Origin of the sequence: Roseburia sp. AF12-17LB (assembly GCF_003479605.1) — a bacterium.
Classification (GTDB): domain Bacteria; phylum Bacillota; class Clostridia; order Lachnospirales; family Lachnospiraceae; genus Roseburia_C; species Roseburia_C amylophila.
In genome coordinates this window covers 1-57,671 of the sequence record NZ_QUHR01000008.1, presented here as the reverse complement: position 1 = coordinate 57,671, position 57,671 = coordinate 1, and the positions used below count along the sequence as shown (strand labels likewise).

Here is a 57,671-nt window from a genome sequence, read left to right as displayed (position 1 = left end):
GCACAGAAGTCTTTTTAACGCTTTGGGATTTACCGAAGAAGAAATGAAGAAACCAATGGTTGGTATCGTAAGTTCTTATAATGAAATCGTACCGGGCCATATGAATCTGGATAAAATTGTAAACGCTGTAAAATTAGGTGTTGCAGAAGCAGGTGGAGTACCGGTTGTATTCCCTGCAATTGCAGTTTGTGATGGAATTGCCATGGGACATATCGGAATGAAATATTCCCTGGTAACAAGAGACTTAATTGCAGATTCCACAGAGTGTATGGCATTAGCCCATCAGTTTGATGCACTGGTTATGGTGCCAAACTGTGATAAGAACGTACCGGGACTTCTGATGGCAGCAGCAAGAATTAATGTACCTACCGTATTTGTTTCCGGTGGTCCGATGTTAGCAGGTCATGTAAAGGGACGTAAGAGAAGCTTATCTTCCATGTTTGAGGCAGTAGGCTCCTATGCAGCAGGTACAATGACAGAGGAAGAAGTAAGGGAATACGAAGAGAAAGTATGTCCGACCTGTGGTTCCTGTTCCGGTATGTATACCGCAAACTCCATGAACTGTCTGACCGAGGCACTTGGTATGGGCTTACGTGGAAACGGAACCATTCCTGCCGTATATTCCGAGCGTATCAAATTAGCAAAACATGCCGGAATGGCAGTTATGGATATGTATCGGAAAGATATCCGTCCAAGAGATATTATGACAAAGGATGCTATTTTAAATGCACTGACCGTAGATATGGCGTTAGGCTGCTCTACCAACAGTATGCTTCACCTGCCTGCAATCGCACATGAAGTAGGATTTGATTTTGATATTTCCTTTGCAAATCCAATCAGTGAGAAGACTCCGAACCTCTGCCATTTGGCACCGGCAGGCCCGACCTATATGGAAGACTTAAATGAAGCCGGCGGTGTCTATGCTGTCATGAAAGAATTAGCAGATGCAGGACTTTTACATACAGACTGTATGACCGTAACCGGTAAGACCGTAGGCGAGAATATCAAAGATGCAGTCAATAAGAATCCGGAAGTTATCCGTCCACTGGATAATCCGTATAGTAAGACCGGTGGTCTTGCCGTATTAAAAGGAAATCTTGCTCCGGACGGCGGTGTTGTAAAACGTTCCGCAGTCGTAGAAGAGATGATGGTTCATGAAGGACCGGCAAGAGTATTTGACTGTGAGGAAGATGCCATTGCAGCAATCAAGGGTGGCAGAATTGTTGCCGGTGATGTAGTCGTGATCCGTTACGAAGGACCAAAAGGCGGCCCTGGTATGCGTGAGATGTTAAATCCGACTTCTGCAATCGCAGGTATGGGACTTGGTTCTTCCGTAGCATTGATTACAGACGGACGTTTCTCCGGCGCAAGCCGTGGAGCTTCCATCGGTCATGTTTCACCGGAAGCAGCCGTAGGCGGACCAATCGCATTGGTAGAAGAAGGCGATATCATTAAGATTAACATTCCGGAAATGAAGTTAGAGCTTGCAGTATCCGATGAAAAACTGGCAGCCCGTAAAGCAAAATGGCAGCCAAGAGAACCGAAGGTAACAACCGGATATCTGGCACGTTATGCTTCCATGGTTACTTCAGGAAACCGCGGTGCAATTTTACAGATTCCAGGTACCGGGGAAGAAAAATAAGAACCGGTAATCTGTAAATATACAGCAGAAAGATAAGTTGGAAAGAGAGGAAATTTCAATGCTCTTAACAGGTGCTGAAATCGTAATAGAATGTTTGAAAGAGCAGGGCGTGGATACGGTATTTGGTTATCCGGGTGGTGCAATTTTAAATGTATATGATGAGTTATATAAACATAGTAATGAAATAAAACATATTTTAACTTCCCATGAGCAGGGAGCTTCCCATGCGGCAGACGGATATGCAAGAAGCACCGGAAAAGTTGGTGTGTGCTTTGCCACCAGCGGACCGGGTGCAACTAATCTGGTAACCGGAATCGCAACCGCATATATGGATTCTGTTCCAATGGTAGCAATTACCTGTAATGTCAATGTGCCGCTTCTTGGCAAAGACAGTTTCCAGGAAATTGATATTGCAGGAATTACCATGCCGATTACCAAGCACAACTTTATTGTAAAAGATGTCAATGATCTGGCAGATACCATCCGCCGGGCATTCCGCATTGCAAAAAAAGGAAGACCGGGTCCTGTTCTTGTGGATATTCCAAAGGATGTCACTGCTAACAGGGCAGAATATAACGCACAGCGTATTGAACCGGTACTGCGTGTGACAGAAACCATCCGGGAGGAAGATTTAGAAGAAGCAGTTGCTTTGATTCAGAAAGCGAAAAAACCATATATCTTTGTGGGCGGCGGTGCCGTGATTTCCGACTGTTCGGATGAATTGAGAGAATTTGTGGATAAGGTGGATGCACCGGTTTGTGATACCCTGATGGGAAAAGGTGCATTTAACGGAACGGATGAACGTTATACCGGAATGCTTGGAATGCATGGAACCAAGACTTCCAATCTTGGAGTCAGCGAGTGCGATCTTCTGATTGCAGTAGGTGTCCGTTTCTCAGACCGTGTGCTTGGAAATGCTAAGAAATTTGCCCATCATGCAAAAATCTTACAGTTTGATGTGGATGCGGCAGAGATTAATAAAAATATCATGGTAACAAACAGCGTGATTGGTGATTTAAAGAAGATTCTTGCAAGAATCAATCCGATGTTATCTCCGATGGAGCATAAAGAGTGGATGGAGCACATCATGGAATACAAGAAAGAATATCCATTGAGCTATCATCCGGAAGGATTAAGCGGTCCGTTCGTAATCGAAGAAATCTATCGTCAGACCAACGGAGATGCTATCATGGTAACGGAGGTCGGACAGCATCAGATGTGGGCAGCACAGTATTATAAATACAAACAGCCGAGAACACTTCTGACATCCGGCGGACTTGGAACCATGGGTTATGGACTGGGGGCAGCAATCGGTGCGCAGATAGCAAATCCGGATAAACAGGTTATCAATATTGCCGGTGACGGATGTTTCCGTATGAATATGAATGAGATTGCAACAGCAGTCCGTCAGAAGCTTCCGTTAATCGAAGTTATCATTAATAACCATGTGCTTGGAATGGTAAGACAGTGGCAGACACTTTTCTATGAGAAGCATTATTCTGCAACTGTTTTAGACGATGGAGTAGATTTTGTAAAACTGGCAGAAGCCATGGGAGCAACGGGATATCGGGCAACCAGTCAGGCAGAATTTGTCGATATTTTGAAAAAAGCACTTGCAAGTAGTACACCAGTTGTTATAGACTGTATAATTGATAGTGATGATAAGGTGTGGCCAATGGTAGCACCGGGGGCAGCTATATCTGAGGTGTTTACCGAGGAAGATTTAAAATAATAAGCCATTACATATAGAAAGATATGTGTAAGAAGTGAGGAGGAATTAGAAAATGAGCAGAGTATATAATTTTTCTGCAGGTCCGGCAGTATTACCGGAAGAAGTTTTACAGGAAGCAGCAGATGAGATGTTAGACTACAGAGGATGTGGAATGTCCGTAATGGAGATGAGTCATCGTTCCAAAGTATATGACAACATCATCAAAGAGGCAGAAGCTGATTTAAGAGACTTAATGAATATCCCGGATAATTACAAGGTATTATTCTTACAGGGTGGAGCTTCCCAGCAGTTCGCTGCAATTCCAATGAACCTGATGAAAAATAAGAAAGCTGCATATATTGTAACTGGACAGTGGGCTAAGAAAGCTTACCAGGAAGCAAAAATGTATGGGGATGCAGTAGAAGTAGCATCTTCAGCAGATAAGACCTTCTCTTATATTCCGGATTGTTCAGATCTGGATATTCCGGAAGATGCAGATTATGTATATATCTGTGAAAACAATACGATTTATGGAACCAAGTTCAAAGAACTTCCAAATACCAAAGGACATACACTTGTTGCAGACGTATCTTCCTGCTTCTTATCAGAACCGGTTGATGTAACCAAATACGGAGTAATCTACGGCGGCGTTCAGAAGAACGTTGGACCTGCAGGTGTTGTAATCGTAATCATTCGTGAAGACTTAATTACAGATGATGTTCTTCCGGGAACACCTACAATGTTAAAATACAAGACTCAGGCAGATGCAGATTCTCTTTACAATACACCACCATGCTACGGCATTTATATCTGTGGTAAAGTATTCAAATGGTTAAAGAAGATGGGCGGACTTGAAGTTATGAAACAGCGTAACGAAGAGAAAGCTAAGATTCTTTATGATTTCTTAGATCAGAGCAAGTTATTCAAGGGAACTGTAGTTCCAAAAGACCGTTCTCTTATGAACGTACCATTCGTTACCGGTGATGCTGACTTAGATGCAAAATTCGTCAAAGAAGCAACCGAAGCTGGTTTTGTAAACTTAAAGGGACACAGAACCGTTGGCGGTATGCGTGCCAGCATTTACAATGCAATGCCAAAAGAAGGCGTTGAGAAGCTGGTGGCATTTATGAAGAAGTTTGAGGAGGAGAACGCATAATGTTTAACTATACATGTTTAAATCCAATCGCTGGTGTAGGCTTAGACCTTTTGTCAGATGAATATAACAAAGTAGATGATATCAAAGATGCACAGGCAGTCCTGGTAAGAAGTGCAGCAATGCATGATATGGAACTTCCAAAGACTTTAGAAGTTGTTGCAAGAGCAGGTGCAGGTGTAAATAATATCCCATTGGATAAATGTGCAGAAGCAGGTATCGTAGTATTCAATACACCGGGTGCAAACGCAAATGGTGTAAAGGAACTGGTATTTGCAGGAATGTTATTGGCAGCCCGTGACGTAGTCGGTGGAATCGAATGGGTAAAAGGCGAGGAAGGCAATGCAGATGTTGCAAAACTTGCTGAGAAACAGAAGAAGAACTTTGCCGGAAGCGAAATTGCAGGAAAGAAGCTTGGCGTTATCGGACTTGGTGCCATCGGTGTTAAAGTAGCAAATGCTGCAACACATCTTGGTATGGAAGTATACGGATATGACCCATACATTTCTGTAAATGCTGCATGGAGCTTATCACGCAATGTAAATCATGTAAATGCTGTAGAAGAAATTTACAAGAACTGTGATTATATCACAATTCATGTTCCGCTTTTAGATTCTACCAAGAAAATGATTAATGCAGAAGCAATTGCAATGATGAAACCTACCACTGTAGTATTGAACTTTGCAAGAGACTTACTGGTTGATGAAGAGGCAATGGTAGCAGCATTAGAGGAAGGAAAGATTGCAAAATATGTCAGCGACTTCCCAAATCCAACCACAGTTGGAAAGAAAGGCTGTATCGTAACTCCTCATATTGGAGCTTCTACCGAAGAATCCGAAGATAACTGTGCAGTAATGGCAGTAAAAGAGATTCGTGATTTCTTAGAGAATGGAAATATTACACATTCTGTAAACTATCCGGACTGCAATATGGGCGAGTGCAAGAGTGCAGGAAGACTGTTACTGTTACACCGTAACGTAAAGGGAATGATCAGCAGCTATACTTCTATTTTAGGAGATGCAAATATCAACATTTCTGATATGACCAATAAGAGCCGTGGCGATTATGCATGTACATTGCTTGATGTAGATGCACCTGTTACCAAAGAAGTAGAAGAGAAACTTCAGACCTTAGATGGTGTATTAAAGGTTCGTATTGTAAAATAATAAATGCAGGTGAGAAAAAGATAATATATGGACTGCCCGGTTACGCCGCGACAGTCCATTTCTCTTACGCAGGAAACTCACAAAGCGTGTTTTTCGCAATTACGCAGGAAGGAGAAAATAATGGCAGATATCAGACCATTTTTATGTATCAGACCAAGAGAGGATGAGGCGGCAGAGATTGCAGCACTTCCGTATGATGTATATAACAGAGAAGAAGCAAAGAAAGCGGTAGAAGGACATGACAAAAGCTTTCTTCGCATTGACCGTGCCGAGACACAGTTTGATGATTCCGTAGACACTTATGCACCGGAGGTATATAAGAAAGCCCATGACATGCTCTGGGATATGGTAGCAGAAGGTGATTTCGTAAAAGAAGAGAAACCGTGCTATTATATTTACGAACTGACCATGGACGGAAGGGTGCAGACCGGTATTACAGCCTGTGCTTCAATTGATGATTATCAGAATCAGGTCATTAAAAAACATGAGAATACCAGAGCAGATAAAGAGCAGGACAGAATCAACCATGTAAATATCTGTGATGCACAGACCGGACCGATTTTCTTAGCATACCGTTCCAATGATACCATCAATGCAGTGGTAGAGAAGGTAAAGAAGACAGCACCTCTTTATGATTTTGTGGCAGAGGATGGAATCGGACATCGTGTATACAGAATTGCAGAGGCAGAAGATATTGCGGCTATCGAGGAAGCATTTGCAAAGATAAAAGAAATTTATATCGCAGACGGTCATCACCGTGCAGCATCCGCAGTAAAGGTAGGACTGATGCGGAGAGCAGAGCATCCGGATTATGACGGAACTGAGGAATTTAACTATTTCTTATCCGTATTATTCCCGGATGACCAGCTTATGATTATGGATTATAACCGTGTGGTAAAAGACTTAAATGGAATGACAGAAGAGGAATTCCTTGGAAAGATGAACGACCTGTTTGAAGTGGGAGCACCACAGAAGGAAGCGGTTCATCCGGCTGAAAAAGGAAGTTTCAGCATGTACCTTGGGGATAACTGGTATGCCTGCCGGATGAAAGAAGCGGATTTAAGCAGTGACCCGGTAGATGGGCTGGACGTATCAATTTTACAGAATGTGTTACTGCATCCGGTACTTGGCATTGAAGACCCGAAGACCGATAAGCGGATTGATTTCGTAGGTGGAATTCGTGGACTGGAGGAATTGGAGCGCAGAGTACATAGTGACTGTAAAGTGGCATTTGCCATGTATCCGACCAGCATCGGAGAGTTGTTTGCAGTAGCAGATGCCGGAAGACTGATGCCGCCGAAATCCACCTGGTTTGAGCCAAAACTTCGCAGTGGATTATTTATTCATGCACTTTCATAATAACTTTCATAAATAACTGGAGGATATTAAAATGGGATTTTATCTGACCGCATTAGAAGCCAGCACAGAGGGCATTACAGCGGAAGAAGTCAGCGATGCTATTGAACAGATGAAGAAACCGGGCGTGGTACGTACTTACCTGGAGGGGCTGGTGCCGGATTTACTGGCGTTTCTCTTTCAGGTGGTGATTGCCTGCGTGGTATATGCCATTGGCGTAAAGTTAATCAAGCTTTTCCGGAAACTCGTCCGGAAATGGCTGGATAAAAAGGATGCTGACAAGGGTGTAAAACAGTTTATGGATGCACTGGTCAAGTGCATTGGATATTTCTTCTTGATTGTAATCATTCTTTCGCTCTTTGGAATTGCAACCACATCTGTAATGGCAATTGCAGGTTCTGCAGGACTGACGGTAGGCCTGGCACTGCAGGGAAGCTTATCCAACTTTGCCGGCGGCGTATTAATACTGATGTTAAAACCGTTTAAAGTGGGGGATTATATTGTAGAAGACAGCCATGGCAACGAAGGAACGGTAACAGAGATTTCGATTTTCTACACCAAGTTAAAGAGTGTTGACAATAAGATTATCGTAATTCCAAATGGAATCTTAGCCAACAGCAGCCTTACCAATGTAACCTACAGTGAGAAACGCAGGATTGACCTGGAAGTAGGGGTGTCCTATTCGGCGGATTTAAAGAAGACGAAGGCTGTGATAGAGCAGTTGCTTCTTTCCGAAGAACGCCGGCTTAAGGACGAGGCGGTGCAGGTCTTTGTATCGGAATTGGGAGACAGCAGTGTTACCATTGGTGCAAGAGTGTGGGTGCCGACTGATTTATACTGGGATATCCGCTGGGCACTGACTGAGGAGATGAAAAATGCTCTGGATGAAAATGGAATCGAAATTCCGTTCCCGCAGCTTGATGTCAACGTAAAGAATCCGGTATAAAATCGGGCAAAAAAGTGAAAAAGTTTGACAAATATTGGAAAATATGCTACTGTTAGCCATGTAGTCGTGCACAATTTTGTGCAACTTTTTAGATTTATTGTGTATTAGGAGGAAAAAGAAATGCAGGGAACTGTAAAATGGTTTAACGCAAAGAAGGGTTATGGATTTATCTCAGATGCAGAAGGAAATGATGTATTCGTTCATTTCTCCGCATTAAATATGGATGGATTCAAAGAGCTTAAAGATGGAGAAGCAGTTGAATTTGAGGTAGTAGAAGGAGAAAAAGGACCTCAGGCAGCTAACGTAGTTCGCTTAGGTTAATTCGTATAGAGTTGAATATGAAATAAGCGCAGAGCAGGAAGATGGATATCCGTCTTCCTGTTTTTAGGTTTATCAGGTGTAAATGTAAAAAAAATGTGTTATACTGATAAAGACTGTGAGTCAGATTATGAGAACATGGAGGATAAAACATTTGAATTTAGCAGCGTTAACAGCATATGAATTAATCAAAGAAGAAAATCTGACAGACATCCATGCAAAGGGATATCTGCTTCGACATAAAAAGAGTGGAGCTAAAATCAGCCTTATTTCCAATGATGATGAAAATAAGGTCTTTTATATTGGATTCCGTACTCCGGTAGAGAACAGCACCGGCGTACCACATATCATTGAGCATACGGTATTGTGCGGTTCGGACAAGTTTCCGGTGAAGGATCCGTTTGTGGAACTGGTGAAGGGTTCTTTAAATACATTCTTAAATGCCATGACTTACCCGGACAAGACCGTTTATCCGGTGGCAAGCTGCAATGATAAAGATTTTGCTAATCTGATGGATGTATACTTAGACGCTGTGTTCCATCCGAATATCTATAAGAAAGAAGAAATCTTCAAACAGGAAGGCTGGCACTATGAATTAGAGGATAAAGATGCACCGGTTACCATCAATGGAGTGGTATACAATGAGATGAAGGGCGCATTTTCTTCTCCAGAAGGTGTCTTAGACCGTGTAGTATTAAATTCCCTGTTCCCGGATACCACATACAGTAATGAGTCCGGCGGTGACCCGGAAGTAATTCCAGAGCTTACTTATGAGCAGTACCTTGATTTCCACCGGAAATTCTATCATCCATGTAATTCTTATATTTACCTTTATGGAAATATGGATATGGGCGAAAAACTGGAATTTCTCGATAAAGAATATTTAAGCCATTATGATAAAATCGAAGTAGATTCTGCAATTCAGTTGCAGGCTCCTTTTGAAAAGCCGGTAACCATCAGCAAGCCATATTCCATTGCATCTTCCGAAAGTTTAGAGGATAATGCATATCTTTCCTATAATGTGGCAATCGGAACGAATCTTGAGAGTGAACTGACTCTGGCATTTGATGTCTTGGATTATGCACTATTAAGTGCACCGGGAGCACCGTTGAAGCAGGCACTTATTGATGCAGGAATCGGAAAAGATATCATGGGCGGATTTGATAACAGCACCTTACAGCCAATTTTTTCTGTGGTGGCAAAGAATGCCAATAAAGAAGACGAAGAGAAGTTTGTAGGAATTATCGAAGATACTTTAAAGAAAATCGTCAAAGATGGACTCAATAGAAAATCCCTGTTAGCAGGAATCAACAGTGAAGAATTCAAATTCCGTGAAGCAGATTACGGTAATTTCCCGAAGGGATTAATTTATGGATTATCCTGTATGGACAGCTGGCTTTATGATGATGACGAACCATTCTTATATCTTAAAATATTAGACGTATTTGCAGCATTAAAGGAAAAGATTGAAACAGGATATTTTGAAGAACTGATTCAGAAATATCTTTTGGATAACAGCCATAAATCCTATGTATCCATTGAACCGGAAAAAGGCTTAAATGCCAGGCTGGAAAAAGAATTAGAAGAGAAACTGGCTGCTTATAAGAGAGACTTATCAGAAGAAGAGATTGATAAGTTAGTAGAGGATACAAAGCATTTAAAACAGTATCAGGAAGAGCCGTCACCAAAGGAAGACCTGATGAAGATTCCGATGTTAAAACGGCAGGACATGAAGCGTGAAGCGCAGCCGCTGGTATATGAAAAGGTAAGCTGCAATGGCATCGAAACCATTCATACCAACATTTATTCCAATGGCATTCATTATCTGAATCTGATGTTTGATATCAGTGATATTACAGAAGAAGAACTGCCATACCTTGGGGTGTTAAAAGCTGTACTTGGTTATATGGATACAGAGCATTATAATTATGCAGACTTAGCAAATGAGATTAATCTTATGACCGGCGGTATCTCTTCCCAGATTAATATTTATGCGGATACTAAGAAAAAAGACAGTTTCCATGCAAAATACGAAGTACGTTCCAAGATTCTTTATCAGAATTTAGAAGAGGGGCTTAGACTTCTTTCTGAGATTCTGATGGGCACACAGATTACAGATGAAAAACGTCTCTATGAGATTTTAGCGCGTATCAAATCGAGACTGCAGATGTCCTTAAGCTCTGCCGGACATTCCGTATCTGCCATGCGGGCAATGTCTTATTTCTCACCGGTAGCCCGATTCAATGACCTGGTTGGCGGAATTGCACTGTACCGGACGATTGCAGAATTAGAAGAACATTTTGAAGAAAAGAAGCAGTTCTTAATGGATAAATTAAGAAGCCTTACAGAGAAAATATTTGTAAAGAACAGACTGTTGATTTCCCTGACGGCAGACGCAGAAGGATATCAGCTGTTAGAAGAAAAATTCCCGCAGTTCTTAACTGTTTTACCGGATGGAGCAAAAGAGGGAGAAGCAGTTACCTTCCATTGTGAGAAAAAGAATGAAGGTTTCTTAGATGCATCCAAAGTACAGTATGTATCCAGAGCCGGAAATTATTTATCGAAAGGATATTCCTATACCGGAGCACTTCGTATCTTAAAAGTAATTTTAAGCTATGATTACCTTTGGATTAATGTCCGGGTAAAGGGTGGTGCATATGGTTGCATGAGCGGATTTATGCGGAATGGAGATGCATATTTCACTTCTTACCGTGACCCGAACCTTAAGAGCACCAATGAGATTTACGAAGGTATCCCGGCATATTTAAGAGCCTTTGATGCAGATGAACGTGATATGACAAAATATATCATCGGAACAGTAAGTGATATGGATACCCCGTTGAATCCGGCTGCCAAGGGCATGCGTTCCGTAAGTGCTTATCTTACCAATATTTCTTATGAGGAATTACAGCGTGAGAGAAATGAAGTTTTAGATGCACAGCCGGAAAACATTAAAAATCTCGCAGTGCTTATTGAAGCGGTACTCGCACAGGATGCCTTGTGTGTCATCGGTGCAGAGGAAAATGTAGAAGCAGAAAAAGATATGTTCTTAGAAGTAAAGAATCTTTATTAAAAGCTGTGGGTAATAGTCCCGCAGCATACATAAGAAGGAGTAAGTATGACGGAAAATTTTAAATCAGGCTTTGTAACACTGATTGGACGGCCGAATGTAGGAAAGTCCACCTTGATGAATCATCTGATTGGACAGAAGATTGCAATTACATCCAATAAACCGCAGACTACCAGAAACCGTATCCAGACTATTTATACGGATGAAAACAGAGGACAGATTATTTTTGTGGATACACCTGGTATCCATAAGGCAAAGAATAAGCTGGGCGAATTTATGGTAAATGTGGCAGAACACACATTAAATGAAGTGGATGTCATTTTATGGCTGGTGGAACCGAGTGATTTTATCGGCGCAGGAGAGCAGCATATTATTGAAAAGTTAAAAACTGTAAAGACACCGGTTATTCTGGTTATCAATAAATTAGATACCTTGGATAACAAGGATAAAATGCTGGAGTACATTGACACTTATCGTAAAGTCTATGACTTTGCGGAAATCGTACCGGCATCTGCACTGCGGGGAGAAAATACGGATGTTATCATTGATTTGATTTTTAAATATCTGCCGTATGGTCCGATGTTCTATGATGAGGATACCATTACTGACCAGCCGGAGCGTCAGATTGTGGCAGAGCTGATTCGTGAAAAAGCCTTACATGCTTTAAATGAAGAAATTCCTCATGGAATTGCCGTTTCTATTGACCAGATGAAGAAACGCAAAGGCAGGAAAATGTTTGATATTGATGCTACGATTATCTGTGAGCGGGATTCCCACAAGGGAATTATTATCGGCAAGCAGGGAGCCATGTTAAAGAAGATTGGTACCAATGCCAGATATGAAATTGAACACCTCTTAGATGCCAAGGTTAATTTGAAACTTTGGGTAAAAGTGAAAAAAGACTGGCGTGACAGCGATTATATGATTAAGAACTTCGGATACCGGGAAGAGGAATTCTAAATATTGACAGTATTATCTTAAGTGCTTCTGGAAAACCTAATTTCATACAAGTATGAAGAAAGGGCAGGAAGGAAGCATATGGTAAGAGCAAGCTGGAATCATTTTACTTTGACCGGAAGTGTAGATGATTATCTTAAGTTTAAGGAACAGGAAAAAGAAGAACAGGATGGATTGGGCAGCCTGAAAGAGAAAGTAAGAGGTGAACAGGACCGTGGGCACAAACGTGATGGTTACGGGTATGGTGCTTACCGCAATGCCAATCAGTGAATATGACAAACGAATTACGATACTGACCCTGGAGAGGGGAAAGATTACGGCGTTTGCCAGAGGTGCAAGAAGACCGAACAGTACACTGCTGGCAGCCTGCAATCCCTTTTCCTTCGGACAGTTTGAAGTCTATGAGGGCCGTACCTCCTACAATGTGGTGCGGGCAGAAATTAAAAATTATTTTACCGAACTCACCACAGACTTGAATGATACATACTATGGATTTTATTTTCTTGAGATGGCAGAATATTATGCCCAGGAAAACAGTGATGACCGGGAAATGCTAAAGCTTCTTTACCAGTCCTTAAAGGCACTTGGAAAGAAGAATTTTGATAACCGGCTGGTCCGTGTGATTTATGAACTGAAAATGATGGTGCTAAACGGAGTATATCCGAATCTTTTTTCCTGCCAGAAATGTGGAAGAAAGGAACCGATGCAGTTTTTCAGTGTGCAGCGCGCCGGGCTTCTTTGTGATTCCTGCAGCGAAACCGAGCATGGCAGACGGTTAGATGCATCTACCATTTATACGATGCAGTATATTATTACCACGGAATCAGCAAAGCTTTTTCATTTTGCAGTATCAGAAAAAGTGTTGTTTGAACTGATTCGGACGGTGAAGGAATTTCGGGAAAAATATGCACCCCATACATTTAAATCAGAGCAATTTTTAGAAGGGCTTTTCTGATTTATGGAGAAGCCGGGCATTTTGCCTGAGGTAACGCTTGAAATACCAAACCGAAAATAGTATAATTGTTGAGATTATGAGATATAGGGATTTGGAGGTTCGTATGAAGAAAAAGATAAGTGCACTCCTTGTAATGCTGTTAGTCTGTGGAATATTTGGCGGCTGCGGTGCTACAAAAGATGCAGATACCACGACACTCTTTCCGGAGAAAAAGGGTGGAATCACAGAAGTTGCAGTAGGCGACTTTGACAAAGACAATTATGATGAGAATGAGTTAGAACAGTATGTAAAGGATTCCATCAAAGAATATGAAGACAATGATGGCGCCGGGACAGTAAAATTAAAAAATCTTTCCGTAAAAGACGGAGTCGCAAAGCTTGGTATGCATTACAGTGACAGCACAGCATATTCTGCATTTGTGGGAGATACCGTATTTACCGGAACGGTGGTACAGGCAATTGCTGCCGGATATGATTTTAATACAGATTTCGTAGCGGTAACAGATGGAGCTGCCGGAGATGCAGCGGACAGCAAAGATGTCATGAAAAATGATGACTATCATGTTATCGTATTAAGCAAGGGTGTAGATGTTACGGTTGATGGAACACTGCAGTATGTTTCATCCGGGGTAATCGTCAAGGATAAGAACACTGCAACTGTGGATGAAATTCCTGCTGGTGAGACAGCAGAAGCAAGATATATTATTTATAAATAGAATGCGAGGAAGAATTTTATGGAAAAATCAATGGAAAAAATTGTAGCTTTAGCAAAGGCAAGAGGTTTTGTATATCCGGGTTCCGAGATTTACGGTGGACTGGCAAATACATGGGATTACGGTAACCTTGGTGTAGAATTAAAGAATAATGTGAAACGTGCCTGGTGGCAGAAATTCGTACAGGAAAATCCATACAATGTTGGTGTAGACTGTGCCATTCTTATGAACCCGCAGACATGGGTAGCTTCCGGACATTTAGGCGGATTTTCAGACCCTCTTATGGACTGTAAAGAGTGTCATGAACGTTTCCGTGCAGATAAGATTATTGAAGATTATGCAGAAGAGCATGGCATTACATTAGAGACTTCTGTAGATGGCTGGAGTCAGGAAGAAATGATGAACTTCATCAAAGATAACAGTGTTCCATGTCCATCCTGCGGAAAACATAACTTTACAGATATCCGTCAGTTCAACCTGATGTTCAAGACTTTCCAGGGTGTAACTGAAGATGCAAAGAATACGGTATACTTAAGACCGGAAACAGCACAGGGTATTTTTGTTAACTTCAAAAACGTGCAGAGAACATCCCGTAAGAAAGTGCCTTTCGGCATTGCACAGATTGGAAAATCTTTCCGTAACGAGATCACTCCTGGTAACTTTACTTTCCGTACCAGAGAGTTTGAACAGATGGAGCTGGAGTTCTTCTGTGAGCCGGGTACCGACCTTGAGTGGTTCCAGTACTGGAGAACCTTCTGCCATAACTGGCTGTTAAGCCTTGGCATGAAAGATGAAGAATTACGTCTTCGTGACCATGATCCTGCAGAGCTTGCATTTTACAGTAAAGCAACTACCGACTTTGAATTCTTATTCCCGTTCGGATGGGGCGAGCTGTGGGGAATTGCAGACCGTACCGACTATGACCTGACACAGCATCAGAATACATCCGGTCAGGATATGTCTTACTTTGATGATACCAAGAATGAAAAATACATTCCATACGTTATTGAACCGTCTCTTGGAGCAGACCGTGTGGTACTTGCATTCCTTTGTGCAGCATATGACGAAGAGAACATCGGAACAGAAGAGAAACCGGATATGAGAACCGTTCTTCATTTCCATCCGGCACTTGCACCGGTTAAGATTGGTGTGCTTCCGCTTTCCAAGAAATTAAATGAAGGTGCAGAGAAAGTATTTACACAGCTTTCCAAGAAATACAACTGCGAATTTGATGACAGAGGAAATATCGGTAAGCGCTATCGTCGTCAGGATGAAATCGGAACTCCATTCTGTGTAACTTACGATTTTGAATCAGAAACAGACGGAGCAGTTACGGTACGTGACCGTGATACCATGGAGCAGGAGCGTATCAAAATCGAAGATTTAGATACATATTTTGCAGAAAAATTCACTTTCTAAATCAAACACTTTATTTTTTACATGACTGAATGGTCTGATTTCGAAAAAATGGTTGCGAAACTATAAAATTATGATAAAATAAATATGTGCGCTTGTGGACAAGTGGCACGCATAATGGGTGACATTGTGGATATCAATTGTTGTTGATAACAGACGATGTTCGCATATCAATAAACCAAAGTAAATTTATTAGGAGGAATTCAAAATGGCAAACAAATGGGTTTACATGTTCAGTGAAGGAAACATGTCCATGCGTAATCTCCTTGGTGGAAAAGGTGCTAACCTTGCCGAGATGACTGATATCGGTCTTCCAGTACCACAGGGATTCACAATCACAACAGAGGCTTGTACTCAGTATTATGAGGATGGCCGCAAGATTAACGACGAAATCATGGCACAGGCTATGGAAGGCGTTAAGAAAATGGAAGAGATCAATGGAAAGAAATTCGGAGACCTCAAGAATCCATTACTTGTTTCTGTTCGTTCCGGTGCCAGAGCATCTATGCCAGGTATGATGGACACCATCTTAAACCTTGGACTGAATGACGAAGTAGTTGCAGCAATGATCGCTGGAAACCCAGATCCTAAATTCGAGCGTTTCGTATATGATTCTTACAGACGTTTTATCCAGATGTTCTCTGACGTTGTTATGGAAGTTGGTAAGAAATATTTCGAGCAGCTCATCGATAAGATGAAAGCAGACAGAGGAGTTAAGTTCGACGTTGAACTTACAGCCGCTGACTTAAAAGAATTAGCAGAGCAGTTCAAAGCTGAGTACAAGAACCAGTTAGGAACCGATTTCCCATCTGATCCTGTAGAGCAGTTAAAATTAGCTATCGAAGCTGTATTCCGTTCATGGGATAACCCACGTGCAAACGTATATCGTCGTGATAACGATATCCCATATTCCTGGGGAACAGCTGTTAACGTAATGCCTATGGTATTCGGTAACTTAAATGATGAGTCTGGTACAGGTGTTGCATTTACCCGTGATCCTGCTACAGGCGAGAAGAAATTAATGGGTGAGTTCTTAATCAATGCTCAGGGTGAGGACGTAGTTGCTGGTGTTCGTACACCTATGCCAATCGCTCAGATGGAGCAGGAATTCCCAGAAGCATATGCTGAGTTCATCAAGGTTTGTGAGACTCTTGAGAATCACTACCATGACATGCAGGATATGGAGTTTACAGTAGAGAACAAGAAGTTATACATGCTTCAGTGCCGTAATGGTAAGAGAACTGCTCCAGCAGCTCTTAAGATTGCATGTGACCTTGTTGATGAAGGACATAAGACAGAAGAAGAAGCAGTAGCTATGATCGATCCTCGTAACTTAGATACACTTCTTCATCCACAGTTTGATGCAGCAGCATTAAAAGCAGCTACACCAATCGGAAAAGGTTTAGGAGCTTCTCCTGGAGCAGCTTGTGGTAAGATCGTATTTACAGCAGAAGATGCAGAAGCTTGGAACGCTCGCGGAGAGAAAGTTGTACTTGTTCGTCTTGAGACATCTCCGGAAGACATCACAGGTATGAAAGCTTCCCAGGGTATCTTAACTGTTCGTGGTGGTATGACATCTCACGCAGCTGTAGTTGCCCGTGGTATGGGTACATGCTGTGTATCCGGATGTGGTGATATCGCTATGGACGAAGAGAATAAGAAATTCACTCTTGCTGGAAAAGAATTCCATGAGGGAGATTTCATCTCTATCGATGGTACAACAGGTAACATCTACGATGGCGAAATCAAGACAGTTGACGCTACCATCGCTGGTGAGTTCGGCCGTGTTATGGCTTGGGCTGACAAATATAGAAAACTTAAAGTTCGTACTAATGCAGATACTCCTGCAGATGCTAAGAAAGCTCGTGAGCTTGGAGCAGAAGGTATCGGACTTTGCCGTACAGAGCATATGTTCTTCGAAGAAGACAGAATTGCAGCATTCCGTGAGATGATCTGTTCTGACACTGTAGAAGAAAGAGAAGCAGCTCTTGAGAAGATTCTTCCATATCAGCAGGGAGACTTCAAAGCTCTTTATGAAGCACTGGAAGGATGCCCGGTTACTATTCGTTTCCTGGATCCACCTCTTCATGAGTTCGTTCCTACAGAGGAAGCTGATATTAAGAAATTAGCAGATGCTCAGGGCAAAACTGTTGAGCAGATTAAGACAATCATCGATGGACTTCATGAGTTCAACCCAATGATGGGTCACAGAGGATGCCGTCTTGCTGTAACATATCCTGAAATTGCTAAGATGCAGACAAAAGCTGTTATCCGTGCAGCAATCGAAGTTCAGAAAGAGCATGCAGATTGGAATGTGAAACCTGAAATCATGATTCCATTAGTATGTGAAGTTGAAGAGCTTAAATACGTTAAGAAAGTAGTTGTTGAGACAGCAGACGCTGAGATCGCAGCTGCAGGCGTTAAATTAGAGTACGAAGTTGGTACTATGATCGAGATTCCTAGAGCTGCTCTTACAGCTGATGAAATCGCTAAAGAAGCTGACTTCTTCTGCTTCGGTACTAACGACTTAACTCAGATGACATTTGGATTCTCCCGTGACGATGCTGGTAAGTTCTTAGATGCTTACTATGACAAGAAGATTTTCGAGAACGATCCATTTGCTAAGTTAGACCAGACTGGTGTTGGTAAACTTATGGATATGGCACTGAAACTTGGTAAGCCAGTTAATCCGAACCTTCACGTTGGTATCTGTGGAGAGCACGGTGGAGATCCTTCATCTGTTGAATTTTGCCACAAGATTGGTCTTGACTATGTATCATGTTCACCATTCCGTGTACCAATCGCTAGATTAGCAGCAGCTCAGGCAGCAATCGCTAACAAATAATTATTGGACAGGAACAATATAATATACAGCATATCTCATATATCGTGGGAATGCTGTATATGCAGGATAAGCCTCACCGTATGGTGAGGCTTATCTATCTTGTGAAATGGTACTTATATTGTATAGTATTTTTGTATTGCATAGCATTTTTATATTGCATAGTGCTTTTTAGCTTGTGCAGCATGATTGTTATATGACCTTATATTTCGCTTGCTGCCAGGTTCTTATTCTTCTGGCAGGATGATAACAGAATATTCTTATTACGAATCCATTCGCTTATTTGTTGAAAAATCTTAAGTTTCTTTATCAAATTCCATTTAATTACAAAATTCAGTTAAGGCATAATATTCAAGTAATTATATTTTGAAAGTAATCATATCATTTAGTTTAATTATATTATTTAGTTTAATCATATTATATGGTCAAATCATATTGTTTGGTTTAATCATATTATATAGTCAAATCATATTGTTTGGTTTAATCATATTATATAGTCAAATCATATTGTTTAGTCTAATCATACTAATTCAGTTCTTTTAAAGTTTCTAGTATGAAAAAATCTCCATTTATATCAAAAAAATCCCTGAAAAATGAAAAAAATCATACTAAACAGTAGAATCTAGTTTTTTAGTATGAAGAAAGCTGAAAAAGTGTTGAAAAAATCATACTAGATATATGCTGCAAGAAAAAGAAGTATGATTATGGCATAAGGCAGACTATCATGCGAAGTATGTGACAATAGGAATCATTGTTTAAATATGAAAATATAAGAGCTATAAAAACTATAAGAGCTGTAAAGAATACAAGAATTGTAAAAGCTATAAGAACTGTGAAGAATACAAGAACTGTAAAGAATATAAGAACTTTAAATCTTATAAAAGAAAGGAATAATGCTTATGAAAAATTGGATACAAAATGAAATAAATGAATTGCAGAAGATACTCAATGATATAAAGCATTTTGAAGAGAAAGCACCAAGTGGTACGCTGAGAATTCATAATAAAAATGGAAAAACGTATTATTACAGGCAGATGAAAGATGAAGAAGGGAAGATGATACAACAATATCTTCCACTAAGAGAAATGAATTTTATTCGTATTCTGGCACAGAAGAGCTATTGCAAAAAGCTTAAGACCAAAGCAGAGAGAAATTTAAAAATACTTCAGCAGGTGGAGGCTGATTATGATATAGGATGGATGAGAGAGATTTATGAGGAGCAGGAATACCAGAGGAAGAAGCTGATCACACCATATCTAAAACCGGAAGAAGTTGTTTTGAAGGAATGGGAAGAGGAAAAATATGAGCAGAATATAGAATATCCGGAGAATTTACGATATGAGACGGAGCATGGGGAACTGGTGCGTTCCAAGTCAGAAGTGCTTATAGCTAATATGCTGCATCAGAAAAAAGACATTCTGCTATATAAGTATGAACGCCCATTAAAGTTAAAAAAGAAAGGAAAAGAGATAGAAATATATCCGGATTTTACAATTTTAAATAAGGAAACCGGGCGGATTCTTTATTGGGAACATGCGGGAATGATGGATAATATATCTTATGTAGGAAATTTTATCCGAAAGCAGAATTTATATATAGAAAATTATCTTATGCCGGGGCGGGATGTTATTTTTACTTATGAATCTTCGGAAAGTCCATTTGATATTTCAGGTGTAAAGAAGATGATACATATGATGATTGATGAAACAGAATAATATGCTGTCAGATTGGATATATGATGTGAATATATTCCTTGCATCTTTGTCTCATTTGTATTATAATTAATAACACAAATGAGACAAAGAAAATTTTAGAAAGAAAATTTAGAAAGGAAGTTTAGAAAGGAAGTTTTCAGATGGTCATATCGATTGATGAGACAGCGGAAGTGCCGATTTACCAGCAGATTCGTAATCAGATTGTACTGGGAATTTCGGATGGCAGGTTAAAGCCAGGTGAGCAGCTTCCAACGGTCCGGGCTTTGGCAGGAGAGATAGGAATCAATTCTATGACAGTAAATAAGGCATATGCATTATTAAAGCAGGAAGGATATATTTATACCGACCGGCGGAATGGCGCTCATGTGCGGAATGAATTTACTGAGACAAAGGAACTGCAGGAGAAATCCAAAATAATATTACAACAGGTGATTTCCGAGGCAAAGATATGTGGCATAACGCAGGAAGAATTTTTAGCATTATGCAGGAATATGTATAAGGGGTGATGAAGATGTTTCTTAATATTATATTTTTTGCAACATTGTATCCGGTATTATTTATTGTATATGTGGTAATGGCGCTGCAAAGCGGACAGAAGAATGGAAGTATTTTTGGTGTAAATATGAAACCGGAATGGTTCGAAGAGGATGAAGTAAAGGCAATTCAGAAGCGGTTTAAAAGAGAAATGAGATGGTATGGGCTGCTGCTTGCGGTAATTCCTTTTAGCAGTCTTTTGACACCGTATTTTTCCATCCAGATGACGATCTGGCTGGTATGGATGTTTGGAGCAATTATATTACTGATGCTGCTATTGGTCTTTGCCAATAGCCGGCTGAAAGAATGGAAGCGGCAAAAGGGATACTATGAGACACAGTCAACAGAGCGATATGTGGAACTAAAGAATGCGGGAGCCATTCGGTGCATACATTTTTTCCAATTCTTTCTTCCGCTTGCCATAGGCATTATAGGCGCAGCTTTAGCGCTGCCGGTTTATAAAATGGTTGGAATATCCTGTCTGATTGGAGCTGCCTGTGGATTCATTTATTTTCTAGTCGCAGTTATTATGGACAGACAGCCGATACAGGTCATCAGTTCAGATAGTGACATTAATATCAATTATAGCAGGGCAAAGAAAAATATCTGGAAAAATTTCTGGCTTTGCTGTATCTGGATGAATACCATATTGATATTATTTCTTCTGGCAATTTCATTCGTAGATAAGAAGGTAGAAAGCATAATGCTTATTGCCATGATAGTGTATGCAGTTCTCCTGCTGGTGATATGCATTCCGGTATTTATCAGACTGGGAAAAGTGGAAAAGGCTTATGCAGGCAAACATGATTTAAGCAATGGAACAGAAGATGATAGAAACTGGATAGGCGGTGTTCTTTATTATAATCCTAATGATCCGCATACGATGGTAGATAAAAAAGTCGGCATTGGAACAACTGTAAATATGGCGTCAAAAGCTGGAAAAGCAACAATGCTATTTACAGCACTGGTATTTCTTACTATTCCAATTTTATGTGCCTGGGTGATTGCAGAAGAGTTTACACCGATTCATCTGGAAATAGAAAATGGCAATCTTTGTGCAGAGCATATCCGCACCGATTATGAGCTTCCGCTGGATACCATAGAAGAGGTGGAAATGGTGACAGAACTTCCGCGCAGGTCTAAGATAAATGGAACAGGAATGGATAATCTTGAGAAAGGAACATTTAAGATTTATGAGCAGGGAGAATGTCAGGAGTTTTTAAATCCGCAGAATAAGAAATTTTTGCATTTTTCGGCAAATGGAAAACAATATTATATGAGCGGAGTGGATGATGCACAGACAGAAGAAATTTATAAGGAAATTCTGAGCAGATAGAAAGAGATTGAAAATAGAAAAATTGAAGAAACAGAAAAATTGAAAGAAACAGAAAAATTGAAAAAATAGGAAAGATTGAAAACGGCCGGCAGGAAAAACACATAAGAAAGGAATGTGTTTTTCCTGCCGGCGGTCTGTATTCAAAAGTGAAATTAGTTTTTCTTTCGTATATGAATTTCCGGAATCGCAACATTATCAAAGCTGACACTGGAAGTCTGTTCATCGGAAGATTCAGATGGAAAGGCAGCAGTGGTATTTTCTGCTGTATCCGGAGTGGAAGATGTCTTGTGCACCTCTGGAATGGCAACATTATCATAAGTCAGATCATAATTTTTCTTTTCACGTTCTTTTCTTGCATTCTTGATTTTATTTTTAAAATGAAACATAAGGTGCTCCTTTATTTACAAAATATTAATAAAAAATGTAATTACAAGGCTGTTGATGAAATCGGCAAACAGACTTCCCACCAGTGGAATCAGAAGGTATGCTTTGACGGATGGAACATAGCGGTCGCAGAGAGCCTGCATATTTGCCATGGCATTTGGTGTGGCACCCATACCGAATCCGCAGGTACCTGCAACAAGGACTGCTGCATCATAATCCCGCCCCATAATATTGAACTCAATAAAGTAAGTAAATACAGCAATCAGAATGACCTGTGAGCTTAATAAAATGATAAGCGGAAGTGCCAGAGAAGCCAGTTCCCATAATTTTAAAGTAATCATAGCCATACCAAGAAATAATGACAGGGAAATACCACCCAGGTCATTAATTTCTCCCATATGGATCGTGGCATTGCCATGGGAGTATTCCACAATATTACGAATCAGTGCGGCTGCTAACATGGCACCAATATAAATTGGAAAAGTCAGTCCTGTTTTTGTCAGAAAATAGGAGAAAATAGTACCAAGTCCAATGGCAAGGATAAGCTGGAAAACAGCGGAAGCATACATGTTGGTATGGCGTTCGTGTTTTTTCTCATCTTCCACTAAGAGGCTGTCATCTTCGGAAGCAACAGTAGAGAGAAGATTTTTCTTTTCTACCAGGCGTTTTCCTAAAGGACCGCCAATCAGGCTTCCTGTAATCAGACCGAAGGTAGCAGCAGCGGTACAGATGGTAGTGGCACCATGGATATTGAAATCCTCCAGTACCGGTCCAAAAGCACCTGCTGTACCATGTCCGCCCACCATTGGAATGGAACCGGTACACATACCGATTAATGGATTTAATCCTAATAGTTTGGATAATCCAACGGCAAGAAAGTTCTGGGTAATAATAAGGGTAATGACCAGTCCTAAAAATACTGCCATGGATTTCCCACCACTTTTTAAGACTTTTAAGTTAGCCTGAAATCCTACGGAAGTAAAGAAGAATACCATACATACTTCCCGCAGGGTATCATCAAAGGAAAATTCTGCAACTCCGGTGCTGTAACAGATACAGGTGAAAATCGCAAAGAGCAGACCGCCGATAACGGGTGCCGGAATACAGAATTTTTCCAGAAAATGTATTTTCTTTCGTAAAAAACTCCCTAGCATGAGTACCAGCACAGCAACAGCTAAGGTCTGGTACATATCTAAATGTATATTCATAGTGTTCCTTTCTAGTTTGGTGTATTGCTTTCGGAAGAAAGCGTAATGCCCTGTTTCTCATAATAGGCAACAGCACCCGGATGGAATGGAATCGGTATGCCATCAGTAGCATAAGTTTCATCTAATTGCAGGTTTAAAGAAGTTGCATACTGTAAATCCTTCGCATGGGAAAAAAGCCATTCCGTCAAGTGCTCTACCGTATCGGAAGAGAGCTTGTCGGAAGCAAGGAGAACCGCTTTGACACCAAGGGTATGGATATCTTCCGTCTGTCCGGTGTAAGTATTGGCAGGAATGGTATATTCACTATAGGATGGATAAGCAGACAGCAATTTATTCCTGCATTTCTCATCAATATCCAAAAGACGGATATCACATTCTTTGGCTAATTCTTCGATTACAGTTGTCTGGATACCGGCAGTACAGAAAAATGCATCGATTTTTCCATTGATAAGCTGGTCAGCAGCATCGGTATAATCGAGGTTTACTGTTTTCACCAGCTCAGTGGTAAGTCCGCTCATGGTCAGAATCTGGTTAGCGTTCTGTTCAGTACCGGAATCCTCCGCACCGATGCTGACGATTTTGCCCTGTAAATCATCCAGCGTCTGAATATTGGAGTCTGCACGGACGACAATCTGACAGGCTTCCGTATAAAGCCCGGCAATAGCGGAATATCCCTGACAAGGCTCTCCCTCAAAAATTCCACTGCCTTCATAGGCGGAGGCAATCAGGTCAGACTGGGCTAATCCAAGTTCGATATATCCACCGGAGAGCAGCCTTAGATTGGCAGCAGAGCCTGCGGTTGTCTTAACTTCAAACTGATAGGTATCATCCTCCGAGGAGGCAAGCCCGGTAAAGGTATTGGCAAAGGTATAGTAGATTCCACCTATGTCAGCGGCACCAAAGCGGATGGTTTTCTGATAACCACTGCATCCACTCACAAAAAGCAGCGCAAGACATAGAAGAAGACGGAATGGTTTTTTCATATATAAAATCCTTTCTTTTTAAAATTTAATCCCAGTAAAGTATTTTACAATAATTTTTTCAGAAAAGGAAGAGCGAAAAATTAGTGAGAAAAAATATCGTTAATCCTATATTTTTTTAGAAAAAAAGAGATTATAATGTGATGGAATGAAATGAAGGAGGAAGGATTTATGCAGAAAATAACAGTAAAAGTAGATGGTATGCAGTGTGGAATGTGTGAGGCACATGTAAATGATGCAGTGCGGGCAGCATTTCCGGTAAAGAAAGTAACTTCATCCCACAGTAAAAAAGAGACCGTAATTATTACCGATACCGATATTCCAGAGAAAAAAATCAAAGAAGTGATTAAAAACAGTGGATATGATGCGTTAGAAGTAACAAAAGAACCATATGAGAAGAAGGGATTATTTTCAGCATTCCGCAAGTAAACAGAATATCTTAAGAAAAATAATATATATATTATCGGCATAGTATGTTAAAATGAGGAATCGGAAATAATAGGAAAAGAGGACAACGAAATGTTATTGGATTTTGTAGAAATGCTGAAGGTTATTTTTCTTGGAATTGTAGAAGGAATTACAGAATGGCTTCCAATCAGCAGCACAGGACATATGCTTTTAGTGGATGAATTTATCAGGCTTGATATGACAGATTCATTCAAAGAGATGTTTTTCGTGGTGATACAGTTGGGAGCTATTCTTGCGGTAGTGCTTTTGTTCTGGAAGAAAATGTTCCCGTTTCAGTTTAAAGACAAGACACAGCCGGTCATCCGGAAAGATATTTTTTCTTTATGGTTTAAGGTTGTAGCTGCCTGCATACCGGGAGCTGTGGTAACGCTTTTGTTTGATGATTATGTGGATGCACATTTTCATACACCGCTTGTGATTGCTGCTGCATTGATTTTCTATGGTTTTGCGTTTATTCTGATTGAAAACTGGAATAAAAAGCGGAAAGTAAGGGTGGAAAGCTTAAATGATATTACTTATCAGACAGCATTTTTTATCGGACTTTTTCAGGTACTTGCAATTATTCCGGGAACCTCCCGTTCCGGTGCAACCATTATCGGAGCACTTTTAATCGGAGTATCCCGTGTGGCTGCAGCAGAGTTTACATTTTTCCTGGCTGTGCCGGTTATGTTTGGCTGGAGCCTGATCAAACTTATTAAGTTCGGCTTTGCGTTTTCTGCTCAGGAACTTTGTGTCTTAGGCTTAGGTTGCGTGGTAGCATTTGCGGTATCTGTAGTAGTCATTCGTTTTCTGATGGGCTATATCAAAAAACACGATTTTAAAGTATTTGGCTGGTACCGGATTATTCTTGGAGCCATTGTTTTAGGCTATTTTGCACTATAGGAACCGCTTAAGAAAATGAGAGATTCTTCCGATATAAAGAATGGAACAGATTGTTTTAAGCAAAAGGATTTGCTTATAGATATTTTCAAGGAGGAATTTTTATGAACACAAACGCAGTAAATCAGGTGGCAGAAAACGTTTCTGGTTATACGGAATCGGAAAAGAGCAGCAAAGTCTCCGGAAAAACCATTGGAGAGCCAAAGCTTTCGGATAAGGCGAAAGAGTATTATGAGAAGCTGAAAAAGAAATTTAGCACGATGGATTTCATTCTGGTATCCAAGGATATGAAAGAGACAGCAAAAGCCAATGCAGGACAGTATGCCAATGCCAACAAAATGGTGGTCCTGATTGATGAAGAGAAGATTGAGCGGATGGCAGAAGATGAGTCTTACCGGAAACAGTACGAGGGAATCATAGCCAATGCATCCAGTCAGCTTGCAACCATGCAGAGTCGGTTTGCTAATGGACAGAGTGGTGTGAAGGCATATGGCATTCAGGTAAATGATGGCGGCAATGCATCATTTTTTGCAGTTGTAGATAAGTCTTTATCTCTTCAGAAGAAACGTATCGAAAAGAAACAGGAAGAAAACCGTGCAGAACGTAAGAAAGCTCAGAAGGAAGCTTATGAGAAACGAATGAATAAGGAGGATGAAGATACATCTTCCGTTAAGAAATCGGACAGGACTGACAGCACGGATAAAACTGGTAAGAGTGAAGAGCTTGTAACGGTTACTGCTGGTTCGTTGGAAGAACTGGAAAAGAAAATCCAGGATATGTTATATGACAGCATGAGCGATTATGTATTTACACCACAGGAAAAACAGGTTGGCTGGAATGTAGATTTTCGTGGATAATTAATAAAAGGCAGGATACAATATGGAAAAGAACCCCTATATATTGCACTCCGGGCAGACCTGACTTTCTTAATCCACTGGGAAATCAAAGTGGAGAAAAAGGACTGCCTGGAGTAGAGGTACGATTCGTATGCTGACGTTCCGGAAGGGAATGGATAAACTGGCGTGGTGTCATGCCATAGCGTTTTTTAAATTCCCGGTAGAAGTAGGAAAGGCTGCTGAAACCGGCAGTCATGGCGGCATCTGTAATGGAAAGCTCCTGCTGTTCTAAGAGGTCGGCAGCCTTTTGCAGGCGCAGGCTCTTGATATAATCTAAGCATGACATTCCGACATATTTCTTAAAAAAGCGCATGAAATGGTATTCGCTGAAATAGCAGGAGGATGCCAGGCTTTCAATAGAAATATTTTCGGTATAATGTAATCCGATATATTCTAAGACACCCTTAATCTTCTGGGTATGTTCGCTTTGAAGCTGTGGCTGCTCAGAACTTTTGCTGCAGTACGGAAGTAGAAGGGTAAGAAGCTTTAACAGCAGGGATTTTAACATTAGTTCATATCCCGGCTGGGCAGCGGAATAACAGCTGCTGATTTCATAGAACAATGCGAGGGCATCCGGGTAGACCGGGTGCTCTTTTACTATATGAAAAGGGGGAATCAGCTGCTGCTTGGCAAGGGGCATCAGATATCGCATGGCACAGATATCTGCAGAGGATGCACCAAGGAAATCAAGGTGAAAGACATATGTTTCCGAATGCATATGCCCGGCAGGTAATATGGCAATGGAATGCAGAGCCAGAGGAGGAATGAAAACGAAATCTCCAGGCATAGCCTGAAAGCTTTCAAGGTCAACCTGATACGTACAGACACCGCTGGTAATCAGGGTAAATTCAGCCTCTTCATGCCAGTGTGGCGTAACAATGGGATACCGTTCCTGCAACGTAGTAAGATATTTCTTTAATGGAAAAATTCGTTCGCCATGAACGGCCTTTTCTTTTTGTTCCAGAGGGAGTTGTTTTTTATCTTTCATGGGAATCTCCTTTTAATGTTGCTTATTTAAACAGCATTTATCCTGATTTATGATAAGGATTGTTAGGCGCACTTAGAATTTTATACAGCAATAGCCAACGCTGGCACCGGGACGTGCCGGCGAGGCGCATATGAACATGGATGTGAATTTGCGCCGGTTGGCAGATAAAATAATATTAATACTGAAATTCTTAGTGCGCCTTACTATCTTTATGCAGCATCCACACTCGACAGACGGTGCAGATATCCTCGTCAAAGCAAGCGGAAAGACAGTTTATAATCAAGAAAAAATGTATCTAAGAAATGCTGCTATTTTGTATCCTATAACCTACCTTCCACCGTCTGCATCTGAAATCCATAATCATATCGTTTATTTTGTTTTACATAAAAGAGCAGGATTGTGCAATAAAAACGCAAATATCACGGAAGAAACTTCCTAAAACTTCGTATATAATAACAGTATCATACAAAGAACGAAGTGTAAATACAGGAATAATGGAAATATGGAGGATGAGAACATGAAGAAAAAATGGTGGCATGACAAGGTGGCATATCAGATTTATCCAAAGAGCTTTCAGGACAGCAACGGAGATGGAATCGGTGATTTGAGAGGAATCATATCCAGACTGGATTATTTAAAGGAACTGGGTATCGATATCGTATGGCTTTCACCGATTTATAAATCCCCATTTGTAGACCAGGGATATGATATTTCAGATTATTATAATATTGCTGAAGAATTCGGAACCATGGAAGAGTTTGATGAGCTGCTTGCGGAAGCAAAGAAACGTGATATGTATATCGTAATGGATCTGGTGGTAAATCATTGCTCCGACCAGCATGAGTGGTTCCGGAAAGCACTGGCAGACCCGGATGGAGAGTATGCAGATTATTTCTATTTTGTGAAAGGAAAAGATGGCAAGGCTCCAAGTAATTACCGTTCCTATTTTGGCGGAAGTACCTGGGAGAAGGTGCCAAACAGTGATAAATACTATCTTCATATGTTCGCCAAAGAGCAGCCGGATTTAAACTGGGAGAATCCGGTAGTACGTCAGAAAATCTATGAAATGGTGAACTGGTGGTTAGACAAAGGCGTGGCAGGATTCCGTATAGATGCAATTATCAATATCAAGAAAGATATTAACTTCCCGTCCTTTGAGCCGGATGGACCGGACGGACTTGTAACCTGCATCAGGATGGTAGAAGAGGTAAATGGAGTAGGAGATTTTCTCGAAGAATTAAAACATGAGACCTTTGAGAAGTATGATGCCTTTACAGTAGGAGAAGTCTTTAATATGAAGGAAGATGAACTCTTGGAATTTATCGGAGAGGATGGACATTTCTCTACGATGTTTGATTTCAGCGCCCATGTGCTTACTTTTGGTGAGCATGGCTGGTACGACCAGAAACCATTACGTTTTGAGGAATGGCGGAAAGTAATTTTCGATTCCCAGCAGGAATTACAGGGAAAATGCTTTAAGGCAAACATTATTGAAAATCATGATGAACCAAGAGGAGCAACTCATTATCTGCCGGAGCATGCCAGAAATGATGCAGGAAAGAAGATGCTTGGAACCGTATCCGTTCTTTTGCGTGGAATTCCATTTATCTATCAGGGACAGGAAATCGGGATGACCAACTGCAAACGAAATGATATTTCAGAATATGATGACATCAGCACCATCGACCAGTATCAGGAGGCGTTGCGTGCAGGACTCAGTGAAGAAGAAGCACTGAAATGCTGTTATGAGAACAGCCGTGATAATGCCAGAACACCAATGCAGTGGTCCGATGGAAAAAATGGCGGATTTACCGATGGAACTCCATGGCTTGCCATGAATCCGAATTACATGGAAATCAATGTAGCAGCCCAGGAACATAAGGCAGATTCTGTATTGGCTTATTATAGGAAATTAATTGCACTGCGTAAGGCAAAAGAATACAAAGATACTTTCACTTATGGTATTTTTAAACCAAAGTATGAAAATGCAGATGACATATTTGCTTTTGAACGGGTAAATGAAGAAAGCGGTCAGAAGCTTTTGATTCTTGCAAACTTTGGAACAGAAGAGCATACCATCACATTAGAGAAAAGAATTGCCAAGGTATTGTTAACCAATGAAGGCCGCCAGGAAGCAATCAATGCTGAGGCAGCCTTAAATGGAACAATTACATTAGACAGCTGTGAAACCGTTGTCTTAGAATTAGAAAAGTAAGATTTGTGGAAGCAATTTAATCTGGAAATTTATTCCATAATCTTGCCATCAACAGAGATGGTAACAACCTGCCATGGAATCATTTTCCCGCTTTGCTTTAAGGCATTCTGGACAGCCATTACAATGCCGCCGCAGCACGGAACCTCCATGCGCACAATACTGATATCTCTGATATTGTTATTACGGATAATTTCAGTAAGCTTTTCACTGTAATCCACATCATCCAGTTTGGGACATCCAATCAGGGTGATGTGGTTTTTTATGAATTTTTCATGGAAATTGCCATAGGCAAAAGCTGTACAGTCTGCAGCAATCAGCAGTCTTGCATTGTCAAAATACGGAGCATTTGTAGGTGCTAATTTAATCTGAACCGGCCACTGGGTAAGCTGGCTTTCCGGTGCGTTTCCTGCTGTGACTGCGTTGGATGCAGTACCGGATGCGGTATTAGAGCCTGCAGAAGTATTTTCCGTGTTTTTACGCTGCATGGAGCGCATCCGGCTGCCCGGACATCCGCTGAAAACCGGAGCTGCGTGATTGGCTGAAACTGCAGGTTTTACCGAAGCCGCTTCACGGTTCTTTAAGTGCTCTTTTACAGCGGCTTCGTCATAAGCTGCGGCTTCCCTCTGTACAAAGGTAATAGCACCGGTAGGACATGCCGGAAGACAGTCACCTAACCCATCGCAGTAATCCTCTCTTAAAAGCTGGGCTTTTCCATCGACCATGCCGATGGCACCTTCGTGGCAGGCGGATGCACATAAACCGCATCCATTGCATTTTTCTTTATCAATATGAATTATTTTACGAATCATTTTAGATTCCTCCTCGTTGATTTTGTATGGTCAGTATACTATAATAGCAATAAATAATCGGTTGGAAAAACAACGGAGGTTATAAAATGAAAAAATTTCCTGCAGAAATGAAAAATTCACCTTTTTTTGAAGGAATTGAGGAAACAGAAGAGGAGAAAGTCTTAAAGGGATTAGATGCCCATGAGATGACTTATGATAAAGAAAATTATATTCTGCACTGCGGAGAGCAGGTAAAAGAAATGGGGCTGCTGGTTTCTGGCGGACTTTTGATTGTGCAGGAGGATTTCTGGGGAAACCGGAATCTGGTTGCAAAGATAGGTCCAGGGGATGTTTTTGCAGAGACCTTTGCCTGTATGCAGAGGCGGAATATTAATGTAAATGTGATTGCAGAAGAGGCGGCAGATGTGCTGTGGCTGAACGTTCAGAATATATTGGATGCAGATGGAGAAACGGAAGGCTGGAAGCTGGTTCTGCTTCGGAATTTATTAGAGAATATGGCAGAAAAGAATCTTCGCTTTAATGAAAAATTAACCCATATGGGAAAACGCAATACCAGGGAAAAGTTATTGTCCTATCTGTCAGCAGAGGCACAGAAGCATGGAACATCAGAGTTTGATATTCCATTTTCCAGACAGCAGTTAGCAGATTATCTTTCTGTGGAACGGAGTGCGATGTCAACGGAGCTTGGAAAATTAAGAGATGAGGGACGGCTTTCTTTCCGGAAGAATCATTTTTGCCTGAACAGAGATGCATATTTGTAATAGAAGAAAATGCACTCTTGAGAAATTGTACTGAATTCAAAACTTGATTTTTATTTAAAAGAGGGTACAATAATATGCAGTTAAAATAATACATAGAAAAAGAGGAGAGAAAGATATGTTTGGTTTTGGTCAACTGATTGATATTTTAAAGAAAAGCCCAAAGAAAATTGTGTTTACAGAGGGAAATGACCCAAGAATTTTAGAGGCAGCATCCCGCCTGCTGGCAAGTAATTTCTTAAGCCCGATTCTGGTTGGAAATGAGGCTGAGATTCAGAAAGCAGCAGAGGAGAGCGGATTTAATATTCGTGGAGCCAAAATTATCGATCCATTACATTTTGAAAAATTTGATGAAATGGTTACCATGTTCTGTGATTTAAGAAAGAGCAAAGGCGTAACACCGGAGCAGGCAAAAGGAATTCTTTCACAGGCTAATTATTTCGGAACCATGTTAGTAAAAATGGGATATGCTGATGCACTGTTAGGTGGAGCAACCTATTCTACAGCAGATACTGTTCGTCCGGCATTACAGTTAATTAAGACAAAACCGGGTAACAGCATTGTATCATCCTGCTTTATTCTGGTACGTCCTTCTGCAACCGGCGAGAATGAAGTACTGGCAATGGCTGACTGTGCAATCAACATTCATCCGACAGAAGATGAACTGGTTGAAATTGCCGGAGAAGCAGCAGAGTGTGCAAAGATATTCGGTGTAGATCCAAAGGTGGCATTCTTAAGCTATTCTACATTAGGCTCCGGAAAGGGCGAGGATGTAGATAAGATGCGTAATGCTGCAAACAAGACAAGAGAAAAATATCCGGAGCTTCCAATCGAGGGAGAGCTTCAGTTTGATGCAGCCGTATCTCCAAGAGTTGCACGTACCAAATGTCCGGAATCCAAAGTGGCAGGACATGCAAATACATTTATTTTCCCGGATATCAATGCAGGAAATATTGGATATAAGATTGCGCAGCGTCTTGGTAACTTTGATGCATATGGTCCGATTCTTCTTGGATTAAATGCACCAATCAATGACTTATCCCGTGGATGTAATGCATCAGAAGTATATTCCATGGCAATTATTACAGCTGCATTAGCGTAAGCTGTTAGAATGAAAAGGTGACGGTATGCATAACGAATTAACACAAAGTGATATCAAGAAGATGGAAGAAGAAATTGAATATCGGAAATTAGTGGTACGAAAGAATGCAATCCGTGCTGTACAGGAAGCAAGAGAACAGGGTGACTTAAGTGAAAACTTCGAGTATTATGCCGCCAAGAAAGATAAGAATAAAAACGAAAGCAGAATTCGTTATTTAGAGCGCATGATTCGTACTGCAGTCGTGGTATCAGATGACTCTAAGGAAGACGAGGCAGGTATCAATAATACGGTGACGGTTTATATTGAAGAAGATGATATGGAAGAATCCTTCAAATTGGTGACTACCATGCGTGGAAATTCGCTGAAAGGATTAATCAGTATCGAATCTCCTATGGGGAAAGCAGTGCTTGGTCATAAGGTAGGAGACCGTGTCAGTGTGAAGGTAAATGACGATTACAGTTATGATGTTATAATCCGTAAAATTGAAAATACCGGAGAAGAGAACGAGAAAATCCGAAGCTTCTAAAAGATAATAAGAATAAGAATAAGAATAAGAATAAGAACCGGAAAACGGTTTAAAAAGGCGAGAAGAGGTCTGTAAAAGGTGATGCTTTTACAGGCTTTTTTGTATATTTTGCACAAATTGTAAAATGGATTTTTGTGAATGAAAATGACGGAATATGATTGACTATGACGGCTTTTGAACGTATAATAAAACCATAGAAAGCAGAAAATAGGAATGGGAGGGATGATATGCTGACAGAGGAAAGATATGGAAAAATCCTTTCCCTGCTGGAAGAACAGGGCAGTGTTAAAGTGACTGAGCTGATGCAGCTTTTCGATGCTTCCGAGTCAACGGTACGAAGAGATTTGAATACTTTAGACGAAAATGGAAAGCTTTTGAAGGTTCATGGCGGTGCAATTTTAAGAGGAACAGTTTTTCATACACAGGATGATGATGTGCCACTTCGAAGAAACATGCATCGTGATGAGAAGGCAGCTATAGCGAAGTATGCAGCATCCTTAATTACAGCAGATGATTTTATTTATCTGGATGCGGGAACCACAACAGACTGTATGATTGATTTTATGGATGTGAAGCCATCCTGTGTGGTAACCAACGCAGTAGCCCATGCAAAACGGCTCTCTGAACTGGGATGTGAGGTTTATATCATCGGCGGAGAGTTCAAGGCATCCACAGAAGCTGTGGTAGGTGCTGAGGCAGTGGAGTCCTTGGATAAATATAACTTTACAAAAGGCTTCTTCGGAACCAATGGAATTAATGTAGAAAAAGGATATACCACACCGGATGTGAAAGAGGCTATGGTAAAGAAGAAAGCAATGGCAAATTGCAGACAGTGTTATATCCTGGGAGATAAGAGTAAATTTGCACAGATATCCAGTGTGACATTTGCACCATTTGCTTCAGCAGATGTGATTACAACAGGTCTTACCTTAGAATCTTATCGGAAGTATAAAAATATAAAGGAGGTGGAAGAATGATTTATACCGTAACGTTTAATCCGTCACTGGATTATGTTGTGGATGTAAAAACCTTCAAAACCGGTCAGGTAAATCGGACGGAACAGGAGAAAATGTTTCCGGGAGGAAAGGGAATCAACGTATCCATCGTATTGAATCATCTGGGATTAAAGAGTACCGCATGGGGCTTCTTAGCAGGCTTTACCGGAGAAGAAATCAGCAAACGCCTGGATGAAGAGGGGGTAAATACCGATTTCATTCAGGTAGAGAAAGGAATATCCAGAATTAATGTGAAGCTTCGTTCCACAGAAGAGACAGAAATCAATGGCCAGGGGCCGATGATCCGCAGCACAGATATCGAGAAGCTTTATGCCAAATTAGATACCTTAAAAACCGGAGATGTGCTGGTACTGGCAGGAAGCATACCGGATGTTATGCCACAGTCCATATATATGGATATCATGAAATACCTGGAAGGAAAGGATGTCATGATTGCTGTAGATGCAACCAGAGAACTTCTGGCAAATGTACTTCCGCTTCATCCATTCCTGATTAAACCGAATAATCATGAATTAGGACAGTTATTTGGTGTGACAATCAGCAGCAAAGAGGATGTAAAGAAATACGCAGCGAAGCTGCAGGAGCAGGGTGCAAGAAATGTACTTGTTTCCATGGCAGGTGACGGGGCTGTGCTTTTGACAGAAGAGGGAAAAGCTTTTGAGAGCGAAGCTCCGAAGGGTAAAGTAAAGAATTCCGTAGGAGCAGGAGACTCCATGGTGGCAGGTTTCCTGGCAGGATATTTAAAGAATAAGGATTATGCGCAGGCGTTTAAGATGGGAGTCTGTACCGGAAGCGCCAGTGCATTTTCAGAAGAACTTGCAACGAAAGAAGAAGTAGAACAATTATTAAAGAATCATGCATTTTCATTTTAAGAAAAAGGAGGAAGGTATATGAGAATCAGAGATTTGCTGGCACCGGAAAGCATTCAGTTGAATGGCTCAGCAACCGGAAAGGAAGATGTATTAAACCAGATGGTTTCCCTGATGGTAAAGAGTGGAAAAATTACAGATGAAGAGACTTACCGGAAAGGAGTCTTTGCAAGAGAGGAAGAGAGTACCACAGGAATTGGAGAGGGCATTGCAATTCCTCATTGCAAATCAGCAGCCGTAAAGAAACCGGGATTAAGTGCAATGGTATTAAAGGATGGGGTAGATTTTGATGCCTTAGATGGAGAGAAAGTTCATTTAATATTCTTAATTGCAGCACCGGATACAGAAGATAATGTACATCTTGATGTATTAAGCCGTCTGTCTGTTCTTCTGATGGATGAGAATTTCACCAACGGATTAAAACAGGCAGCTTCGGTAGAGGAATTCTTAAAAGTCATTGATGAAGCAGAGTCTGAGAAGGAAGAAAAGGAAGAACAGAAGGAAGCAGAAATAAAGGAACCGGAAGAAAATCAGAAAAAGATTCTTGCAGTAACCGGATGTCCGACTGGAATTGCCCATACATACATGGCAGCAGAAAGTCTGGAAAAGAAGGCAGCAGAATTAGGCTGCTTTATTAAGGTGGAAACAAGAGGCTCCGGCGGAGCAAAAAATGTGCTTACTGCAAAAGAAATTGAAGAGGCAGACTGTATTATTGTAGCAGCCGATACCAAAGTCCCGATGGATCGTTTTGCCGGAAAACCGGTTATCATCTGTCAGGTTTCCGATGGAATCAGTAAAGCAGATAAATTAATACAGCGCGCTATGGCAAAGGATGCACCAATTTATAAAGGCAGCGGGGAAGCATCAGAAAATGAAAGCATGGGCGGAGAAAGCTTTGGACACAAAGTTTACAAGCATCTGATGAACGGTGTTTCCCATATGCTTCCATTTGTTGTCGGTGGTGGTATTATGATTGCCATTGCATTCTTAATCGACAGCTTTGGTGTAGACCTTGCATCACTTCCTACGGATGAGCGTGCTAATTTTGGTACAATTCTTCCGGCAGCAGCATTCTTTAAGTCCATTGGAGGACTGGCATTTGGCTTTATGCTTCCTGTACTGGCTGGCTATATTGCCATGAGTATTGCAGACCGTCCTGGACTGGTAGTAGGTTTCGTTGGAGGAGCAATTGCAGCAAATGGAAAATCAGGTTTCCTTGGAGCCTTAGTAGCCGGATTTGCTGCAGGTCTTATCATCCAGTTATTAAAGAAAATCTTTGACAAACTGCCAAAAGGTCTGGATGGATTGAAACCGGTTCTACTGTATCCGCTGCTTGGTGTATTGTTAATAGGTGCATTGATGACCTTTATCATCGAACCGCCGGTTGGAGCATTAAATACTGCAATTAATACCGGACTGGCACATATGAATGGCGTAAGCTCTGTATTACTGGGAGCATTGGTAGCAGGAATGATGGCTGTGGATATGGGCGGCCCTGTAAATAAAGCAGCATATGTATTTGGAACTGCATCCATTGCCGCTGGAAACTATAATATTATGGCAGCCGTTATGATTGGCGGTATGGTACCACCAATTGCCATTGCACTTGGAACCTTATTTTTCAAAAATAAATTTACAGCAGAAGAAAGAAAAGCCGGACCGACAAACTTTATTATGGGATTATCCTTTATTACAGAAGGTGCAATACCGTTTGCAGCAGCGGATCCGCTGCGCGTGATTCCAGCCTGTGTGGTAGGTTCTGCAATTGCAGGAGCAATGTCTATGGCATTTAACTGTACACTGATGGCACCACATGGTGGAATCTTCGTATTCTTAGTAATGGGTAATGCAATCTGGTATCTTTTATCATTGATTGTAGGTTCAGCAGTATCTTGTCTGCTTTTGGGATTGTTAAAAAAGAAGATTGTATGATATAATAAGTGATGTACTCACGAATAGTGAGCATAAGCGAGTCAACATACTTGCAAATTAAAACTATGGTATAAAAAACGGGAAAAAATATAACTTTTTAGGAGGAAGAACATGAAGGAATTTACTTACACAATCACAGATGAGCAGGGAATCCATGCAAGACCGGCAGGATTACTGGTAAAGGAAGCTGCAGGATTTGCAAGTGCAATTACCATTGAAAAGGATGGTAAGAAAGTAGATGCAAAGAGAATCCTTGGCGTTATGGGGCTGGGTGCTAAGAAAGGTGCAGAAATCACACTTCGTGCTGAAGGTGAAGATGAAGATGCAGCAATTGAAAAATTAAGTGCATTCTTACAGGAGAATCTGTAAAGCCAGGAAGAATATTTAAGCTGAAGTGCATTTCGGAAAAGGTGTTCACAGCGATGAAAAGGGACCTGTCACTTATGATAAGTGGCAGGTCCTTTTATGATGATTTGTATTATTTTAAAATTCCTTAGTTATTTGAGATAAATGTTAATTCATCAGAGGAATAGAATGTCTCATAAGAATCATAATCACGTACTTCAAATTTAATAGAAGCATTGGTTACATCATCAATAGATGTAATATCATCATTTGCTTCAATTGACATAAAGGTACCGGTTCCAGGAAGAAGATATCCATATCCGTAATCATCCTGCATAAAGTCATTGATTGAGAAATCATCGGATTCAGCAACACAGGTTTTATCTGTAGTGTTCTCAATATAGAATACAAATACAAGTGTATCATCCCAACCGGTTGTTGTGCCGACATAATATGCATTGATGCCATTAGAGGAATCTAATGCAACTGCACCCGGAACAGAGGAAATAGAGAATGGGGTATAGGAATCGGAAAGATTGATATCCTGTACAACACCATCATCAATCAAAGTATCATAAGTATCAGAATCATAGAAGCTTACCTGAAGTTTAATATTATCAATGCTGTCAAAACCGGTTAAAGTGAAATCATCAGAAGAAATGCTAAGTTCTTCGTTGCTTTTTTTGCCGGCAGCGACGTCACCTGAAATATAACCATACATGGTTACACCATTGATTGCACAATAATCAACATTGATTCCAAGGTCGTTAGAAGTATTGTTTTCAACAGTAACTTTAATTTCCGGAATTACAGAATCATCATAGTAGCTGTATACAATACTGGTAGCTGTAATGGTAACATCATTAGCTGAGTATAATACAACATTATCTAAAGGAACTTCTTTGTCATCGCCATAGCTGTAATCACTGTAATCACTGTCATCATAGTCATCACTATCATCTGAATCGGAATCAAAATCAAAGTCATCAAGATCAGATGTGATACCACTGTTGTCAAAAAGTTCTTTTCCAGCTTTGCTTAAGGTTTTAGAAACATTGATAACTGCATATACAATAACACCGATAGAAAAGATGGTTGCCAGAATGGAAATGATTAATCCGGCAATTGCTGCACCACGAAGGTCACGGTTCTTACCCATTCCAAGAATGGAAAGAATGATAGCAGCGATACCAAGAATGATTCCGATAATTGGAACAAACCATCCGAAAGGTAAAGCTGCGATACCAAGAATCAGACCAAGGACACCAAAAACACAGGATTTTTTCGGCGCATCACCGTTGATATTGTAGGAAGGTGCTGCATTGTAGCTGTTTCCATTATAGGTGTTTCCATTGTTAAATGCCTGCTGTCCGTAATCTGGCTGATTGTAAGCCGACTGATTATAAGCGTTCTGATTATAGTCACTCTGATTAAAGCTGTTTGGATTATAATCGTTCTGGTTGAATGCCTGCTGCTGATTTGCATTTGGGGCATCATAGGTCTGAGGACCATTTTCCGGCTGGTTGTACGTCTGCTGCTCAGGAGCCGGTTGACCATAGTTCATCTGAGCATTGTTGTCTGGGTTTGGAGTTCCGGCAGGTTCATTTCCGGAAAAACCATTTGGGTTGTCGTTTACATTTTCTCCATTTAAATTATACATAACTTTCTCCTTTTCATATATTATGTGAATGGTTACACTCTACTAAGGTATCATATTAAAGTCAGCTTGACAATGTTTTTCTTTTTTTTGCGTTTTTTTACAGAAAAAAATCAAAAATTTATAAAAATACATTGACATCATCACTTTACAGTGATAAACTATGCTCAATTAATGAACTGAATAAATAAAATCAGTGAGCAAAAGTAGTACGGTAAATGATTTCTTTACAGAGAGCCGGCGTTGGTGGAAGCCGGTAAGATAGTTTATTCGGAATGGATTTGTCAGATGCAAAGTGAACAATAGTAGCGGATGCCGTTTTCCCACGTTACAGGGACGAGGATATCGAAGGAGACTTCTGTATCCAAGAGGTTGTGTTTGAATTAGTGGCGGATATTTTCTGATTGAAAATATCCGCTTTTTTAGTTACTTGCAGGTAAAAAGCAGACATAGCGAAGATGGGTGGCACCACGCGATAAGCGTCCCTGACTGGAAAAGAACATTTTCCGGTCAGGGACTTTTTCTTTGCACGAGCAGCATTTATAAAGCCGGTTTATAGGAGGATGATTATGGTAAGAAACAGAAAAGTATTCAAAAAAACAGTGAGCATTGTCAATGAAAAATCAACAGACATGTACGAAAGTCTGGTAGGAGATAAAAAAGGCTTCCTGTTAGAAAGTTACGATAAGAATTATGACCGCTATACTTTCTTTGGCATGGAGCCGGAAGAAATTGTAACATCAAGAGGAAATGCACTGGTGATTACAAAAGCAGATGGCACAGAGAAAGTAAGAGAAGGAAATCCGCTGGAGCGTCTGAAAGAATATTACAGTGAATTTCATATCGAAAAAGAAGATGAAGAGCTGTCCTTCTCCGGTGGACTGGTTGGAAATCTTGGATATGATTTCGTAAGATATTCTGAAGTGCTTCCGGACAATAACCCGGATGAAATCGGAATCGAAACCATACAGATGATGTTGATGACTTCTTTCCTTATGGTAGACCATGTAGCAGAAACACTGACTGCTGTAGTATTAGAAGAGCCTTCGGAAGAAGGAAGAGAGCAGGCAATGGAAAAGGCAGGACAGATGATAAAGAAAGCCATGGAGAAGAAGGAATGCAAACGGAACTTCTACCACGATGGAAAAATTATTAAGAAGTCAGACAGTATCGAAGAATATGGCGAAAAGGTAGAGAAAATCAAATATTATATCAGAGAAGGTCATGTGTTCCAGACCGTATTGTCACAGCGCTGGACGATTGAAACCAGACAGACCGGTTTTGAATTATATAAGGAATTAAGAGAATTAAATCCTTCTCCATATCTTTATTATTTTAATTACGGAACCTTTGAAGTAATCGGAAGTTCACCGGAAATGATTGTAAAGAAGCAGGGAAATAAAGTGTTCACCTGTCCGATTGCAGGAACCCGGAAGAGAGGAAAAGATGAAGCAGAAGACAAACGGCTGCGGGATGAACTACTTTCCGATGAAAAAGAGCGGGCAGAACATGTTATGTTAGTAGACCTTGCAAGAAATGATATGGGAAGAATCAGTGAATTTGGAACCGTAAAGGTAACACAGTTTATGGAAGTACAGAATTATTCCCATGTAATGCATATTGTTTCCCAGGTAGAGGGACGCAAGAAAGGAGAATCCCATCCATTAGATTTGGTGGCATCCTTCCTTCCGGCAGGAACCTTAAGCGGAGCACCAAAGATTCGGGCCATGGAAATCATTGATGAATTAGAAAGTGTACGAAGAGGCTTATATGGTGGAGCAACCGGATATATTGATTTCGGTGGAGACATGGATTTCTGTATTACAATCCGGACCATGGTAAAGAAAGGAAATGAGGTATACCTTCAGGCAGGAGCCGGAATCGTAGCAGATTCCGTACCGGAAAATGAATATTATGAATGCTGCAATAAAGTAATGGCATTGGCAAAGACTTTGGTTGAGGAGGAGAACTTATGATACTGCTGATTGATAACTACGATTCATTTACCTATAACCTGTATCAGTATATAGGAACTTTTACGAAGGACATTATCGTAAAACGGAATGACAAGATTACAATAGAAGAAATCCGCACCATAAACCCGGAACGCATCATTCTTTCTCCGGGACCAAAAGCACCGAAGGATGCCGGCATCTGTATGGATGTGGTGAAGGAATTTTATAAGACAATTCCAATCCTTGGCATCTGCTTAGGACATCAGTGTATCGGGGAAGCCTTTGGCGGCGTAGTGAGCTATGCAAAGGAATTATATCATGGAAAACAGTCCCTGATTGCCCATGACGGCACAGGAATCTTTCAGGGAATTGAAAGCCCGATTCAGGTGGCAAGATATCATTCCCTGGCTGTTCAGAAAGATAGTCTTCCGGAGTGCCTTGTGGTAACGGCGGAGACAGAGGATGGAGAAATCATGGCAATGCGCCATAAAGATTATCCGGTAGCTGGATTACAGTTCCATCCGGAATCCATTTATACACAGCATGGAAAGCGTATGATAGAGAATTTCTTGAATGGGAGGATATAGAACATGATATTAGATGAAATTGTTGCAGATAAAAGAGAGCAGCTATTTCGTGATAAGCAGAAAACAGATCTGACCGTGATGCGGACATTAGCGGAAGAGAAGTTAAGAGAAGAGGCGGCAAAGAAAGAAAAGATAAGAAGCTTTTATCAGAATCTTGCCAAAGATGGACTTTCCATTATCGGAGAATTTAAAAATGCATCCCCAAGCCTTGGAAAGATAGAAAGCAGGATTACATTGGAAGAGCGGATGGAAGATTATACCGCTTCTGTGGATGCGGTATCCTGCCTGACAGAAGAGAAGCATTTTCTTGGAAATACTGATTATTTCCGGAAAGTAAGAAATCTGACTCCGCTTCCAATGTTACGGAAGGATTTTATGATTGAGGAATATCAGTTTTATGAAGCAAAAGCCATTGATGCAGATGCGGTATTACTGATAGCAGCAATCTTAGATGACAAGGAAATGTATGACTTTTATCAGCTTGCAAAGGAATTAAAGTTAGATGTACTGGTGGAAACCCATGATGAATGGGAAATGGAACGGGCATTGAAGCTGGATGCAGACATCATTGGAATCAACAACCGTAATCTTAAAGATTTTACCATTTCGCTGGAACGAACCAAAACACTTTCTAAGATGGTGCCAAAGGATAAACTCTTAATCGCAGAAAGCGGAATTGTAAGAGATGATGATGTGGCATATCTTGCAGATTGCGGTGTCAGCGGATTCTTAATCGGAAGAGCATTTATGGAACATGAAAATCCCAAGGCACTGGCAGCCCACTGGAAACAGGTTTATAAGGAAGCCGCAAAGTAAGGAGAAATGGCATGACAAAGATTAAGATTTGTGGCATCACAAGAGAATCTGAGACAGAAGTGCTGAACCGGATGCAGGTAGATTATGCAGGCTTTGTATTCTTTGAAAAAAGCAAACGAAACGTTTCGATAGAGCAGGCAAAAGAAATTAAGAAACATTTGAAGCCTTCTATTAAAACTGTGGCAGTTACTGTAAATCCGGCACTGGATTTGATAGATGAAATCATAGAAGCAGGTTTTGATATTCTGCAGATTCATAAGATGCAGGAATTCCCTGAAAATCTTAAAATTCCGGTCTGGGTAGCATATCAGGTGCGAAGCAGGAAAGAAGCAGAAGAAATAAATGTTCTGGATGGTACTTCAGGCATTTTATTAGACGCACCGGAATATGGCAGTGGAAAGACTTTTTCCTGGCAGGATTTTCCGATGAAAAAAAGAAGGGAATGGCAGGAAAGAAGGATACCATTTATTTTAGCCGGCGGCTTAAGCAGTGAAAATGTAGAAGAAGGTATCCGGTTATTTGAACCTGATGTAGTAGATGTCAGTTCTTCGGTAGAAGGAGAACATGGAAAAGATTATAAAAAAGTAGAAGCATTTGTAAGAAAGGTGAGAGAACATGAATAAGAAGAGTTATTATGGAGCATTTGGTGGACAGTATGTAGCAGAATCATTGATGAATACTTTAAAAGAGTTGGATGATGCTTTTGAAAAGTATACAAAGGATGAAGAATTTTTAAAGGAAGTGGACTATTATCTGAAACAATATGTAGGAAGAGAGACACCACTTTATTTTGCCAGCCGTCTGAGTGAGGCATATGGAACAAAGATTTATTTAAAAAGAGAGGATTTAAACCATACCGGAGCCCATAAGATTAACAACGTAATCGGTCAGATTCTTCTGGCAAAGAGAATGGGAAAAACCAAGGTAATCGCAGAAACCGGAGCCGGTCAGCATGGTGTGGCAACTGCAACCGGAGCAGCTCTTTTTAATATGGAATGTACCGTATATATGGGAGCGGAGGATATGAAACGTCAGTCGCTGAATGTAATGCGTATGGAAATGCTGGGAGCTAAAGTAGTGCCGGTTACATCCGGAAGTAATACCTTAAAGGATGCTACCAATGAGGCAATTCGTACCTGGGCAAAAACCGCAGAGGATACCTTTTATGTAATCGGTTCCGCTGTTGGACCGTATCCTTATCCGAAGATGGTAAAATATTTCCAGAGCGTCATCAGCAAAGAAGCAAAGAAACAGATTTTAGAGCAGGAAGGAAGACTGCCGGATGTGGTTATGGCATGTGTTGGCGGAGGTTCTAATTCTATCGGAATGTTTGCAGATTTTATTGAAGAAAAGGATGTAAAACTGATTGGTGTAGAAGCTGCCGGAAAGGGAATTGAGACAGGGGAGCATGCCAGTGCCATGGCATTGGGCGAGCCTGGCGTATTACATGGTATGCGTTCCTATTTATTACAGGATGAGGATGGAAATGTGCAGCTTGCCCATTCCATTTCCGCAGGACTGGATTATCCGGGGGTTGGACCGGAGCATGCCTATCTTAAGGACAGCGGCAGAGCAGAATATGTTGCAATCAAGGATGATGAAGCCATGGATGCATTAATGGAGCTTTGTAAATTAGAGGGTATCATACCGGCAATCGAAAGTGCCCATGCAGTGGCATATGCAAAGAAGCAGGCGAAGAAAATGAAGCCGGATGATATTATGGTGGTTTGCCTTTCCGGAAGAGGCGACAAGGATGTAAATACAATTGCAGATTATCTTGCAGGAAAGGGTTATTTAAACTAGGAGGTGCAGCATGAACAGAATCGAAGAAAAATTAGCACAGTTAAAAGAACAGAACAAAAAAGCATTTATTACATATATGACAGCAGGAATGCCGGACTTTGATAAAATGCAGGAGATTATCCGCACACAGGAGCAGGCGGGGACAGACATCATCGAGCTTGGAATTCCATTTTCAGACCCGGTAGCAGACGGTCCGGTTATTCAGGATGCTTCCTATCATGCCATCTTAAAAGGTGTGAATTTAAAGAAAGTATTAGAAGCCATGAAAAAGCTTCGCAGTGCAAAAATTGAGATTCCAATTGTATTTATGATGTATTACAATACCATACTTCACTATGGTGTGGAAGCCTTTGTGGATGCATGTATTGAAAGCGGAGTAGACGGACTGATTATTCCGGATCTGCCATTAGAGGAACAGGATGAGATAAAGGAATTTTTACAGAAGGAAAATGCACCGATTCTTATCCAACTGGTATCTCCGGTTTCGAAAGACAGAATCCCTGAGATTTTAAAGGATGCAAGAGGATTTGTTTACTGCGTATCTTCCATGGGTGTAACCGGACAGGAAGCAACCTTCCATAAGAGTGTAATTGATTATCTTGGCAGTGTAAAAGAAGTATCAAAGATTCCTGTTATGATGGGCTTTGGTATCCGTACTGCAGAGGATGTTGCACCGATGAAGGATATTATCGATGGAGCGATTGTAGGCTCACATTTCATCAGGCTGATGGAAGAAAATGATTATGATTTACAGAAAATTGGAACTTATTGTGGCACATTTAAAAAAGAACTGAATCAGTAAAGGAGAAATTTGCGATGAAAGAATATATTGAACTGGTTGCAGAAGGAAAAGATTTAACAGAAGAACAGGCAAAAGCAGCAATGGAAATCTTATTAAGCGGGGAAGCATCCCAGGCTCAGATTGGTGCTTTTTTAATGGGACTTCGTATGAAAGGTGAGACCTTAGATGAATTAACCGGGTTTGCAGGAGTACTCCGGGATAAGGCAGATACTATTTCACCGAAGGTTTCTGATTATGTGGATCTGGTAGGCACCGGTGGAGACTGTACTTATACTTTTAATGTGTCTACCACTTCTGCATTTGTCGTTGCAGCAGCCGGACTCCCGGTGGCAAAGCATGGCAATCGTTCTATTTCTTCAAAGAGCGGAGCCGGCGATGTATTAGAGGCACTGGGCGTAAATATTATGGCAGAGCCTGCAAAAGTAGAAGCCTGCGTGGAGAAAGCCGGAATCGGATTTATGTTTGCACAGCTCTTTAACAAATCTATGAAATATGTAGGTCAGGCAAGAAAGGAAATGGGTGTGCGTACTGTGTTCAATATTTTAGGACCTCTTGCCAATCCTTCCAGAGCAAAAAATATGGTGGTAGGTGTTTATGATGCAGCCCTGACAGAAAAAATTGCCCTTGCCATGAGCAGGCTTGGCGTTGAACGTGCCTTTGTAGTAAGCGGCAAAGACAATATGGATGAAATCACAACCACAACCGAGACCGTAATATCTGAAATCAAGGACGGGAAAGTAAATACATTTACCATAACACCGGAGCAGTTTGGTTTAAAACGTGCTTCTTTAGAAGAACTGCGTGGTGGCGATGGAACAGAAAACGCCGTTATCACAAAGAAAATTCTCTCTGGAGAAGAAAAAGGCGCAAAACGTGACATCGTATTACTGAATGCCGGAGCAACCCTGTATGTTGGTGGAGCAGCATCCACCATAGAAGATGGAATCGCCCTTGCAAAAGAAGCAATCGACAGCGGAAAAGCAGCAGGAAAGTTAGCGGAGCTGGTGAAGGTATCAAACGAAGCGTAAAAACAGAAATAAATCTGCACCGTAAAAACGGAATGTTAACCTTTTGCAAATATAGGTTGACAATATAAGACAGAATACCATATAATACCCTATGGATAAAATCTATAGGGTATTTTTAGGCGATTGCGAAAAGAAATACCAATATTACCAATAAAATATTCAGATATTCAAAGGACTATATTTTATACGGCACCAGATGTCAGCAATTCTTAGCGGCATGTTTTCCTTGAATGCAGACTGTCTTTCCGTTGCTTTGACTTAGATAGCGGCACTGTCCGTTGAATACGGATGCAGCCGAACGTCTGCAAGGGGCACTAAGAATTTCGGAACATATATGGATTCGTCTGGCAACCGGCGCATATTCACATCCATGTTCAGATGCGCCTCGCTGGCACATCCCTGTGCCAGCGTTGCCGGGTGACAGACGAAATTCCAAGTGCCCCTAACAGTCATTCTAATGCATCCGTACCTTCAACGGACAGCGCCGCTATCTTGTCAAACATTGGAAAGACTGTTTTCATAGCAAAAAGGAAAACATGCTGTTTAGAATTGCAGCATCTGGTGGCTTAAAAGATAGTCTTTTGAATAGCTGAAATTTTAGTGAATGATAGGGTATTTCCTTTCATAATCGCCTGAAAAAAACACAATGATAGGAGCATTATTATGGAAAAAAGAAAAATAACAACACAGCAGATGGCACTGGTTGCTATCATGACAGCAATTACCTGTATTCTGGCACCATTTTCACTGCCAATTGGTCCGGTGCCGATTTCACTTACCAATCTGGTTATCTATTTCTCACTGTACCTGCTGGGATGGAAGCTTGGAACTTTAAGCTACGTCATTTACCTTCTGATTGGACTGGTTGGTGTACCGGTATTTTCAGGATTTACTGCAGGACCGGCGAAACTTTTTGGCCCAACCGGTGGATATTTAATCGGATTTATTCCAATGGCAATCATTGCCGGTATTGTAATTGATAAATATACTGAGAAATGGCTTTTGTGTCTGCTGGCAATGATTGCTGGAACGATTGTCTGCTATGCGTTAGGAACAGCATGGCTTGCTTATGAAGCAAAGATGGACATGATGGCAGCATTATGGGCTGGTGTAATTCCTTTTATTCCTGGTGACCTGGTGAAAATGGCACTGGCAATTTTAATTGCACCAAAAATCAGAGCTCAGGTATGCAGGGCAAGATAATTTTTCATAGTCTTTAGAGCAGTTTTTTCCAGACGGCTGACCTGAGCCTGGGAAATATGAATCTCATCAGCAATCTCCATCTGGGTTTTGCCTTCAAAGAACCGTAGCTTAACGATATGATTTTCTCTGTCGTTGAGCCGGTTCATTGCATCGGAAAGGGCAAGCCCTTCCACCCAGTTATCTTCTTTATTCTTTTTATCACTAATCTGATCCATCACATAGAGTGTATCACCACCATCCGTATAGACCGGGTCATAAAGACTGACCGGACTTTGAATGGCATCTAGGGCATAGACGATTTCCTCTTTGGTAAGTCCGGCTTCTTTTGCAATTTCCTGTAAAGTAGGCTCCTGCATGGAATTTTTCATCAGGATTTCTTTGGCATGAATGGCTTTATAGGCAGTATCCCGCAGGGAACGGCTGACACGGATGCTGTTGTTATCCCGCAGATAGCGGCGGATTTCGCCAATAATCATAGGAACGGCATAGGTGGAAAATTTTACCCCCAGTGTATCATCAAAATTGTCAATGGACTTAATCAGTCCGATACATCCAATCTGAAAGAGGTCATCAATATTTTCCTGATTTCCGGAAAAACGTTTAATCACACTTAAGACCAGACGAAGATTCCCTTTGATATATGTTTCCCTTGCAGTCATATCCCCCTGTTTGATTCTGGCAAATAGAGCAGCCTTTTCTTCTTCCTTTAGGATTGGAAGCTTTGCGGTATTTACGCCGCAGATTTCAACTTTGTAGACGGACATGATGCGTACCTCCGGGTTAAAATGTTTTTGCAGCCATTGGCTGATACAGAAAGGATGTCCTTATTTACATAAAAATATGCCGGAAACAATAAAAATTTAATAATTTTTCATCTTGAAAAACGAATGAGTGAAAGCTATGATATACATAAAGAAAAAAAATGGAAGTGGAATAATATGCAGGATGCAATAGATAAGAGAAATGAAAGAGATCGAATTGCTCATAGTATTGTGAAACGCTGGAATGTTCATTACATGTCGGAAGAAGAGATTTTAGCCGCACGCAGGAAACAGCAGGATGAACAGCGGGCACAGGAGATTCTTGATCGTCTTGCAAGAGTGGCTGCAGAGGAAGAAGAAAAAAAGCAGCGTGAGATTGATGCGGCAGTAAGGCGGCAGATTGAGGAAGAAAGAGCACGTTTACAGAAAAAAGAAGTAGCTGAAATGATTTCAGATGATAAGTTATCTGCTATTTTAGGAGAAAAGAGTCCTGAACGAAAAGAAACACCGCAGGCAGCGGAAGTGTCACAGGAGGTGGAAACACCGCAGGTGGTGGAGAAACAGACAGACAGTGGAGAACAAGTGCCTGAGGTCATAGAAGCGACCGTTGAAACAGAACAGGAATAAGTCGGGTTCTAACGGACAATATCTCATTCATATATTGTAATAAGAAGTAAAACTGGAGCATAAGTATGGATGATGCCTTGCTGTTACAGAAGTATCATGGATTAGGAAATGATTATCTTGTACTCGACCCGAATAAGAATAAGATACATTTATTGGAACGTCATATTGTAAAGCTATGCAGAAGAAATATTGGTGCAGGAGCTGATGGCATTTTATATGGACCGATATGGCAGGATGAGAAGCTTTATGTAAAGATATTTAACCCGGATGGAAGTGAAGCAGAGCGCAGCGGAAATGGTGTTCGGATTTTTGCAAAATATTTATTAGATGCCGGATATATCAGACACAGACCGTTTAGCCTTTATACCAAGGCAGGCGAAGTAAGGATTGATTTTTTAAATGAAGACGGAAGTCTTATGAAAGTAAATATGGGAATACCACAATTTACCGGAGGGGTACTTGCTTATGTAGGTACGCCTCCGGAAATTATAAACAGGCCTCTGGTTTTTCATGACCATCCTTACCGGGCAACCTGTGTTTCCATGGGAAATCCGAACTGCGTGATTCATTTAGATGAAATCAGTAAAGAAAAGGCAATGGAATTAGGACCTTATGTGGAAAATGCATCTTATTTTCCAAACCGGATTAATATGCAGCTTTGTAAAGTAATGGATAGAGGTCATATCCGGGTGGAAATCTATGAGCGGGGAGCCGGATATACCTTAGCTTCCGGAACCGGAGCCTGTGCAGCAGCGGCAGCATCCCATAAGCTGGGACTGGTGGATGACAGAATTGAAGTCACGATGCCGGGTGGGCAGTTACTGATAGAAATCGGAGAGGATGGCAGCGTGTTCCTTACCGGAGAGGTGCAGAAAATCGGAACAATTCTGATGGCAGAACACTTTCTGGCGTAGTTGACAACTGCTTGCCTTTGAGTATAAAATGGAAAAATAGAATGCTCAGAAAGGAACATGAGAAAGAATGAGAAAGATACTGGATTTAATAACAGATGAGATGGTGAAAGCATTTGAAACAGCCGGACTTGATGCAAAATATGCAAAAGTAACTGTTTCAAACAGACCGGACTTATGTGAATATCAGTGCAACGGCGCTATGGCTGCTGCAAAAGAATATAAGAAAGCACCGATTATGATTGCGGAGGAAGTAGTAGCACAGCTTAAGGATAACGCAATGTTTGAATCCGTAGAAGCAGTAAAACCTGGCTTTCTTAACTTAAAGCTGAATAATGAATTTGTGGCTTCCTATATCAGTAAGATGCAGGAGGATACAGAGCGTTTAGGCTGTGATAAGGTGGAACATCCAAAGACCATCATGATTGACTATGGCGGACCAAACGTTGCAAAACCACTTCATGTAGGACATTTACGTTCCGCTATTATCGGTGAAAGCATCAAACGTATTGGTAAATTCATGGGACACAATATGATTGGTGATGTGCATCTGGGAGACTGGGGTCTTCAGATGGGACTGATTATTACTGAGTTAAAGCTTCGTAAACCGGAACTTTGCTATTTTGATGAAGATTATGAGGGAGAATATCCGGTTGAGCCTCCATTTACCATTTCCGAGCTGGAAGAAATTTATCCGACAGCCAGCGGAAAATCCAAAGAGGATGCAGCTTATAAAGAAGCTGCCATGCAGGCAACTTATGAATTGCAGCATGGGAGAAGAGGCTATCAGGCATTACTTTCCCATATTTTAAATGTATCTGTAACGGATTTAAAGAAGAATTATGCTAATTTAAATGTATCTTTTGAATTATGGAAGGGTGAGTCTGACGCACAGCCATATATCCCGGACATGGTACAGAAGATGAAGGATGACGGTTATGCATATATCAGTGATGGTGCACTGGTAGTAGATGTCAAAGAAGAGACTGATACGAAAGAGATCCCGCCATGTATGATTTTAAAATCCGATGGGGCTTCTCTTTATAACACAACAGACCTTGCGACGATTGTATGGCGTATGAAAGACTATCATCCGGATAAAATTATCTATGTAGTGGATAAACGTCAGGAGCTGTATTTTACACAGGTGTTCCGTTGTGCCAGAAAGACACATCTTGTGGATGATGATACAGAGCTTCAGTTTTTAGGTTTTGGTACCATGAATGGAAAAGACGGAAAACCATTTAAGACCAGAGAGGGTGGTGTCATGCGGTTAGAGACACTGCTTTCCAGCATCAATGATGAGATGTACCGCAAGATTACAGAGAATCGTACGGTAGAAGAAGCGGAAGCAAAGGCAACCGCAAAAGTAGTTGCACTTTCAGCAGTAAAATACGGAGATCTTTCCAATCAGGCTTCCAAGGATTATATTTTTGATATCGACCGCTTTACTTCATTTGAAGGAAACACAGGCCCATATATTCTTTATACGATTGTCCGAATCAAATCCATTCTGAACAAATATAAAGAAGCAGGAAAAGAAGCAGGAACAGCAGCAATTCTTCCGGCACATTCCGAAAGCGAGAAGGCATTGATGTTAGAGCTGACCCGTTTCAATGCCATGATGGAAAATGCCTACGAAGAGACAGCACCACATAAGGTATGTTCTTATATCTATGACCTGGCAAATGCATTGAATCATTTTTATCATGAGACAAAGATTATGGCAGAAGAAGACGAGGCAGTGCAGGCTTCCTATGTTCGTTTATTAACACTGACCAGGCGGACATTAGAGGTTTGTATCGATGTATTAGGTTTCTCTGCACCAGACAGAATGTAAAGGAAAATATATGATTGACAATAGAATGGGTGCCATCTTTGATTTAGATGGCACTCTTTTAGACTCCATGGGAGTATGGCGGAAAATTGATGAGGATTTTCTTGGCAAAAGAGGATTTATTGTGCCGGATGATTATCTGGTAGCAATTACTTCAAAGAACTTTGATGCGGCAGCAGAATATACCAAAGAGCGTTTTAATCTGCCAGAGTCCGAAGAAGAGATTATCAAAGAATGGTTTGATATGGCGATTGAATCTTATACCAATGAAGTAAAGTTGAAAGCCGGTGTTATAGATTACCTGAAGCAATTAAAGGCAGAAGGAATTAAGATTGCAGCAGCAACTTCTTCCGATGAGAGGCTGTTTCGTCCCTGTCTTACCCATTGCGGCATCATGAAATATTTTGATGCATTTACAGTTACGCAGGAAGTGAAGCGGGGAAAGGGATTCCCGGATGTGTACCAGCTTGCAGCAGAAAAGCTTTCTTTGAAACCGGAGCAGTGTGTGGTATATGAAGATATTTTAAAAGGTGTGGAAGGTGCAAAGATGGATGATTTCTATGTGGTAGGTGTGGAAGATATCCATTCCTCCTATGAGAAAAATGAAATCATGCAGCTATCTGACTGCTATATCCTAAGCTTTGAAGAATTATTAGATTAATTCCGTCACACAAAAAACACAGTTTGACCGCATTTTTATCACAAAAACATCGTCTTTTTAACACAACTTTCTCATAGACTTTCTGAGGTAAGATGTTATAAGGAGGAAGAGACGTGATAGAGATTAGTCATTTGACGAAAAAATACGGGACGCATGTAGCGGTAGATGATTTGAATCTTACTATTGAGCCGGGAAGAATTTATGGCTTCTTAGGACCGAATGGCGCAGGCAAATCAACTACAATGAACATGATTACCGGATATCTGGGGGTAACAGAGGGAACCATTAAAATCAATGGATTTGATATTTTGGCACAGCCGGAGGAAGCAAAGAAATGTATTGGCTATTTGCCAGAGCTGCCACCTTTATACATGGATATGACGGTAGAAGAATATCTTTTGTTTGCAGCAGAACTTAAGAAGATTCCAAAGGAGAACCGGAAACCATATGTAGAAGATGCCATGGCAACCACAAAGATTACTGATATGAAAGGCAGACTGATTAAAAATCTGTCCAAAGGATACCGGCAGAGAGTCGGACTGGCACAGGCAATTTTAGGTTATCCGGAAGTTATTATCTTAGATGAGCCTACAGTAGGCTTAGACCCGAAACAGATTATTGAAATCCGTGATCTGATTCAGAGTCTTGGCAAGAAGCATACTGTAATTTTAAGTTCCCATATCCTTTCGGAAGTCCGGGCAGTATGTGATTACATATTTATTATTTCCCATGGAAAATTAGTTGCATCGGAAGAAACAGAAGAACTGGTAGAGCGGATGTCCGGTGGACAGGTAATCGAGCTTAAATTAAAAGCTGAAGAAGAAAAAGTAAAAGAAGTTTTTGCAGATGCAGAACATATTACTGCAGTAGAGACGAAAGAACTGCCGGAGGATGGAGTTACTGAGGTGACTGTAACGGCAGAAAAAAATAAAGATGTCAGAGAAGAAATTTTTCATATTTGCGCAGAAAGTGATATGCCGATTTTGGAAATGATAAATGGTGGTAAATCACTGGAAGATATCTTTCTTGAACTTACATCAAAGGAGGAAGAATAATGCGTGCAATATGGAAAAGAGAATTAAAATCTTATTTTCAGACAGTGACCGGATGGCTTTTTATTGCAGCAACACTGGCACTGTTTGGCCTTTATTTTTATGTATACAATATGTATTATGGTTCGACAGACATCAGCAGTACTTTATCAGCAGTAACGTTTCTGTTTCTGGTTACTGTGCCGATTCTTACGATGCGTACCCTGGCAGAGGAGCGGAAGAATAAGACAGACCAGCTGATTTTAACTTCGCCGGTATCAGTAGAAAAAGTGGTTCTGGCAAAATATCTCGCCACCGGAACCGTATTTACCATCAGTGCAGCGGTTATGTGTCTGGCACCGTTAATTATGTCAGCATATGGAAACGTTGCTTTTGCAAAGAGCTATGTGGGAGTACTGGGTTTCTGGTTATATGGTATGACCTGTATTGCCATTGGAACCTTTGTATCTTCACTGACAGAAAGTATTGTAATTTCTGCAGTATTAACCTTTGTATTTCTCTTTGTGGGATATCTGATGACCGGAATTACCAATCTGATTTCACAGAATGGAAATATGATTACAAAGATTTTAGGCTGTTATGATTTGACAAAACACATGGATATGCTGATGCAGGGAATTCTTGATGTATCCGGCATTGTATATTATTTATCCATGATTATCCTGTTTTTATTCCTGACAGTACAGTCCATACAGAAGCGCCGCTGGAGCATGAGCAGTAAGAAATTAAAGCTTGGCGTATTCAGTTCAGCCATGGTTGTAATCGGAATCGTTGTTACAGTTGCAGTAAACCTTGTAGCAAATGCATTGCCATCTTCCATTACGTCTATTGATTTGACAGCCCAGAAGATGTATTCCATTTCTGATGATACAAAAGAGATTCTTCATAATCTGGATGAGGATGTCACAATTTATGTTCTGGAAGCGGAAGGAAATATGGATGATACCCTTGCAACGACATTAAAGCGTTATGAAGGCGAATCTTCCCATATTTCAGTAGAATATAGAGACCCATCCGTTTATCCGAATTTTTACCGGGATTATACGGATGATACCTCTATCACCAGAAAGAGTCTGATTGTAGAAAGCAGCAAACGTTCCAAAGTAATTAATTACAGCAATATTTATGAGACCAGTATAGATTACAGTACTTATAGCAGCCAGACTACAGGTTATGATGGAGAGGGACAGCTTACCAGTGCCATTTCCTATGTCACATCGGATGAAATGCCGGTTATGTACGAACTACAGGGACATGGTGAGACAGCATTGAGTGGTGATTTTAAAGATGCTATTGAGAAAGCAAATGTCACTTTAAACAGCCTCAACCTGATGCAGGCAGACAGCATTCCGGAAGATGCACAGGCACTTATTATCAATGGACCGACCTCTGATTTTTCATCCGATGATGCGTCAAAAGTAATTGATTATATCAATAAAGGTGGAAAACTTTTGGTAACGCTATCTTATACAGATGCTGATATGAGTAATTTCTATTCGGTTTTAAATGAGTTTGGCATTACTGCAGTAGACGGAATGGTGATGGAGAGCAATACCGGCTCTTATTATCAGGCACCATATTATCTTTTGCCAAATGTAGAAAGCAGTGCGCTGACTTCCGGTGTGGATGGCTATGTATTTACACCGTATGCAGTAGGTCTTACCTATAATACCGATACCGAAAATGTAACCTATACACCTTTACTTACCACTTCGGATGCAGCGTACAGTAAGACAGATGCTACAAGTTCCTTAGAGCAGACGAAGGATGATATTGCAGGACCGTTTACGGTAGGATTAAAGGCGGAAAAAACCATGGATGATACAAGCACAGATATTCTTGTATATTCTTCCATGAGTATGTTTACGGATGATGCAGACAGTATGGTATCCGGAAATAATTTATCCGTATTTTCAAAATCCATTGCAAGCTATATTCCGGAAGACAGCGGTTCAGCAGTTGTGATTCCGGTCAAAGAATATGACAGCAGTACCCTGACCGTACCGGCTTCGGTTGTCATTGCATCAGCTGTAATCGGCATTGCAGTAATTCCGTTATTGCTTCTTGCAATCGGTATCGTAATCTGGATGAGAAGGAGAAAGAAGTAATGAAGAAACAGAAAAAACAGTTGATTGCTTTATGCATCCTGCTTCTTATCTGCATTGTGGCATGGGTTGGCCTGACGAAGTGGAATAAGAGCCAGGAACAGAAAAAACAGGAAGAGGAAGAAGCTTCAAAAGTAACGGTGACAGATGTTAACACAGAAGATGTAAATGCATTTTCTTATCAATATAATAATGAGACACTGTCTTTTGTAAAAGAAGATGATACATGGTATTATGAGGCAGATAAAAGCATTTCTTTAGACCAGGATACTATGGAAACATTGATTGCCACCACAGCACAACTTACGGCAGAGCAGGAAATCAAGGATTATGAGGACTTATCAGAGTATGGACTTGAAACGCCGTCAAATACCATTACACTGACGACAGGGGATGGAACAACAACACTTCTGATCGGAAATAAAAATGACATGCTGAGCCAGTATTATGTAAAGACGGATCAGTCTGACAGTATTTATCTGGCAGGAAGTGCAGTATATACCACTTATCAGAAAGGAATCGCAGATTTGACTGCAGCAGAAAGCACAACCGAAATTGCGGAATAAAAGGATTGACAAGTAAAATATCCGTTGGTAAAATATATGAGAAAGTGTGGAAGAGAAATAGTAATCATTGGAAGCCTTCAGAGAGAAAACGGCAGGTGAGAGTTTTTGACGGAAGATGATGAACCAGTCTTGGAGCTGCATATCCAAGCAGAAGTGAAGGTATGTCGGGTTCTCCCGTTACAGAGAGAAGGCATAAGAAGATGTGCCGGAGTGCAGGAGCAGTCCTGAATTTAGGTGGTACCACGGATGAAACATTCGCCCTAAGCTAAATCATAGCTTAGGGCTTTTATATTGCTTTAAGCAGATGAGTTGCAAGAATAGAAAAAGGAGATAAGAAAATGAAACTGGAAAAATTAGTTGGTGACCGGTTTAAAGAGAGACCGGCAGATTGTGTGATTGACAGTCATGCACTTATGGTAAAAGGTGGATACATCAAATATGTGGCAAATGGTATCTATTCTTCATTCCTGCCATTAAAGAGAATTACACGTAAGATTGAGCAGATTCTTCGTGAAGAGATGGACAAGGTAGACGGACAGGAGGTACAGTTCCCGGTTGTTATGCCTGCATCTATCTGGGAAGAATCCGGAAGATATGAAAGCATCGGAGACGAGCTGCTTCGTTTTACAGACAGAAACGGTGCCAGGATGGTACTTGGCATGACCCACGAAGAAGCAGCCGTACAGCTGGTTCGTGAGTATGCACAGAGCTATACCAAATATCCTTTTATGATTTATCAGATTCAGACCAAATTCCGTGATGAAGCAAGACCTCGTGCCGGATTAATCCGTGTAAGAGAGTTTACCATGAAGGATGCATATTCCTTCCATACCAGCCAGGAAGATTTGGAGCAGTATTATCAGAGAGTACACAAGGCATATGAGCGTATTTTTGAAAGAGCCGGTATTCCGGAAGTGGTATCCGTTGCATCTGATTCCGGTATGATGGGCGGAAGCCTTTCCCATGAGTTCATGCTTCTTACTCCGATTGGAGAAGATTCCATTGTACTTTGTGATGATTGTGGATACAAAGCAAATATGGAAGCTGCAGAAAATATTTCTGATATTCCAAGAGCCGCAGAATCAGCAGAACTGGAAAAGGTTCATACACCAAATATCCATACAATTGAAGATATCTGTGAATTCTTTGGCGATAAGACAAACAACTCCTGTAAAGCAGTTGTTTATCAGAAAAATTCAGATGACAGCTATGTGGTTGTATTTATCCGTGGCGATCTGGAAATCAATGAGACCAAGCTTGTTAATTATCTTGGTGATCAGATTCATGCTGCTGTTATTACAGAAGAATGCGGATTAAATGCAGGCTATATCGGACCAGTTGGCTTACATATCAATGCACCTCATGTGGTTTTATATGATAAGTCTCTGGAAGGAAGAAATAACTTATCCTGCGGAGCAAATGAAGAGGAATACCACTTCAAAGGACTTGATATGGAGCGTGATGTAAAAGACGCAGAATATCATGATTTTGCTAAGGTATACGAAGGCGGAATCTGCCCGAAATGTGGTAAGAAGACCGTCCGTATTTCTAAAGGTATTGAAGTGGGAAATATCTTCCAGCTCGGAACCAAATATACCAAGTCCATGAAGATGACTTATGTAGATAAAGATGGTGAGAGACAGACTCCAATCATGGGCTGCTATGGAATCGGTGTCGGAAGACTTGCTGCTGCTGTATGTGAAGCCCATCATGATGAGTATGGCCCAATCTGGCCAAAGGAAATTGCTCCATGGCAGGTCCACCTTTGTGCAGTAAGACCGGACAATGAAGAAGTAAAGGCTTTTGCTGATGATTTATATGAGAAAATGCAGAATGCCGGTATTGAAGTTATCTATGATGACCGTACCGTAAGTGCCGGCGTTATGTTTGCAGATGCAGACCTTCTTGGGATTCCACTTCGTGTTATCGTAAGCCCTAGAAATATGAAGCAGGGAATCGTAGAAGTGACATCCCGTGATAAGACCTTAAAGGAACAGGTTCCGGTAGAAAACGTATTTGAAGAGATTCAGAAATACTTATAAGAGAGTTATAGGACAAAATGTGTTGATGAAAACCGCTTTCAAGCCTTGAAAATA

At 40.9% G+C, this 57,671-nt stretch carries 53 protein-coding genes and 2 other annotated features (1 of these 55 running past the window's edge); of the genes, 45 read left to right on the top strand and 8 right to left on the bottom strand.

What is annotated here, in order from left to right:
* From ilvD to DWV68_RS10365, 17 genes are all read left to right on the top strand, one after another.
* A protein-coding gene (gene ilvD / locus DWV68_RS10445; protein ID WP_117697041.1) for a dihydroxy-acid dehydratase crosses the window boundary here: on the top strand, positions 1-1,642 show its 3' portion. Its footprint begins 41 nt before the window's first position; the window shows 1,642 of its 1,683 coding nt (coding positions 42-1,683); its start codon lies beyond the left edge, outside the window; its stop codon occupies positions 1,640-1,642.
* 58 nt (positions 1,643-1,700) lie between these two features.
* Positions 1,701-3,374, top strand: a complete 1,674-nt coding sequence (gene ilvB / locus DWV68_RS10440; RefSeq protein ID WP_117840957.1) for a biosynthetic-type acetolactate synthase large subunit — start codon at positions 1,701-1,703, stop codon at positions 3,372-3,374.
* A gap of 52 nt (positions 3,375-3,426) precedes the next feature.
* Positions 3,427-4,509 carry a 3-phosphoserine/phosphohydroxythreonine transaminase gene (gene serC / locus DWV68_RS10435; protein WP_022243048.1) on the top strand — a complete coding sequence of 361 codons (1,083 nt, stop codon included), beginning with the start codon at positions 3,427-3,429 and terminating at the stop codon, positions 4,507-4,509.
* Positions 4,509-5,672 (top strand): phosphoglycerate dehydrogenase, encoded by a 1,164-nt coding sequence (locus DWV68_RS10430; protein WP_022243047.1) that lies wholly within the window; start codon positions 4,509-4,511, stop codon positions 5,670-5,672. Before serC ends, DWV68_RS10430 begins: the two co-directional genes overlap by 1 nt.
* A 120-nt stretch (positions 5,673-5,792) precedes the next feature.
* Positions 5,793-7,031 carry a DUF1015 domain-containing protein gene (locus DWV68_RS10425; RefSeq protein WP_118056772.1) on the top strand — a complete coding sequence of 413 codons (1,239 nt, stop codon included), beginning with the start codon at positions 5,793-5,795 and terminating at the stop codon, positions 7,029-7,031.
* 31 nt (positions 7,032-7,062) lie between these two features.
* Positions 7,063-7,974, top strand: coding sequence for a mechanosensitive ion channel family protein (locus DWV68_RS10420; protein WP_118056771.1), 912 nt, complete (start codon positions 7,063-7,065; stop codon positions 7,972-7,974).
* 120 nt (positions 7,975-8,094) lie between these two features.
* Positions 8,095-8,295, top strand: coding sequence for a cold shock domain-containing protein (locus DWV68_RS10415; protein ID WP_022243044.1), 201 nt, complete (start codon positions 8,095-8,097; stop codon positions 8,293-8,295).
* A 151-nt stretch (positions 8,296-8,446) separates the two neighbouring features.
* Positions 8,447-11,365, top strand: coding sequence for an insulinase family protein (locus DWV68_RS10410; protein WP_330419941.1), 2,919 nt, complete (start codon positions 8,447-8,449; stop codon positions 11,363-11,365).
* Positions 11,366-11,410: 45 nt separating this feature from the next.
* Positions 11,411-12,322, top strand: coding sequence for a GTPase Era (era, locus tag DWV68_RS10405; protein ID WP_022243042.1), 912 nt, complete (start codon positions 11,411-11,413; stop codon positions 12,320-12,322).
* Between the two features lie 78 nt (positions 12,323-12,400).
* Positions 12,401-12,589, top strand: a complete 189-nt coding sequence (locus tag DWV68_RS10400; RefSeq protein ID WP_117697057.1) for a YqzL family protein — start codon at positions 12,401-12,403, stop codon at positions 12,587-12,589.
* Positions 12,534-13,274, top strand: coding sequence for a DNA repair protein RecO (recO, locus tag DWV68_RS10395; RefSeq protein WP_022243040.1), 741 nt, complete (start codon positions 12,534-12,536; stop codon positions 13,272-13,274). The genes DWV68_RS10400 and recO overlap by 56 nt, the downstream gene beginning before the upstream one ends.
* Before the next feature lie 103 nt (positions 13,275-13,377).
* Positions 13,378-13,989 carry a hypothetical protein gene (locus tag DWV68_RS10390; RefSeq protein ID WP_118056769.1) on the top strand — a complete coding sequence of 204 codons (612 nt, stop codon included), beginning with the start codon at positions 13,378-13,380 and terminating at the stop codon, positions 13,987-13,989.
* A gap of 18 nt (positions 13,990-14,007) precedes the next feature.
* Positions 14,008-15,405, top strand: coding sequence for a glycine--tRNA ligase (locus DWV68_RS10385; protein ID WP_022243038.1), 1,398 nt, complete (start codon positions 14,008-14,010; stop codon positions 15,403-15,405).
* Between the two features lie 205 nt (positions 15,406-15,610).
* Positions 15,611-18,247: a pyruvate, phosphate dikinase gene (gene ppdK / locus DWV68_RS10380; RefSeq protein WP_117840960.1), complete on the top strand. Its 2,637-nt coding sequence runs from the start codon at positions 15,611-15,613 to the stop codon at positions 18,245-18,247.
* Positions 18,248-19,143: 896 nt separating this feature from the next.
* Complete coding sequence (locus tag DWV68_RS10375) at positions 19,144-19,959, top strand: hypothetical protein (protein ID WP_117840962.1); 816 nt, start codon at positions 19,144-19,146, stop codon at positions 19,957-19,959.
* A gap of 140 nt (positions 19,960-20,099) precedes the next feature.
* Positions 20,100-20,465 (top strand): GntR family transcriptional regulator, encoded by a 366-nt coding sequence (locus DWV68_RS10370; RefSeq protein ID WP_117697075.1) that lies wholly within the window; start codon positions 20,100-20,102, stop codon positions 20,463-20,465.
* Positions 20,466-20,470: 5 nt separating this feature from the next.
* Positions 20,471-21,829: a DUF5808 domain-containing protein gene (locus DWV68_RS10365; RefSeq protein WP_158561811.1), complete on the top strand. Its 1,359-nt coding sequence runs from the start codon at positions 20,471-20,473 to the stop codon at positions 21,827-21,829.
* A gap of 152 nt (positions 21,830-21,981) precedes the next feature.
* Here DWV68_RS10365 and DWV68_RS10360 read toward each other — a convergent pair whose 3' ends face one another.
* Genes DWV68_RS10360 through DWV68_RS10350 form a run of 3 tightly spaced genes read right to left on the bottom strand, consistent with a single transcriptional unit; the run spans position 21,982 to position 24,404 of the window.
* The gene (locus tag DWV68_RS10360) at positions 21,982-22,215 is read right to left on the bottom strand and encodes a hypothetical protein (protein WP_117697081.1); all 234 of its coding nucleotides are present in this window, start codon (positions 22,213-22,215) and stop codon (positions 21,982-21,984) included.
* A 15-nt stretch (positions 22,216-22,230) separates the two neighbouring features.
* Positions 22,231-23,421 carry a sodium/glutamate symporter gene (gltS, locus tag DWV68_RS10355; RefSeq protein WP_118056767.1) on the bottom strand — a complete coding sequence of 397 codons (1,191 nt, stop codon included), beginning with the start codon at positions 23,419-23,421 and terminating at the stop codon, positions 22,231-22,233.
* Between the two features lie 11 nt (positions 23,422-23,432).
* Positions 23,433-24,404 (bottom strand): TAXI family TRAP transporter solute-binding subunit, encoded by a 972-nt coding sequence (locus DWV68_RS10350; protein WP_118056766.1) that lies wholly within the window; start codon positions 24,402-24,404, stop codon positions 23,433-23,435.
* Between the two features lie 168 nt (positions 24,405-24,572).
* Between DWV68_RS10350 and DWV68_RS10345 the strand changes: the two genes are divergently transcribed.
* The 3 genes from DWV68_RS10345 to DWV68_RS10335 all read left to right on the top strand — a co-directional run bounded on the left by DWV68_RS10345 (position 24,573) and on the right by DWV68_RS10335 (position 26,605).
* Positions 24,573-24,830 carry a heavy-metal-associated domain-containing protein gene (locus tag DWV68_RS10345; RefSeq protein WP_118056765.1) on the top strand — a complete coding sequence of 86 codons (258 nt, stop codon included), beginning with the start codon at positions 24,573-24,575 and terminating at the stop codon, positions 24,828-24,830.
* Positions 24,831-24,920: 90 nt separating this feature from the next.
* Positions 24,921-25,751, top strand: coding sequence for an undecaprenyl-diphosphate phosphatase (locus tag DWV68_RS10340; protein ID WP_117946872.1), 831 nt, complete (start codon positions 24,921-24,923; stop codon positions 25,749-25,751).
* A 101-nt stretch (positions 25,752-25,852) separates the two neighbouring features.
* Positions 25,853-26,605 (top strand): DUF6033 family protein, encoded by a 753-nt coding sequence (locus DWV68_RS10335; RefSeq protein WP_118056764.1) that lies wholly within the window; start codon positions 25,853-25,855, stop codon positions 26,603-26,605.
* 85 nt (positions 26,606-26,690) lie between these two features.
* Here DWV68_RS10335 and DWV68_RS10330 read toward each other — a convergent pair whose 3' ends face one another.
* A complete protein-coding gene (locus DWV68_RS10330; protein ID WP_117840968.1) occupies positions 26,691-27,632 on the bottom strand; it encodes an AraC family transcriptional regulator in 942 nt (313 codons plus the stop codon).
* Positions 27,633-27,762: 130 nt separating this feature from the next.
* Here DWV68_RS10330 and DWV68_RS10325 point away from each other — a divergent pair, with 130 nt between their 5' ends.
* Together DWV68_RS10325 and DWV68_RS10320 are read left to right on the top strand one after the other, a co-directional pair.
* The gene (locus DWV68_RS10325; protein ID WP_118087394.1) at positions 27,763-28,071 is read left to right on the top strand and encodes a hypothetical protein; all 309 of its coding nucleotides are present in this window, start codon (positions 27,763-27,765) and stop codon (positions 28,069-28,071) included.
* A gap of 78 nt (positions 28,072-28,149) precedes the next feature.
* Positions 28,150-29,847 (top strand): alpha-glucosidase, encoded by a 1,698-nt coding sequence (locus DWV68_RS10320; RefSeq protein ID WP_118056763.1) that lies wholly within the window; start codon positions 28,150-28,152, stop codon positions 29,845-29,847.
* A 29-nt stretch (positions 29,848-29,876) separates the two neighbouring features.
* On the opposite strand, the gene DWV68_RS10315 is transcribed toward DWV68_RS10320, so the two are convergent.
* On the bottom strand, positions 29,877-30,656 hold the full coding sequence (locus DWV68_RS10315; RefSeq protein WP_022242623.1) for an ATP-binding protein: 780 nt from the start codon (positions 30,654-30,656) through the stop codon (positions 29,877-29,879).
* Positions 30,657-30,742: 86 nt separating this feature from the next.
* Between DWV68_RS10315 and DWV68_RS10310 the strand changes: the two genes are divergently transcribed.
* The 7 genes from DWV68_RS10310 to DWV68_RS10280 all read left to right on the top strand — a co-directional run bounded on the left by DWV68_RS10310 (position 30,743) and on the right by DWV68_RS10280 (position 37,228).
* A complete protein-coding gene (locus DWV68_RS10310; protein WP_118056761.1) occupies positions 30,743-31,417 on the top strand; it encodes a Crp/Fnr family transcriptional regulator in 675 nt (224 codons plus the stop codon).
* 115 nt (positions 31,418-31,532) lie between these two features.
* Positions 31,533-32,516, top strand: a complete 984-nt coding sequence (pta, locus tag DWV68_RS10305) for a phosphate acetyltransferase (RefSeq protein ID WP_117697104.1) — start codon at positions 31,533-31,535, stop codon at positions 32,514-32,516.
* Positions 32,517-32,541: 25 nt separating this feature from the next.
* Positions 32,542-33,042, top strand: a complete 501-nt coding sequence (locus DWV68_RS10300) for a GreA/GreB family elongation factor (protein ID WP_022242620.1) — start codon at positions 32,542-32,544, stop codon at positions 33,040-33,042.
* Between the two features lie 227 nt (positions 33,043-33,269).
* Positions 33,270-34,019 (top strand): DeoR/GlpR family DNA-binding transcription regulator, encoded by a 750-nt coding sequence (locus tag DWV68_RS10295; RefSeq protein ID WP_022242619.1) that lies wholly within the window; start codon positions 33,270-33,272, stop codon positions 34,017-34,019.
* Positions 34,016-34,930, top strand: coding sequence for a 1-phosphofructokinase (gene pfkB, locus DWV68_RS10290; protein ID WP_118172643.1), 915 nt, complete (start codon positions 34,016-34,018; stop codon positions 34,928-34,930). The genes DWV68_RS10295 and pfkB overlap by 4 nt, the downstream gene beginning before the upstream one ends.
* Positions 34,931-34,948: 18 nt before the next feature.
* On the top strand, positions 34,949-36,859 hold the full coding sequence (locus DWV68_RS10285) for a PTS fructose transporter subunit IIABC (protein WP_118665725.1): 1,911 nt from the start codon (positions 34,949-34,951) through the stop codon (positions 36,857-36,859).
* Between the two features lie 111 nt (positions 36,860-36,970).
* Positions 36,971-37,228, top strand: a complete 258-nt coding sequence (locus DWV68_RS10280) for an HPr family phosphocarrier protein (protein WP_117697112.1) — start codon at positions 36,971-36,973, stop codon at positions 37,226-37,228.
* 124 nt (positions 37,229-37,352) lie between these two features.
* Here DWV68_RS10280 and DWV68_RS10275 read toward each other — a convergent pair whose 3' ends face one another.
* Positions 37,353-38,864 (bottom strand): hypothetical protein, encoded by a 1,512-nt coding sequence (locus DWV68_RS10275; protein WP_118665723.1) that lies wholly within the window; start codon positions 38,862-38,864, stop codon positions 37,353-37,355.
* Between the two features lie 184 nt (positions 38,865-39,048).
* Positions 39,049-39,351 (top strand) — a binding site (T-box leader).
* A gap of 79 nt (positions 39,352-39,430) precedes the next feature.
* Here DWV68_RS10275 and trpE point away from each other — a divergent pair.
* From trpE to trpD, 7 genes are read left to right on the top strand one after another with little or no spacing between them, the layout of a single operon-like run.
* Entirely contained in the window at positions 39,431-40,837 is a 1,407-nt protein-coding gene (gene trpE / locus DWV68_RS10270; RefSeq protein WP_118665721.1) for an anthranilate synthase component I, read from the top strand.
* A complete protein-coding gene (locus tag DWV68_RS10265) occupies positions 40,834-41,403 on the top strand; it encodes an anthranilate synthase component II (RefSeq protein ID WP_117840978.1) in 570 nt (189 codons plus the stop codon). The genes trpE and DWV68_RS10265 overlap by 4 nt, the downstream gene beginning before the upstream one ends.
* 3 nt (positions 41,404-41,406) lie before the next feature.
* Entirely contained in the window at positions 41,407-42,219 is an 813-nt protein-coding gene (gene trpC, locus DWV68_RS10260) for an indole-3-glycerol phosphate synthase TrpC (protein ID WP_022242612.1), read from the top strand.
* An 11-nt stretch (positions 42,220-42,230) separates the two neighbouring features.
* Positions 42,231-42,842: a phosphoribosylanthranilate isomerase gene (locus DWV68_RS10255; protein WP_118638652.1), complete on the top strand. Its 612-nt coding sequence runs from the start codon at positions 42,231-42,233 to the stop codon at positions 42,840-42,842.
* The gene (gene trpB, locus DWV68_RS10250; protein WP_022242610.1) at positions 42,835-44,022 is read left to right on the top strand and encodes a tryptophan synthase subunit beta; all 1,188 of its coding nucleotides are present in this window, start codon (positions 42,835-42,837) and stop codon (positions 44,020-44,022) included. Before DWV68_RS10255 ends, trpB begins: the two co-directional genes overlap by 8 nt.
* A 10-nt stretch (positions 44,023-44,032) precedes the next feature.
* Complete coding sequence (gene trpA, locus DWV68_RS10245; RefSeq protein WP_117840981.1) at positions 44,033-44,824, top strand: tryptophan synthase subunit alpha; 792 nt, start codon at positions 44,033-44,035, stop codon at positions 44,822-44,824.
* Between the two features lie 14 nt (positions 44,825-44,838).
* A complete protein-coding gene (gene trpD / locus DWV68_RS10240) occupies positions 44,839-45,852 on the top strand; it encodes an anthranilate phosphoribosyltransferase (RefSeq protein ID WP_118665719.1) in 1,014 nt (337 codons plus the stop codon).
* A gap of 258 nt (positions 45,853-46,110) precedes the next feature.
* Here the strand turns inward: trpD and DWV68_RS14330 are convergent, their stop codons facing one another.
* Positions 46,111-46,305 (bottom strand): hypothetical protein, encoded by a 195-nt coding sequence (locus DWV68_RS14330; protein WP_147337963.1) that lies wholly within the window; start codon positions 46,303-46,305, stop codon positions 46,111-46,113.
* A gap of 210 nt (positions 46,306-46,515) precedes the next feature.
* Between DWV68_RS14330 and DWV68_RS10235 the strand changes: the two genes are divergently transcribed.
* Entirely contained in the window at positions 46,516-47,055 is a 540-nt protein-coding gene (locus DWV68_RS10235) for a biotin transporter BioY (RefSeq protein WP_118665717.1), read from the top strand.
* Here DWV68_RS10235 and sigG read toward each other — a convergent pair.
* The gene (sigG, locus tag DWV68_RS10230) at positions 47,034-47,819 is read right to left on the bottom strand and encodes an RNA polymerase sporulation sigma factor SigG (RefSeq protein ID WP_022242606.1); all 786 of its coding nucleotides are present in this window, start codon (positions 47,817-47,819) and stop codon (positions 47,034-47,036) included. The two genes, DWV68_RS10235 and sigG, sit on opposite strands and share 22 nt — an antisense overlap.
* A gap of 174 nt (positions 47,820-47,993) precedes the next feature.
* On the opposite strand from sigG, the gene DWV68_RS10225 reads away from it, so the two are divergent.
* From DWV68_RS10225 to DWV68_RS10190, 8 genes are all read left to right on the top strand, one after another.
* Positions 47,994-48,443, top strand: a complete 450-nt coding sequence (locus DWV68_RS10225; RefSeq protein WP_118665715.1) for a hypothetical protein — start codon at positions 47,994-47,996, stop codon at positions 48,441-48,443.
* A gap of 65 nt (positions 48,444-48,508) precedes the next feature.
* The gene (gene dapF / locus DWV68_RS10220; RefSeq protein WP_117697129.1) at positions 48,509-49,357 is read left to right on the top strand and encodes a diaminopimelate epimerase; all 849 of its coding nucleotides are present in this window, start codon (positions 48,509-48,511) and stop codon (positions 49,355-49,357) included.
* A gap of 67 nt (positions 49,358-49,424) precedes the next feature.
* Entirely contained in the window at positions 49,425-51,194 is a 1,770-nt protein-coding gene (gene argS, locus DWV68_RS10215; protein ID WP_118665713.1) for an arginine--tRNA ligase, read from the top strand.
* Positions 51,195-51,204: 10 nt separating this feature from the next.
* Positions 51,205-51,852: an HAD family hydrolase gene (locus tag DWV68_RS10210; RefSeq protein WP_118665711.1), complete on the top strand. Its 648-nt coding sequence runs from the start codon at positions 51,205-51,207 to the stop codon at positions 51,850-51,852.
* A gap of 113 nt (positions 51,853-51,965) precedes the next feature.
* Complete coding sequence (locus tag DWV68_RS10205) at positions 51,966-52,907, top strand: ABC transporter ATP-binding protein (RefSeq protein ID WP_117697135.1); 942 nt, start codon at positions 51,966-51,968, stop codon at positions 52,905-52,907.
* A complete protein-coding gene (locus DWV68_RS10200; protein WP_118665709.1) occupies positions 52,907-55,012 on the top strand; it encodes a Gldg family protein in 2,106 nt (701 codons plus the stop codon). The genes DWV68_RS10205 and DWV68_RS10200 overlap by 1 nt, the downstream gene beginning before the upstream one ends.
* Positions 55,012-55,575 (top strand): DUF4340 domain-containing protein, encoded by a 564-nt coding sequence (locus DWV68_RS10195; RefSeq protein WP_118087408.1) that lies wholly within the window; start codon positions 55,012-55,014, stop codon positions 55,573-55,575. Before DWV68_RS10200 ends, DWV68_RS10195 begins: the two co-directional genes overlap by 1 nt.
* Before the next feature lie 38 nt (positions 55,576-55,613).
* Positions 55,614-55,841: a binding site (T-box leader), on the top strand.
* A gap of 72 nt (positions 55,842-55,913) precedes the next feature.
* Positions 55,914-57,617: a proline--tRNA ligase gene (locus tag DWV68_RS10190; RefSeq protein WP_117697141.1), complete on the top strand. Its 1,704-nt coding sequence runs from the start codon at positions 55,914-55,916 to the stop codon at positions 57,615-57,617.
* The last annotated feature ends 54 nt before the right edge of the window (positions 57,618-57,671 follow it).

What these genes read in the sequence shown, in the direction of transcription:
- ilvB (WP_117840957.1), top strand. Translation starts at nt 1,701, where the DNA reads ATGCTCTTAACAGGTGCTGAAATCGTAATAGAATGTTTGAAAGAGCAG.
- serC (WP_022243048.1), top strand. Translation starts at nt 3,427, where the DNA reads ATGAGCAGAGTATATAATTTTTCTGCAGGTCCGGCAGTATTACCGGAA.
- DWV68_RS10430 (WP_022243047.1), top strand. Translation starts at nt 4,509, where the DNA reads ATGTTTAACTATACATGTTTAAATCCAATCGCTGGTGTAGGCTTAGAC.
- DWV68_RS10425 (WP_118056772.1), top strand. Translation starts at nt 5,793, where the DNA reads ATGGCAGATATCAGACCATTTTTATGTATCAGACCAAGAGAGGATGAG.
- DWV68_RS10420 (WP_118056771.1), top strand. Translation starts at nt 7,063, where the DNA reads ATGGGATTTTATCTGACCGCATTAGAAGCCAGCACAGAGGGCATTACA.
- DWV68_RS10415 (WP_022243044.1), top strand. Translation starts at nt 8,095, where the DNA reads ATGCAGGGAACTGTAAAATGGTTTAACGCAAAGAAGGGTTATGGATTT.
- era (WP_022243042.1), top strand. Translation starts at nt 11,411, where the DNA reads ATGACGGAAAATTTTAAATCAGGCTTTGTAACACTGATTGGACGGCCG.
- DWV68_RS10400 (WP_117697057.1), top strand. Translation starts at nt 12,401, where the DNA reads ATGGTAAGAGCAAGCTGGAATCATTTTACTTTGACCGGAAGTGTAGAT.
- DWV68_RS10390 (WP_118056769.1), top strand. Translation starts at nt 13,378, where the DNA reads ATGAAGAAAAAGATAAGTGCACTCCTTGTAATGCTGTTAGTCTGTGGA.
- DWV68_RS10385 (WP_022243038.1), top strand. Translation starts at nt 14,008, where the DNA reads ATGGAAAAATCAATGGAAAAAATTGTAGCTTTAGCAAAGGCAAGAGGT.
- ppdK (WP_117840960.1), top strand. Translation starts at nt 15,611, where the DNA reads ATGGCAAACAAATGGGTTTACATGTTCAGTGAAGGAAACATGTCCATG.
- DWV68_RS10375 (WP_117840962.1), top strand. Translation starts at nt 19,144, where the DNA reads ATGAAAAATTGGATACAAAATGAAATAAATGAATTGCAGAAGATACTC.
- DWV68_RS10370 (WP_117697075.1), top strand. Translation starts at nt 20,100, where the DNA reads ATGGTCATATCGATTGATGAGACAGCGGAAGTGCCGATTTACCAGCAG.
- DWV68_RS10365 (WP_158561811.1), top strand. Translation starts at nt 20,471, where the DNA reads ATGTTTCTTAATATTATATTTTTTGCAACATTGTATCCGGTATTATTT.
- DWV68_RS10360 (WP_117697081.1), bottom strand. Translation starts at nt 22,215, where the DNA reads ATGTTTCATTTTAAAAATAAAATCAAGAATGCAAGAAAAGAACGTGAA.
- gltS (WP_118056767.1), bottom strand. Translation starts at nt 23,421, where the DNA reads ATGAATATACATTTAGATATGTACCAGACCTTAGCTGTTGCTGTGCTG.
- DWV68_RS10350 (WP_118056766.1), bottom strand. Translation starts at nt 24,404, where the DNA reads ATGAAAAAACCATTCCGTCTTCTTCTATGTCTTGCGCTGCTTTTTGTG.
- DWV68_RS10345 (WP_118056765.1), top strand. Translation starts at nt 24,573, where the DNA reads ATGCAGAAAATAACAGTAAAAGTAGATGGTATGCAGTGTGGAATGTGT.
- DWV68_RS10340 (WP_117946872.1), top strand. Translation starts at nt 24,921, where the DNA reads ATGTTATTGGATTTTGTAGAAATGCTGAAGGTTATTTTTCTTGGAATT.
- DWV68_RS10335 (WP_118056764.1), top strand. Translation starts at nt 25,853, where the DNA reads ATGAACACAAACGCAGTAAATCAGGTGGCAGAAAACGTTTCTGGTTAT.
- DWV68_RS10330 (WP_117840968.1), bottom strand. Translation starts at nt 27,632, where the DNA reads ATGAAAGATAAAAAACAACTCCCTCTGGAACAAAAAGAAAAGGCCGTT.
- DWV68_RS10325 (WP_118087394.1), top strand. Translation starts at nt 27,763, where the DNA reads ATGAACATGGATGTGAATTTGCGCCGGTTGGCAGATAAAATAATATTA.
- DWV68_RS10320 (WP_118056763.1), top strand. Translation starts at nt 28,150, where the DNA reads ATGAAGAAAAAATGGTGGCATGACAAGGTGGCATATCAGATTTATCCA.
- DWV68_RS10315 (WP_022242623.1), bottom strand. Translation starts at nt 30,656, where the DNA reads ATGATTCGTAAAATAATTCATATTGATAAAGAAAAATGCAATGGATGC.
- DWV68_RS10310 (WP_118056761.1), top strand. Translation starts at nt 30,743, where the DNA reads ATGAAAAAATTTCCTGCAGAAATGAAAAATTCACCTTTTTTTGAAGGA.
- pta (WP_117697104.1), top strand. Translation starts at nt 31,533, where the DNA reads ATGTTTGGTTTTGGTCAACTGATTGATATTTTAAAGAAAAGCCCAAAG.
- DWV68_RS10300 (WP_022242620.1), top strand. Translation starts at nt 32,542, where the DNA reads ATGCATAACGAATTAACACAAAGTGATATCAAGAAGATGGAAGAAGAA.
- DWV68_RS10295 (WP_022242619.1), top strand. Translation starts at nt 33,270, where the DNA reads ATGCTGACAGAGGAAAGATATGGAAAAATCCTTTCCCTGCTGGAAGAA.
- pfkB (WP_118172643.1), top strand. Translation starts at nt 34,016, where the DNA reads ATGATTTATACCGTAACGTTTAATCCGTCACTGGATTATGTTGTGGAT.
- DWV68_RS10285 (WP_118665725.1), top strand. Translation starts at nt 34,949, where the DNA reads ATGAGAATCAGAGATTTGCTGGCACCGGAAAGCATTCAGTTGAATGGC.
- DWV68_RS10280 (WP_117697112.1), top strand. Translation starts at nt 36,971, where the DNA reads ATGAAGGAATTTACTTACACAATCACAGATGAGCAGGGAATCCATGCA.
- DWV68_RS10275 (WP_118665723.1), bottom strand. Translation starts at nt 38,864, where the DNA reads ATGTATAATTTAAATGGAGAAAATGTAAACGACAACCCAAATGGTTTT.
- trpE (WP_118665721.1), top strand. Translation starts at nt 39,431, where the DNA reads ATGGTAAGAAACAGAAAAGTATTCAAAAAAACAGTGAGCATTGTCAAT.
- DWV68_RS10265 (WP_117840978.1), top strand. Translation starts at nt 40,834, where the DNA reads ATGATACTGCTGATTGATAACTACGATTCATTTACCTATAACCTGTAT.
- trpC (WP_022242612.1), top strand. Translation starts at nt 41,407, where the DNA reads ATGATATTAGATGAAATTGTTGCAGATAAAAGAGAGCAGCTATTTCGT.
- DWV68_RS10255 (WP_118638652.1), top strand. Translation starts at nt 42,231, where the DNA reads ATGACAAAGATTAAGATTTGTGGCATCACAAGAGAATCTGAGACAGAA.
- trpB (WP_022242610.1), top strand. Translation starts at nt 42,835, where the DNA reads ATGAATAAGAAGAGTTATTATGGAGCATTTGGTGGACAGTATGTAGCA.
- trpA (WP_117840981.1), top strand. Translation starts at nt 44,033, where the DNA reads ATGAACAGAATCGAAGAAAAATTAGCACAGTTAAAAGAACAGAACAAA.
- trpD (WP_118665719.1), top strand. Translation starts at nt 44,839, where the DNA reads ATGAAAGAATATATTGAACTGGTTGCAGAAGGAAAAGATTTAACAGAA.
- DWV68_RS14330 (WP_147337963.1), bottom strand. Translation starts at nt 46,305, where the DNA reads ATGACTGTTAGGGGCACTTGGAATTTCGTCTGTCACCCGGCAACGCTG.
- DWV68_RS10235 (WP_118665717.1), top strand. Translation starts at nt 46,516, where the DNA reads ATGGAAAAAAGAAAAATAACAACACAGCAGATGGCACTGGTTGCTATC.
- sigG (WP_022242606.1), bottom strand. Translation starts at nt 47,819, where the DNA reads ATGTCCGTCTACAAAGTTGAAATCTGCGGCGTAAATACCGCAAAGCTT.
- DWV68_RS10225 (WP_118665715.1), top strand. Translation starts at nt 47,994, where the DNA reads ATGCAGGATGCAATAGATAAGAGAAATGAAAGAGATCGAATTGCTCAT.
- dapF (WP_117697129.1), top strand. Translation starts at nt 48,509, where the DNA reads ATGGATGATGCCTTGCTGTTACAGAAGTATCATGGATTAGGAAATGAT.
- argS (WP_118665713.1), top strand. Translation starts at nt 49,425, where the DNA reads ATGAGAAAGATACTGGATTTAATAACAGATGAGATGGTGAAAGCATTT.
- DWV68_RS10210 (WP_118665711.1), top strand. Translation starts at nt 51,205, where the DNA reads ATGATTGACAATAGAATGGGTGCCATCTTTGATTTAGATGGCACTCTT.
- DWV68_RS10200 (WP_118665709.1), top strand. Translation starts at nt 52,907, where the DNA reads ATGCGTGCAATATGGAAAAGAGAATTAAAATCTTATTTTCAGACAGTG.
- DWV68_RS10195 (WP_118087408.1), top strand. Translation starts at nt 55,012, where the DNA reads ATGAAGAAACAGAAAAAACAGTTGATTGCTTTATGCATCCTGCTTCTT.
- DWV68_RS10190 (WP_117697141.1), top strand. Translation starts at nt 55,914, where the DNA reads ATGAAACTGGAAAAATTAGTTGGTGACCGGTTTAAAGAGAGACCGGCA.